Origin of the sequence: Pseudoalteromonas sp. SR44-5 (genome assembly GCF_014163675.1) — a bacterium.
GTDB classification, from domain to species: domain Bacteria; phylum Pseudomonadota; class Gammaproteobacteria; order Enterobacterales; family Alteromonadaceae; genus Pseudoalteromonas; species Pseudoalteromonas rhizosphaerae.
This window is the reverse complement of record NZ_JACJDT010000042.1, coordinates 1-41,703: the sequence shown is the minus strand read 5'-3', so window position 1 is coordinate 41,703 and position 41,703 is coordinate 1. Positions and strand designations below refer to the sequence as shown.

Genomic DNA, 41,703 nt, shown 5'->3' with positions numbered 1-41,703 from the left:
GTTGGCAAAAAATTAAAGATTTATTTTACCAAACCCCAGATTTACCACCTGAACACCCTGACGACTATAAAACGCTGGACGGTGTTGATCAAAATGACAACGGTATCCGCGACGATTATGAGCGCCATGTGTATGAAAAGTTTGATTCTCCACAGCTCATCACCTTTAGTTTAGGTGCCGCTTCAACATTACAACTGGTTATTGATATAGAGCAGGGCCGTATACCAAATTTAGATACTGAGATCGGTAAGCAGATTATTTTGGATATGATTAACATAAGCTACTGTGTTCGATATTTACAAAATTCACACCCACACTTTAGAGAACCCGAAGTTTTATACTTTAATACGATAGATAGAGCTTACGCGAACCGAAAAAGCCAAAATAAAATTAGTGACTATATTGCTTGGGATGACGACTTTCATTACGGCGCTGATAGAGACTGCAAAATACTTAAGAAGGACATAAAATGAAAGCTACATATATTTTGTTCTTACTTATATTTCCAATTTTTACTTATGGTAATTATCAAGCACTAGATCGGTACTGCTCTAAAAACATTGATAATGTACGCATTTTCTATGTAAATGGTATGCGGACTAATATCAAGCAATACAAAGCTAATTTAAATGAATTAAGTTACTTTCAAGATTCTTATCTACCAGAATTTAAAAAAGGAGCACTTCCTGCGGGAAGTCATAATAAAAGTGAAGCTATATTTATGCAAATATATGAAGTCGCACAGCAAAAGTATAGTGACTTGCCCGTATTTTCACCTGAGTATCGTATAATAACTGCAATAATTGGAGGCACTGTTAGCTCACTATCAGATATAGATATCGCTCAAATTGAGTCTGTTTTACAGGATGTATTTACTGAAGTAAATTACTCTATTATTGACGAGACAGACTATAAAAATGCATTTCAAAGACTTCAATTTCAGATGCATTCTTGCAACCGTATTATTCTTATTGGTCACTCGCAAGGTAACTTTTACACCAATGCTCTTTTTGAGGAAACCATATCTACTTATCAATATAGCGACGGGTATCTTGCTTCCGATTATCCACTGGTTAGCCTAGCCGCAATAGCAACACCAACAAGTTCAATAGGAGGAAGTTTGGGGGAGGAATATAAAGAGATCATTTCACACCTTACACTTGACGAAGACTGGGTCATACGAGCCGTAAGGATTTTATTTGGTAGTTTACCTTCAAACTATTCTGCTGAGTCTTTATTTGACTCAACTGGTCATGGGTTAATTGATGCATACCTAAGAAATAATGCAGTTGCAAATGCAATAAGTGCTAAAATTGAAGCTTCTATTTTAAACCAAACTCCTTTCCCCTTATTTGAACAACACCCTGTAAATTCAGATGCTTTTTCACACATCGGCTATTCAACGATTAATAAAATTCTTGATCTCAAATTTGAATCAGGAAGTGTTTATCGTTACTACAATATACCTATTTTAGTATGGGATGAGTTGTATTACTCAACATCAATGGGGAAGGTTTTTAATGATAATATTCGAGGCCAATACCCTTTTGATAAGTTAGACATTGAAAGTATGACTTATCTAAAAATGACGTCACTTGAACCAGTTGCAAAAGTTGAAAAATAACTAAACATTGGACTAGAAATAAAAAAGGGTGAGCCACGATAGCTCACCCTTTTTAATAATTATGGTTTGGGAATAGAGATTGGATTCCCAATCTATAATTTCATTACCAAACTATAATGACTTTGATCAATAAAATTATTAATCTCTGTATGTCTCTACCGCTGGGCATGAACACACTAGATTACGGTCGCCGTATACGTCATCGATACGCGTTACTGTAGGCCAGAATTTGTTTTTGGCCACTGCTGGTACTGGGAACGCAGCGTAGAAGCGGTCGTATGCTCTGTCCCACTCGTTACCAAGTACGTCGCCTTGTGTATGCGGTGCAAACACTAGCGGGTTGTTTTCGATAGACCATTCGCCAGAGATCACTTTGTCGATTTCGCCTTTGATTGATACCATAGCTTCGATGAAACGGTCGATCTCAACTTTAGACTCAGACTCAGTGGGCTCAATCATCAAGGTGCCCGCTACTGGGAACGACATAGTTGGTGAATGGAAACCGTAATCTTGTAAACGCTTAGCAACATCCATTTCAGTGATGCCCGAAAGCTCTTTAAGTGGGCGTAAGTCAACAATACATTCGTGAGCAACACGGTTGTTGCGACCACGGTATAAAATTGGGAAGTGCTGGCTTAACTCATGAGTTAAGTAGTTAGCACTTACGATTGCCATTTCAGTGGCTTGTTTAAGGCCTTCGCTACCCATCATGGTGATGTAAGCCCATGAGATAGGTAAAATAGCTGCTGAGCCGTATGGCGCTGCTGATACTGCTCCGTTGCCGATACTCGTACCAGGTACGTTAATTACGCTGTGGTTAGGCATAAATGGCGCTAGGTGTGATTTAACACCGATTGGGCCAACACCTGGGCCACCGCCGCCATGTGGGATACAGAACGTTTTATGCAAGTTTAAGTGCGATACGTCTGAACCGATAAAGCCTGGGCTTGTTACACCTACTTGTGCATTCATGTTCGCGCCGTCCATGTAAACTTGGCCGCCGTGTTGATGAATGATGTCACAAATTTCACGAATTGTTTCTTCGTATACACCGTGCGTAGACGGGTATGTGATCATGATACACGATAGGTTTTCTGATACTTCTTCTGCTTTCGCTTTAAGATCAGCCATATCTACATTACCGTTTTTGTCACAATCAACAACTACAATTTTCATGCTTGCCATTTGTGCAGAAGCTGGGTTAGTACCGTGCGCTGAACTTGGGATCAAACAAATATTACGGTGTGCATCGCCACGTGACTCGTGGTATTTGCGAATCGCGATTAAGCCTGCGTATTCACCTTGTGCACCAGAGTTTGGCTGTAATGAAACGGCATCGTAACCGGTGATGTTAACTAACCAATCATGTAGTTCGCCCATCATGATTTGGTAACCTTCTGCTTGGTCTAGCGGGCAGAATGGGTGAAGATTAGCAAACTCAGGCCAAGTAATTGGGATCATCTCAGCGGTCGCGTTTAGTTTCATAGTACATGAACCTAACGAGATCATTGAGTGATTAAGTGCTAAATCTTTGTTTTCAAGACGTTTGATATAACGCAGCATTTCAGTTTCGCTGTGATACGAATTGAAGTTAGGGTGCGTTAAGATTTCATCATCGCGTTCAAGGTTTGCAGGGATTGAATCGCTACCGTTTGCTTCGATGTCTGCTGCGATTGCATCAACACTTAAGCCGTGGTCTTCGCCAAGAATGATATCGAACAACTGTGCTACGTCTGCGCGCGTTGTGGTCTCAGACACTGAGATTGAGTATTCGCCATCATGGTTAGTAGCAAAGTTTACGCCGTTTGCTACAGCACGCGCTGTTACATCGTCTTTGTTATCGCTAACAACTGTTAGGGTATCAAACCAGGTGCTGTGCTTAAGGTTTACACCTTTAGCTTTAAGGCCTGCGGCTAAAATATCAGCAAAACGATGAATACGCTGTGCAATTGTTTTTAAGCCTTGTGGGCCATGGTACACCGCATAAAACGCAGCCATGTTAGCGAGTAATACTTGCGCTGTACAAATGTTTGAGTTGGCTTTGTCGCGGCGAATGTGTTGCTCGCGGGTTTGCATTGCCATACGTAGTGCATCGTTACCTAAACGGTCTTTAGACACACCAATGATACGACCTGGTAATGAACGTTTGTATGCATCACGTGTTGCGAAAAATGCAGCGTGTGGACCGCCGTAACCCATTGGTACACCAAAACGCTGGGCAGAACCAAGTACTACGTCTGCGCCAAGTTTACCTGGTGCTTTTAATAGTAATAAGCTCATGATGTCAGCAGCAACACAGGCAATCGCTTTTTTGCTTTGTACGCCAGCGATTAAATCTGTGATATCGACTACTTCACCTGATGTTGACGGGTATTGGAATAACGCACCAAAAATTTCGTGATTTACAGCATCAGCAGCAGGACCTACCACAACTTCAAAACCAAACTGCTCGGCGCGAGTTGTCACTACGTCGATAGTTTGGGTATGTACGTCATCAGCGATGAAGAAGATGTTGGCTTTTTTAGCTTTAGATACACGCTTTGCAAGGCCCATGGCCTCGGCAGCCGCAGTTGATTCATCAAGTAATGATGCACTTGCTAAATCAAGACCGGTAAGGTCTAAGGTCATAGTTTGGAAATTAAGTAATGACTCTAAACGCCCTTGAGCAATCTCTGGTTGGTATGGAGTGTACGCTGTGTACCAGCCTGGGTTCTCAAGTACGTTACGTAATATTACGTGTGGTACGTGAGTTGGGTGGTAGCCTTGACCGATGTAAGATTTGAATACTTTATTTTTGCTTGCTACTGATTTTAAGTAGCTTAGTGTTTCAACTTCAGTGCGGCTTTCACCCACTGTTAGGCCTTGCTCTAAGCGGATGCTTGCAGGTACAGTTTGACCGATCAGCTCTTCAACACTCGATACTCCAAGAGCACTTAGCATATCGCTTACTTGTGCTGGGCTTGGCCCAATATGACGGCGAATAAAATCTTGCGTTTGCTCTAATTGTTCAAGAGATTTGGCGTTTGACATTTGTCCAGATTCCTATGATCCAAAAAATAAATGGTTATTACTAATGGGTAACCAGCAATAACTTAAAAGCTTTTGATTTAATGACTTACAATGTATGGAAAGGTAAGCGGTAAAATCATAAAAGCCCCAATTATGTTAGGTATAATGGGGCTTTTAGTACGGCGATAAACTAATTATTAGTCTTCGTCGATCGAATGCGCATAGCCTTCAGCGTCAAGCAGGTTTTCAAGCTCAGACTCATCAGATGCTTTAATGCGGAATAACCAACCATCGCCGTAAGCGTCGTTGTTTACTGTTTCAGGTGCATCTTCAAGATCTTCGTTGATTGCAACGATTTCGCCACCGATTGGTGCGTATATATCTGATGCCGCTTTTACTGATTCTGCTACTGCACAATCTTCGCCTGCAAGTACTTCGTCACCAACTTCTGGTAATTCAACAAATACCATGTCGCCAAGTAGTTCTTGTGCGTGCTCAGAGATACCTACAGTGAAAGTACCGTCACCTTCGTTGCGAACCCACTCGTGTGAAGAGGCATACTTTAACTCGCTAGGGATATTGCTCATTTTATTCTTCCTTTGGTTTATATTGGGTGATAACACCAAATCTTTTAATTGATACTTTAAAGTACAGACTTACCGTTACGTACAAAGCTTGGTTTAACTACTTTTACGTTAACTAATTTTTTACGCATTTCTACTTGAGCAGTTTCGCCAGTTGAACGTGGTACACGTGCAAGGGCAACACTAAAACCAAGTGTAGGTGAGAAAGTACCAGAGGTAATGACCCCTTCGCCACCATCAACAATTACTTTAGAACCACTACGCAATACGCCTTTTTCTTCCAGCACTAGGCCAACAAGTTTATCAGTGCTTTTGTCAGCGCGTTGCTGTACTAGTACGTCACGACCGATAAAGTCACGATCTTCAGGTTCCCATGCAATGGTCCACGCCATGTTAGCAGCAAGTGGTGATACGCTCTCGTCCATATCTAGGCCGTAAAGGTTCATACCCGCTTCTAAACGTAGTGTGTCACGTGCACCAAGGCCCGCAGGCGCAACACCAGCATCTAGCAGTTGTTGCCAAAGATCCGCAGCTTGCTCGTTCGGTACAACAATTTCGTAACCGTCTTCGCCAGTATAGCCTGTTGTAGCAATAAATAAATCACCAGTTTGCACACCAAAAAACGGCTTCATATCTGCAACAGCTGCTTGTTGATCAGCCGTTAAGATAGTGGCAGTTTTTGCTTTAGCATTAGGGCCTTGTACTGCAATCATGGCAAACTCTGGGCGCTCTGTTACTGCAACGGCAAAATCAGCTGAAACTTTAGCCATGTGCGCTAAATCTTTTTCACGAGTTGCAGAATTAACCACTAAGCGATAATCAGTATTTGAGAAGAAGTAAATGATAAGGTCGTCAATTACGCCACCTTGCTCATTCAGCATGCCAGTGTAAAGCGCTTTACCAGGAACGGTTAATTTAGCAACATCGTTAGCGACTAGTTTACGAAGGAATGCTTGTGCTTGCTCGCCTTTGACATCAACAATAGTCATGTGTGAAACGTCAAACATGCCTGCATCGGTGCGCACTGCGTTGTGCTCTTCGATTTGCGAACCATAGTTGATTGGCATTTCCCAGCCATGAAAATCAACCATTTTTGCTTTTGATTCTAGGTGCTTTGCATGTAAAACTGTTTTAGAAGTCATAATATTCCTTCACTTTATAATTAACCCAAGATTGGGCGTGGCCTCAATTTAATGAGGGGGAATAACATGGGCGGCGATTATACATAAGTTGTAATGCACCTAACACCCAAATTGCGATTTGTTCTAACAAATAAATTACAAAAGCTGGCAACTAAAAAATACGCTAGCCAGCTTATCAATTTATGTTTAAGCAACGTCTGGTAGTGACATATCAAAACCGCGTTGCTGTAAATATGTTTGCCATTTAGTCAGCTCAGGCGCTTTGGCCACCAGCTGAAAATACTGTATTGATTGTTTATCAATAGCGGTAATAAATACCTCACCACTTTGCGCACCGTAGCAGCTGTTGGCGTCTGACAAGCGCAGTCCAGGGGTGAGTTTAAATGCTTCGACTAACGCGTCAAATGCCTGCTCACCAGATAAAGTTAAGGTCGCTAAATCAGTGCGGGTAACAAACTCAATATCGTAGCGCAGTTGCTGTTCACTGATCAGTGCTTGTAATTGAGCCGCTGCATCTGTGTGCAACACAAATCTAAACGCTGTTGCACTAAAGTAATATAACGCAAAGCTATAATTGCTGTTTAGGTCACCATCTAAGGTGCCTTTCACACCTAAACCACTGGCGGTTAGTTTGTTTAAATCTAACCCGAATATAGTGGTTAAAAACGGGATTGCTTCAGTGCCGCTAAAATCGATCACCACGGTGTTTGTATTGAGCTGCAGCATATTGCTATCAGCTGCTTCAATCTGGCTATGACGAGCAAACATTATCGGGCTAAAAGTCATTATCGACACCTATCAATCTTTAATGGCAAAAGTATATTGTGCAAGTCTAGCAACAACAAATTGTAATTATTAATCAATTGATAAATAATACTTATCAATCTACCCCCATAAATTGTAATTTTTAATATGAAAAATATCTCAACAGACAGCTTACGCACGTTAGTTACTGTGGTTGAAGTAGCAGGTTTTGCTAAAGCAGGTGATTTACTTGGCTTATCGCAACCCGCTGTAAGTTTACAAATAAAGCGGTTAGAAGAAATGCTCGGGCATAAGCTATTTAAAAAACAAGGCCAGCGCCAAGTACTCAATCAATACGGTGAACTGCTGCTGCCGATGGCAAAGCAAATGCTGCTGCAAAACGACACCATTTTGCAATTATTTACTAAAGAGAATGTGACCGGTAAGGTGAGGTTGGGAATACCCAGCGAATTTGCCGCTCGGATCTTACCCGCTATTATCGGTGACTTTGTGGCACTTTACCCTGAAGTATCGTTAGAGGTTAAATCGCGTTTAAGTAAGCATTTATTGTCGGTTTCACGAGAAGACCAGTTTGATTTAGTACTGGCGTTAAATGAAGATTTAAACTCTGAAAAGTTCCCTGTTTTTATGCAAGACCAACTGGTCTGGGTTGGTGATTTATCAATAGCACAAAATGACGTTGTTACGCTTGTGACTGCACCGGAAGGTTGTATTTATCGACGCCGCGCCATCGAGGCATTGCAACTTGCAGGTATTAAGTACCGCATAAGTTATAGTAACGCTGATTTAACAGGCCTTACTGCGGCTTTAAAAGAAGGATTAGGGATCACCGTTTTGGCTAGAAGCACAGTGCCTAATGAACTTAACTATGAGTTAAACACCGCTATTTTACCGAGCCTAGGTAAAATAGGTATTAGCTTAACAAAGCATGCAGAACAAGCCGAGCATGCGGTAGATAAACTTGCCGAGTTTATTGCATTACGCTTGACTTAATAGCTAACAAAAAGCCGCCTTTAGTTACCTTTTGATAATTTAGATTATCGCAACGAATATAGTAATACAATATTAACAACAATATGTTTTCATATTTATATTCAAAAACTTACTTAACGATCGGAATTGTTACAAATAGGATTGATTCGTATTATTTTACATGTTTAAATTGCGCCAGTTAAAATTAGACACATACAGGATCTATAATGCCTCCTAAGCTTATTGTTTCAACACTTTCGATGGCTATTGCTTTATCATTAAGCGCTAATGCCGTTGCAAATGATGCAACAAATAAAAAAAAGAACTTTGAGCAAATTACCGTTATTGGCTCGCAAGCTGCTATTAACGATATTCCGGGCTCTGCTACATTTATCTCAGACGAACAATTACAAAAATTCGAATTTACCGATATTTCTCGTGTTTTAGCATCTGTACCAGGTGTTTATGTGCAAGAAGAAGATGGTTATGGCCTGCGCCCTAACATTGGTATGCGTGGCACAGGTACTGGCCGTAACGATAAAATATCAGTAATGGAAGATGGTGTTCTCGTAGCACCCGCACCTTACTCAGCGCCATCGGCTTACTACTTCCCTACTATGGGCCGTATGGAGTCGATTGAAGTATTAAAAGGCGCAGCCTCTGTTAAGTATGGTCCGCGTACAACCGGTGGTGTTTTAAACTTACTTTCGCGCAGCTTACCGACCGAAGGTTCAACGGGTTTAGTAAACGCCGAACTCGGTAGCGATGGTTTTTATAAGGGCCATGCTTACTTCGGTAAAGAAAAAAACAACGCAGCTGGCCTTATTGAAGTTTTCAGCTATGGTGCAGATGGCTTTAAAGAATTACCTGTAGGTAGCGACAACACAGGCTTTGAAAAAACAGATTTTTTACTTAAATTTGGTTATAAGTTTGGTGAAAACAACGCGCATAACCTAGAGATGAAAATTAAGTACTCTGATGAACAATCTGATGAAACTTACATGGGTTTAACAGAAGAAGATTATAAAGCGTCACCAAACCGTCGTTATGCCGCATCACAAAAAGACCAAATGAACACGCAACATAATGCATACCAATTAAACTATGCTTATCGTTTTGGTGATGGTTATGAGTTATTAGCGACAGCTTACCTCAATGATTTTCATCGTAATTGGTACAAAGCGAGCAAAGTAAGTGAAAGCTATTTAGCACAGTACAGTGAATTTGAAGCGGCACCAACAGCTGAAGGTATTGAAGGCATTGGTATTAAAGCAAATAACCGCGACTACCAAGCCAAAGGTGTGCAATCAGAGTTGCACATTCCTGCGGGCGATCACTATGTGACTGTTGGCGTGCGCTACCACGAAGACGAAATGGATCGTTTTCAGTGGGAAGACAAATACACACTTAATCAAGATTTAAGTATGACCTTAACGTCTCAGGGCGTTCCGGGTTCTGACAGCAATCGTGTAGATAGTGCAAAAGCAACAACGTTATTCATTCAAGACCAGTGGTCAATCGATGCATTAGTGATTAATGCAGGCCTTCGTTATGAAGACATCACAATTACCCGCGTAGAGTGGTCAAAGTCTGATCCTAAACGTGAAAATGGCTTAACTAAAGACGTTTCAAACGATACACAAATCTTAGTGCCATCACTGGGGGCAACTTACACCGTAAGCGACAGCCTAACGCTACTTGCAGGTATTCAGCAAGGTTACGCTCCTGCTGCACCAGGTAATGCAGACCAAGAAGAAGAGGAAAGCGTAAACATTGAGTTTGGTGGCCGTTATAACGTTGCTGGTTTTAATGGTGAAATCATTGCATTCTTCTCTGATTACAGCAATATGCATGGAAATTGTACTGCATCTGTAGGCTGTAGTGATGAAAACATTGGCGACCAATACAACTACGGCGAAGTAGAAGTATCGGGCTTTGAGTTCTCTGCAGGTCGTATTTTCGAAACTAATAGCGCAACATTCCCTGTACGCTTAACTTACACTTATACGGATTCACAGTTTAAAAATGATTTTGCATCAGATATCTGGGGCCAAGTAAATAAAGGCGATGCAATGCCTTACGTTCCAGAGAATCAAATCGCTCTTTCATTTGGTGCCGTGCTTTCAAGCTTTGCATTTGATACGCAAGTGCGTTATGTATCTGACGCACATGCTGATTTAAGTGCTGACGGCTTGAATGCAATCGACAGCCGTGTTGTGTGGGATTTAGCCGCTAAATATTTAATTGATGACAAGCAAAAAGTATATCTAACGGTTGATAACTTGTTTGATAACACTTACATCGCTAACCGCGCAAACGGTGGTATTCAACCAGGTAAACCACGCACAATCCAAATGGGTTACAGCTACGCGTTTTAAGTAAACGCTAAAGGTAAAGGCTAAAAATTATAAAAGCAGTGCTTGTTAAGTCAAAGTACTGCTTTTTTGTAGATCGTGATTTATCACGAAAGTAGTGCGTAAATTGAACTGATATAAAATCGCAAACCTCAGCACCTTTGGGCTAAAACCCAGCTAACAGGTAGACACCGAGCTTATCTGGATTATTTTATCAAATTTAAGGCATAAAAAAGCGCGGTATAAAATCACACTACTCATCACTTAGCTAGCCTAACATCTATCTCACTAACTCTGCTACTTCCCTATCGCTTGCTTGGCAAACAGGTGCTTAATTGGGCCTAAGTTATCAACCAAGCTTAAACCCACACCACGTACCAGTTTTTTAAGTGGGTTAGCGCCTGCAAATAATTCTTTTAAGCCTTGCATCATGGCAATATGCTTTTGTGCATCAAGCTTGCGGGTACGCTCGTAATCACGCAATAGTCGATTACTGGCAAACTCTTTATTGTCAGCAGTTAAAAGCTCAATAAGGTAAGCGGCATCTTTAAGGCCTAAGTTCATACCAAGTCCTGCTAACGGATGAATGGTATGTGCGGCATCGCCCATTAATACCACTTTACCTGTCACCCATTGCTGCGCGTAACGCATTTTCAAAGGGAACGCTGTGCGCGCACTTTGTACCTCACATAAACCGCATTGGCCATCAAGGGCTGCCATAACTGCTTTATTAAAATCGCTATCATCCATGGCTAGTAACGTTTGGCAATGCGCAGGACTGGTTGACCATACAATTGAGTGCGTATTGGCATCTGGCAGCGGTAAAAACGCCAGTGGTCCAGTAGGTAAAAATACTTGGCGCGCAGTATTATTATGTGGCTCAGTGGTTCTTACCGTCGCAACGATGGCGTTATGATCATAATCTTTAAACGTAATGGGCAAATTAAACTGTTTCCGAATCGCTGAATTTGCGCCATCGGCTGCCACTAATAACTTGGCTATAACTGGCTCACCAGAGTCTAAGGTTATAAAGACGTCATTGTCACTTTGGTGTATTTGTTGATAGCGTGTATCAAACATAAGCGTTGCTTGGCTGTATTGTTCTAATTCATTGATCAGTGCATAACGAATGATGTCGTTTTCAACAATATGACCTAAATGAGGAAGGTCCAGTTCATCGCTGTTAAAAGCAATTTTGCCAAAGCTATCTTGGTCGCGCACATCCATATGGGTATAGGCGCGTGCTCTTTGAGCAATGATCTCAGGCCACACTTGCAAAGATTCAAACAAGTGTTGGCTGGCAAGGCTCAGTGCACTTACGCGCAAAGCGTATTCATCGCCTGGCAATACTTGTTTTGCTGCCGCATCAATTACTACTACACTGATATTGGCTTTAACAAGCCCCAGCGCGAGGGTTAAGCCAACACAGCCGCCCCCCACAACACATACTTGTGTCTGTTTCATAGTCGTTTACCTTGTTTAACCTGACCCATTAATTGCTTAGCTAAAGGTGTTTTTAAAGAAGAACACAAATCCATGGCGAATAGACCACAGCTGCGACCAAATGCGAGTATTCGTGATGAGTTTGAAAATAACCGCACTAAAGAATCTGTTAACGTCATTACAGTGGTTATATCTTGGTTACGTTGTTTGGCATATTCACGGGTAAATAGGTAACTGCCAATTGCCAATTCGCTCTTTACTAATTCACATAGAAGTTGCACATCGCGCAGGCCTAAATTAAAGCCCTGCCCTGCAATAGGATGAATCGCATGCCCTGCATTGCCAATTAGTACCGTACGGTGAGCACTTAATGACTCAGCACGGCCATACACCAGTGGATAGTTTGCACGCATGCCGACTTTAGTAAATTGCCCGCCACGATAACCAAATGCAGTTTGCAAAGCACTTACAAAAGCGCTGTCGTCAAGCTGCATATGCGCGTCAATATCGGCTTTATCCATACACCATACTAACGAGTAACGGTTATTACTCATCGGGAGTAATGCCATTGGTCCATGCTCAGTAAAGCGCTCAAAAGCATGGTTATGATGACCACCTGCCACTTCAATATTGGCAATGATCGCCCCTTGTGAATAAGGCTCAGGAGTAAAATTGATCTTTGCCAGCTGGCGAGTAGCCGATTGCGCACCGTCGGCAATCACCACTAATTGGCCATTAAGTTGAGCACCAGACTGCAAAGTAATACTTGCAAAATCATGCTGATAGGTAATATCTGCAACACTGTCAGGGCAATACATGACCACTTGGGTAGCTGCAAGTTGTTGATGTAAAGCACGACCAAACGGATTTACCTCAACAACATAACCTAGAGCTGACTGCGAAAATTGCGCACAATCGATCTGCGTTTTACCAAAGTGACCGCGATCCGACACGGTCACTTTTTTAATTGCCGCAGCAAATGAGGCATCAATATCAAAGGCATTAATGGTCTGTAAAAATTGCACCGATTGTTGTGCTAAGGCGATACTTCGGTCGTCAAAACTAGGATGGTGTTCAGTGCTTGGTTGATTTGCTTCAACCACCGCAATCGTTAATTGCGGCGCATGTTTCGCAAGACTCAGCGCACAACTGGCACCCGCTAAGCCACCACCGATAATAACAACATCAAACTGCTCTGCCACGTTATGCTCCTAGCGGTTAATTGCTTGCTTTTGCATTAACGCTTCAATCTCGCTGATACTTTTTGGCACACTCAAAGTAAGATTTTCGTGGCCTTGCTCGGTCACTAACAGGTTATCTTCAATACGAATACCAATGCCCTTATATTGCTCAGGTGCTTGCGCATCTAGGCTAACATACAAGCCAGGTTCAATAGTGAGTACCATACCAGCTTCAAATGGGCGTTCTTTTTCGTCTTTTTTATAGTCGCCTACATCATGCACATCAAGGCCAAGCCAATGACCAAGGCCGTGCATATAAAATGCTTTACATGCTTGGTTATCAAGTAACTCTTGTAACTCACCTTGCAAAATACCTAAATCAACTAAGCCTTGGGTGAGCACTGTCATCGCTAATTTATTAGCCTTTGATAAGCTACCACCGGGCTTTACTTCAGTAAACGCTGCTGCTTGCGCCGCTAGAACAATGTTATAAAGCTCAGCTTGAGGTTGACTAAATTGCCCATTAATAGGGAAAGTACGCGTAATATCTGCCGCGTAACCTTGCAGTTCAGCGCCAGAATCAATCAGCACTAAATCACCGTCGGTCAGCACATCACTGTTAGCAGTGTAATGCAATATATTGGCGTTATCGCCACCGCCGACAATGGTGCCATAGGCGGGATGACGCGCACCATGCATAGCGTAATGATGATGAAGCTCGGCTTCTAGCTGATATTCGGTAGCGCCTGGCTTTGCAAACTGCATAGCACGAATATGTCCTTGGGCACTTATTTCACACGCTTGGCGCATAATATTCACCTCAGCAGGTGATTTAAATAAACGCATTTCGTGCACTAAACCACGAATATCTTTAATCGTATGTGGCGCTTTATAACCTTTTTTAGGCGCGCCACGCAGCGTCTTTAATAACGCCCACACTTTATCGTCAAACTGTGGATAAGTACCTTGTGCATAAAATAAAATCTGCTGGCCGTTCACCAAATTCAATAATTGTTCAGTTAGTTCACTCAGTGCACATGTTTGGTCGAATAAATAATCTTTTTTAGCTTTTTCAAAACCAATACGACGACCATGCCAAATTTCCGCCAGCTTATCTTTGTTCAAACAAAACAGCGTACTCGGTGTATCGCTGCTTGGGCAAAGCACTAACACTGCATCGGGTTCATTAAAGCCAGTTAGGTAGAAGAAGTCGCTATCTTGGCGAAACGCATATTCAGTATCACGGCTGCGGGTTACTTCACTTGCCGCTGGAATGATAGCCACACTGTTTGGTTCCATCATGGCAAGTAAACGATCTCTGCGTGCTTTAAACTCTGCTTTTTCTATTTTAACTGTTGGCATTATAAACCCTGTTTATACTGTTAATTTTAACTTAGTGAAGTGTTTTTTTAGTGCTTTTTGGCGCTTGCTCTTGACCAAGTTCAGCAAAACACAACAGCGCAGAAACTCGCACATATTCAATTACTTCGTGCAATGCTTGGCTGTCTTCTTCGGTTTCATCAAACATGGTATCTAAACGCGTAATTTCACTAAAATCACTGATCACTTCTTTTACATCAGCTGATAACTTGCCATAGTCTTTTTGTTTTAAGCCAAAACCAAGCATAAATCCAGCGACCCATGACACTAAACCATTCGCTTGATCTACTAAGGTTTCGTCATCACTTGGTAAAAATAAATCAAATTGAAACTCTTCGTTGTTAAAACTTTCTACAACTTGCTTATAAATAATGGCAAAAAATTCTTTCAGATCATGGCTAAATGCTTGGCCATCATTAAACACATCGCTTAATAAGCCTAAGTATTCTTTGGCTTCAATACTCAAGCCGCAGGCTAATAATCCACTGATCACGCCGTGTGCTTCTGAAGGAGTGACAAATATTTCGTTTTTTTCCAATAGTAATTGGGCTTGTTGGTAATCTGGTAATTCGTTCATGCTGAGATCTTCGCTTGGCTAATTAAGTCAATGCTACCACTCGATAAATAGCAACTCCAATGAAAAGTATGATTGAGGTCAAAAAGCAATCCGAAAAGTAAATAGCCAGTTACCAGTGCTGGAAAATCACCCGAACAGTATAATTATTTTGAATTTGGGGTGTAAGGATTGGCTTATGTCTTATATACTGAATTTGTTCCCTAGGGTGTTGGAGCTTGGTTAAGTCCCTGAGCCGATAAATTTTATGTTAGGGTTTCTGTTCGTCTGCTATTGTGCAAGCTCGGCATGTACCGAGAAGCCTACGGCAAACCGCAGATTCCCGCCCTGAGACCTTATGGTTTCAGGACTGACACCGAGTGCCGCATACTTGGGGAACACCTTTCTTACCTTCCTTTATACTATCTGCTGTTGTGCTTTAAACCATTGATAATAATATGAGCCAAATGTATTTAATAGCGTCGCAAATGCAATTAAGCTCGTACCCAGAATTTGCATCAAACTCATTACGGTACTAAAAAATAAAAACTGGAATGACACCGCAAAGATTAAGTTAGTATAAATTAAAGGCGCCAGCTGTGAGTTTGAATCAACTAATCTATATGCTTTGGAACGAAAAAACTGAGTTGCAGCAGTTGAAAGTCCTAAAAACAATAATAACAATAAGATCCCCTGCTCGAAATTGACTATCATTATTATACTTTGTTGATACTCAACTTGGCTGGTAAAAATAACCATCACAGGTAAAACAAACAATGCTGCAATTGCAAAACAGCACCCGTTTATTACCAAGATAGGTAAATTTATTTTACTGGCTCTAAATAAAGCAACTTGCGAGCAACCATTAAAAAAACCAGCCGCTAAACCTATTAATAATTCCCAGCGCCACGTTATCCCTTGTACGGTTAAGTTTTGCATCACCACGCCAATGCCCATTAATATTAAGGTAGGTAAAACCATTCGACTGATTTTGGTTTTATAAAAATAGCGCTCAAGTAGCGGAATAAATAACGGCCCAGTACTAAATAATACCACGGCCTCAATTAACGTTAAGCGACTTAAGGCCAACATAAAACAACCTTGGCAACTGGCAATAAAAATGGCACGTAAGATAAATGCACCCCAAGCTGCTTGATTTGGCATCACCCAGCGGCTGCATGCAGCAATAAACAACATAACTAACGCAGGAAGTAATAAACGCAACATCACTAATATTGCATCACTAAAATACTCAGTTAAAAGTTTTGAAAATAAACTATTCAACGCTAAAGTAAATGTGGATAACAGCATAAACATACTGGGTCGTAATAAAGCAGCCATAACAACTCCTTTCTCAACGAGAAATACGTTTCACATTGAGAATAATAAGCTTAACATTAATCTGAGGCGCTAAATTAGCGTAAATAGGTAGAATGAAAAAGCGAGTAATTATGCACAAACCTGTAAGTAAAACTTAACAAAGAGAAACTATGGCTAACTCTATTCCTTTAAAATCGCTTCATAGTTTTATTGCAGTCGCAGAAACTGGAAGTATGGTCCTCGCTGCTGAGCAATTAAATATTAGTCATTCTGCAATAAGCCAAGCAATTAAGTCTCTTGAATCGCAACTAAACACTCAATTATTTACTCGTATCGGCCGACGAGTTGAGCTAAATAGCACGGGTAAACGCTATTACCTGCGAGTACAGCCAGCTCTAAATGAGATTATAGCTGCAAGTTTTGAGATCTCTGCGAGTCAGCTCTGCGCGCACTTAACTTTAAATATGGTGAACTCGATGGCATTGCATTGGTGGATCCCACGAGTAGCGGAACTACAAGCTTACGCGCCAGAGTTAGATGTGCGTTTATCTAATTTAGTCGGAGAGTTTAACTTAGAGCAACATGGCGTGGATGTCGCTTTGGTGCATGGTAAACAACAAGATTGGGCGCAATATCACTGCGAAAAACTGGCTGATGATGAGCTTATTTTAGTATGTAGTCCTGAATTAATAAAAACCTTGCCCACAGATTGCCAAACTGGCAAAGAGCTACTTACTCGTTTCCCGGCTATTTTTGCCATAAACCCACGCCGCGATAACGATTGGCACGTATGGTGTAACGCCCATCAATTAGCAATACCGAAACAACATAAAAACCTCACTTTTAATATTTCAGTACAAGCAACGCAAGCGGCAATGCGCCAATTAGGTGTTTTGGTCACCCATAAACAATTTGTAAAAGATGATATTCAACAGGGTATGCTGGTGCAAATAGGTGAGCCGGTATTAAACCCACATCAACAGTTTTATTTTGCTACCAGCCATAGCAAGCGTGAACAAGCCACTATATTGATATTAAAAAAATGGTTAAAATCGCAGTTTTCTAATCAATAAAAGTTTATCAGCCTACGGCTTACTAAAAGTTAATTTTTAACTTTTAGTGCACCTAATACAATACAGACAACACCACCGACCATTCCAGCCCATGCCTCGATGGGTGTATCACCACTAAAAGTTCGCGTAATTTGCGCACTTGCAGAGTCATAAACGTCATAACCCCAAAAAGCCAGTGCAGCTCCAATACAGATCAGCACAATACCAATTACTTTATTCATTTTAATTCCTATTAAAGCTAACAGAGGTAATCTCTAAAAATACGCTAAGATATTGATTTAAGCAAAAACTAAAAATAACCTTCACACCGCTATTTAAAAATTACTCATGGTATTTACGGATCACCGCAATCTTACCGTTTTCAATTTCTAGAACATCCATCAACGTTTGGGTGTATTCAATCAGTTGCTTGTTTTGCGGGTGCACACCTTTCGCGTGTTGCGTGTAACGAATCGCAATAGCGGTATTATTAAATATGAAAGTATCAAGTAACTTTGCTTCATATTCAGTGTGGGCACCTAGATAAAAAGTCATACCTTTGCGCATCATGGCCTTACCGTCAGGTGAACGAGAATCATCGCTTTGATAAGGTAGGTGTTGATTAGCAACATCATCAGTGAGTAACGCTAAAAAAGCTTCGAGTTCTTTACTGCTAGCTTTAGGCGCCTGAGTTGCCGTCATGGTGGAAAAATATTGCTGGGCGAGTCCTTCTAGTTCGTTATTTTCGTCTTTTGCATGTAAGTTAAAAGTTGCGATAACAGCTAACAATAAAAAAGTAACGTATTTCATTATGCTCTCTTGCATTGTGTTTAATTATCACTCTATCAAAACAGCAACAAACTAAAATGTATAGTCTTTTTATAATAAATCACGCTTCGCCGGATGGTTTTATAAAATACTCTTATAAAATATCATCTAAAAGGCTGGCTTGTTCTGGACAATCTCAGTAAGCATGTAGCGAATCTTCTACAACTTAAGACCCATACCTTTTTAATTAAATTATTTTAATGTTCACCGGCACTTTCAATGCATAATAAAATTAACACACTCAATAACTTATTTAAATAAAAAGTCATTAGACTAACAACCAGCCTATAATTTACTTTAAAATAAATATAAAACTTAATGACCATTTAATATAAAAAAGTGATTGATTTAGGGAGAGGATAAATAATAGGGGTATTACGACTGCTAAGCAGCCGTAATAGAAATGCGTTGAAATAGATAGTAACGAGTTATAGGTGTGAAGAACTACCAGCTGATTCATTGAATGATAAACCTGATACAATGCCTTTAGCATTAAAACGGATTGTTACATTCTTTGTCTCATTTTGAGAACCACCGACATGGCCTGCGTATGGAATAAAGCCTACACCACCGCCTTGACCTTCGCTGTAGCTGTATGTCCATACAACTTCGTCATTACCTATATCATTAACGCCCATAGGGTCGCCAATCGCTTCTTTGACTTGCTCTTGAGTTGTTTCGCCTTTTTTGAAGCCTTTTACAACTTCCATATCAAAATCACGGCCTTGTGAGGTGCTATTACATGCGGCCAAAACAAACGCCATTGCAATTGTTAATAATATCTTTTTCATGTCATTCCTTAATAATTATCTTTTAAATTCCATTTCAACGCGATTAAGCGCGTTAATTATGAACAAAAAAAATAAAATATCAACCCCAAATGGAAACATATTAAAGATAAAAAATTAATCAGTAAAAATGTATAATAAAATAAAAAACAAATACTATAATTATAAATATTTCAATCCCACTTATGATTAGATATTACTTCCCAACCCACTATAGCAACCATTTTATACCATGATTTCATTTGGATAACTTACTCACTAGTAGAGCACAACAATCCACAACTAAAGTAAATTAATGCAACATCAGCAACAATAAATGTCATTATCATTATTTTATTTTTGTAAACTCCAATTTTTAATAATTATTTTATATTTTTTATTTCGTTAAAAAATACAGCTGTAGTAATAATAGGTTAATTCACTGGATAAAATAACCAATCACTTGCCATTGCTCAGCAGATTTTTTTAATGTCACGGTTTCAATCGACTGTGCTTTATTTTCAAAATCAGTTTGAAACTCTAAAATCACATAATCACCGTCGGGCAGTTGCGGTATTGAGGTTAACACTTGACGACTGATACCTTCGCGAGATGTAACAGAACCTAGCGGCGTACGAACTTGCTCTAACTTAGATACCCAAAGCGCTTGCGGTACATTTTTTTGAAAAAACGCCCCAGCCTGCTGCCAACTGTTTGCGTATTTACCACTATCAACAACTTCTAACCAGCTAGTCGCAGGGGCGATTTCTGTTGATACATCAACAACCCTTAGCGTCTGAGACCACGTTAATGTGCTTATAAATAAACATAAAACAACAATTATATTTTTCATGGTGAGTCCTTTTTTCTATCAAGTTATTTTGCCTCAAGCACAAAATCACTGTTCAACTTTGCCATAAATGATTTTCAAAAAACAATCTGCACTGTCGAAGCATCGCTCACTATGTTCTGCTTAAAGCTGGCTTTTATTACAATATGTTGCCTTTTCAAAGTCACTGACATTCATTGCAATATTGTCGATATGTGGGAACATCTGAGTAAGTTTAGTCACTATCGCTTTTGATAATTCAGCTTTTTGCTCAGTCGTTCGCCCCTCCATTATATATCCAAAAACATGAATAAATTCGTGCTGTTTATTACCCACTAAATAACGATTATACGGGTTTACTCTGACTTTAATTTCATGCTCAGCGAACAAATCCGACGCGTTTGCAGTATGGTAAATTTGCTCATTAATAGTATCTTCATCATGATAGGCCAAGATACTCTGCGAGCAATCGATGATAAAATGTGGCATTAAATAACTCCTTGTTTATGCAGTCAATAAGTATTTAATTTACCTTTTTTTTAAACTATAAAACACTGCTTAATAGTCAATTTTACTCTTGCTAACTTTGTCCTTGCTAACTCATTCACATCTTACTTTTAACTTTACTCGTAGCCACACTGGTGGCGGGGTTATCAGGCCAAAAGTGTTTTGGATAACGACCTTTCATTTCTTTTTGCACCTCCCGATAGCTGGTTTGCCAAAAGCCAGCAAGATCTTGTGTTAGTTGTAAAGGTCGTCTTGCTGGTGAGAGTAGTTCCATTAATAAGGGTAACTTGCCTTGCGCTAATATTGGCGTACTGATCATGCCGTACACTTCTTGCATAAGAACACTGAGTTTTGCGGGGCCGTCGAGTTGATATTCAATACGAATATTTGAGCCACTTGGAACTGACACTCTCAGCGGGAATAAATCATTTAACGCATTTTGTTGTTGCCAATTAAAACAACTTTGCAAGGCATTAAAGTAGTTAAACTTTTTCAACTGTTCGAGGGTTTTTATATCTTCCAGAAAAGCACCTAACCAAAGCTGTGCGTCATCGATTAAGCTTTGTTTAGTGATGACAGGAAATTGCTCCGGCATTAAATTACTGGCTAAACACATACGAATAAGTAACTGCTCACTGTCGCTTTGCTCATTAAATAATTCAAAGCCTTGTTTTTGAAATAAAGTTAACCACGCTTTCGCCCGCTCACTTTTATCAAGCGGATGTTTACTCGGTTGGCTAGTAACTGTAATTGCCCCTAGTTTGACTTCATCTTGATGAATAAAGCGCCCTGTTTTTTCGTCAAATTCACAGCGCGTTTGTGCAGTAAATAAATGTGTCAGTTCATCCTCAATCTCTGCAGGAGTAAACGCAACAGCTGCAAAAATACGACTGCCTTTTTGGCCTCCCATTGAAGCAATTGCAAGGTAGTCCTCGTTATGCCAATGCTCGTTGTTTAGCTCAGCACCTGCGCCATTGGTAAGCAAGTAACCATTGCCACGCTTTTTAGCTAATCGATCTGGAAAAGCAAACGCCACCAGCAAAGCCAAATAAGTGGTTTGTAGTTCGCGTACTTCAGTTAGCTTTAATCGCTTTAACCAAAATTTCAGTTGCTGTTTAAATACAGGATGTGGCCGAGCATGTTGGCTGTGTAATGCTAAGCTTAAATCTGCGGCATGGCTAATCCGACTCTCTAATAACGCAATTAAATACGCCGCTAATGTATAAATACCTGGCATCTGAGGTTCGAGTTGCTGCGCTTTAATTAGCATGTGCGCTAGGCGAATATCCGCGCCAAAACTTAGCATACGTGTACCGAGGGGGGTCAATTTATTGTTATTATCGAGCGCCTCTAACATTTGCAGTAATTTTGTTGCTTGCTGTATTTGTTGTGCTGTTGGACTATCTAACAAGCTTAGATCAGTTAACTCCGCGCCCCAGAATTTTGCCTCCAATAATAATTGGCTAATATCAGCACTTAAAATTTCTGGCGCATCATGGCTATTACGCCGCTCAAAGGTTTGTTTTGAACCAAGCCTATAAACTACACCGGGCTCAATACGCCCAGCCCGCCCAGCTCGTTGAATTGCCGATGAGCGAGAAATACTTTGTGTGGTGAGTTCAGTAACGCCAGTTTTTAAATTAAAACTAGCAGCGCGGCGCTTGCCACTATCAACCACAATACGAATACCTTCAATGGTTAAGCTAGTTTCGGCAACATTGGTGGTCAGCACCACTTTACGAGTACCTTTTGCCGCAGGGGCAATTGCAGCTTGTTGAGATGCTTTATCTTGTTCACCAAACAGAGTAACTACATGGCAATTTGCAGGCAAATCTGACAGCGCTTGTTGTACGCGGTTGATCTCATATTGACCGGGCAAAAAAACTAACGCACTGCCTGTTTGTTCAACTAAAGCTTGTTTGATAATACTGGCCATAGCGTCAAGCCAGCGGCTTTCATCTTTAATGGGTATGTAAATTTCATCGATGGGAAAGCTACGCCCGTGGGAACTAATAATTGAACAATCAAAAAACTGCTGATAGCGTTCGCTATCAAGGGTTGCCGACATCAATAAAATCGTTAAATCATCACGCAGTGCAGCTTGAGATTCTAATGCAAACGCTAATGCGGTATCGGCCGCAATAGAGCGCTCATGAAATTCATCAAATATCAGTAGGTCAACGCCACTGAGCTCTGGGTCGTTTTGTAGCATACGCGTGAGCATGCCCTCGGTAACAATTTCAAGGCGGGTATTAACACTGACTTTGGTTTCCTGCCTGATACGTAAACCAACGCTTTGCCCTACGGTTTCGTTTTGGCACTGTGCTAAATAGTTGGCAATATTACGTGCAGCTAAGCGACGCGGCTCAAGCATGACAATGTGCTTAAAGTGCCCGTCGCGCATCAACTGCAATGGTAACCATGTTGACTTACCCGCACCCGGCGGCGCTTGTAGTAAGGTAATCGGATCACTTTGTAATGTAGTAACGAGTTGATGATATATTTCTTGAACCGGCAGCACAGCTATTTATCCTAAATTGCATTGCCGATATTGTAACAAAAAACTGCAGTAAATCAGATTCATAAAATCGGTGATTATTGAGTGTTTGCAATAATTACAGACCGTTGCGTAGATTTTTTAGCTTATAATCTATTAAAAACTCATCTCTAAATAATAAAAACATTAACCAATTGATTATTAATAATAAAGTTATAATTTAATTTTGGTACAAGCCTTGCTACTTTATAACTGAAAGTAAATTCACAAACCGACATTATAAGGAGCGAATTATGAACAGTGATCGTATCGAAGGTAATTGGAAAGAACTTAAAGGTAAAGCGCAACGTAAATGGGGCGATCTTACTGACGGTGATTTAGATAAAATTGAAGGTAGCCGTAAAGAGCTGGTTGGTAAAATTCAACAAGCATACGGTAAATCGAAAGAAGAAGCTGAGCGTGAAGTTGATGAGTTTGAAAAAGGCCATTAATCAAAAACGCTAGGTAACTACAAAACCGCCTGAGCAGGCGGTTTTTTATTTTTAAACTCAAATAGCTGCTTTCATACTGAAGTTAAACTCAAAGCTCCTATGGTACTTCCTAACCTCTAGCAACTTACACAAATACTAATATTTAATAGATAACAACATTTGCCACCGGTAGCATTGGTATGTAGAATCAACTCAACGTTAACAAAATTGGTAGAGTCAAATGAAAATCGCATTAATGAACGAATTCAGTCAAGCGGCAAAAAACCCAATAGTACTTGAACAGCTTAACACTGTTGCTAATGCACAAAATCACCAAGTATTTAATGTGGGTATGGATGGCGATAACGATCATCGACTAACCTATATTCACCTAGGAATTATCGCAAGCTTACTGCTCAACTCTAAAGCGGTAGATTTTGTAGTGACCGGTTGTGGCACAGGTCAAGGCGCACTCATGGCGAGCAATGCGTTTCCTGGTGTGAGCTGTGGTTATTGTATTGATCCATCAGATGCTTACCTATTTGCACAAATAAACAATGGTAATGCACTCGCTTTACCCTATGCAAAAGGCTTTGGCTGGGGCGCTGAGTTAAATATTAAATATATATTTGAAAAAGCATTTACCGGCGAAAAAGGCCAAGGGTATCCAGCAGAGCGTAAAGAGTCACAAGTAACAAATGCAGGTATTTTAAATCAGCTAAAAGCGGATGTTGCTAAAGATTACTTAAGCGCACTTGAAGCTATTGATCCTGAGCTGATTAAACAAGCGATTGGCGGACCACGTTTTCAAGAGTGCTTTTTCGCACATTGCCAAGACGACGCAATTGCTGCGTTTGTTAAAGCGCGTATTTAATAAAATAGCGCCCTATATTTAAAGGGGAGAACCCTCCCCTTTTTGCATCTAAGATAATTAACTTTTAACTTCCAGTGTTGATAATATCCTGAGATAAAATACGCTTACCATCTTTATATACTTCAAGCCAACCTGGTGGTGAGGTATCACAGCCAATCACTGTAACTTGTAATACGTAGCTGTAACGGCCGTTTTTAAATGTGTAACTATGATTACCGCCACTGCCCTCAAATTCGATCTCACCTTTTAGTAAGACTATATCTGGCTTATCGCTGGTTTTTTTATCAATGCTCCACGACGCATAGCGGAAGTTTCCATCACCTAAGTCATCAATGCGAATACGGTATTTAGCTGTTTGCCAATCTAAAATAGGCTCTACAAAAGCATTAATACTTGGGTGAAGCGCTTGCTTATCAGCTGCTATTAAATTTTTAGCCAGCAATTGTTCTTTAGCTGTTTGGTAATTGATACCGATGATTTTCCCATCCGTATCTACCCAAACGACACCGCTATTTAGCATAATGCCGCGCCAACCTACTTTATCCCAGTCAGTATCGATATTTGAATCAACAATCTGTTTAATAAGCGTCTTATCAAACACGTCATCAAAACGCTCAACTAACTCAGCTTCATTATTAATATCAGGCACTGGATATGTGCGCGAAAGCGGATAACTAATATGTGAGGAAATAGCCGCTTTATCGTGGTTTTTAAATGCTTTTATAAGATCTACAATAGGCTGTTGATATTGTTGTTCAAGCGCAAAACTATTTGCGCTAAACATGAGAGATAAAAATAAGCCGGTATAATATAAAAATTTCATTTAAGTCCTTTATTTTGATGATTCAGTTAATGAACATCATGTTATTTATCTGTTTCGGTTTATACCATTCACAACAACTTTTAGCCATGTTGCCCAAAGTCAATATTGTGTAAATTGATGTAGCGACTAACAAGGAGCAACATACGCCTTTATAGACTCTACAACGTGTTAATTCAATTTTATAAACAAACGATATGACCATTACGAATAGTGAACTGATGATTATCATCAACAAACTGCGCATAACCCATAATTTTAAAGCTAGCGGGATCAGCGTGTTCTACCTTCTTATCACGAAAGTAGACATTATTTTTATCAACTGACACGTTATTACCTATCACTTTAAATGAAGAGACATCCGCATCCATGATTTCACTATCAATAAAAAACACTCGCAGATTATCAATCGCGTAGACTTCATCAAGAAATACGGTTTCATCAGCATTTAAAGGTAAACGGTGCTGATTATGATAAATACCTTGATTGTCTCGTTGAAAAAACCGAGTACTCAGTTGATACGAAGATGCCTCTGCACCACTTAAATAATGTGTTTTATAATAAACATGGCGGTTATCTTTCACAATATCATCATTAAGTATCTTCATATTACTTACTTCAATATCAAGACGGGTTGACTGGTAATAAAGCGTGTTGTTGTCGTGAATAAAATTATGATTTAAAATCGTAACGTCAAGAGGATTAAGTTCAGGGAGTTTTTCTTGATTACAAAAAACAGCTTTTTTATCACGCGAAAAGCCATACTCTAATACCTCAAAGGTATCAGGATCAGCATCTTGTATCGCTAACTCTTGAAAATACACTGTATCAGGCGTTTTTAAAAAACATTCATCTATAAGTACAATATTCTCGGTATTAATATCAAAGATGGTATCTACTATTTCAAAATCATTATCAAAAATATAGACATTACTTTTATCTTTAAAGCGATTGTCATCAAGGGCTTCAAACGTATTTGGGTCGCCTTTATCAAGTAATTCTTGTTGGTAAAATAGTCGATCAGCACAGGCATAGAATGGAAAAATCAGCAGATGCCACTCTTTTGCATTTGCACCAGCAATAATGCCTCTATTTGAGATGATTTTATCATCCACTCTTAATAATAATTCATCAAAAATTTCTGCTGTTTCGTAACCCCCTTTATAAACTACCTCATCTTTATAATAAATATGGGTTTCATCTTTCGCCCAAGTACAATTGATTGAAGAAAAAGAAGCTAAATCAGCGTCAAACGGGTGTTCTTTATCAGCCCAATACAGGGTATCGTTTACGGCAAAGTAATCATTATCGTAATCAACAAATACATCATCACACTGGGCTATTTGTGTAATATTTAGAAAGTCAGTATAAATGCCGTTTTTATCACCAACAAAACTTTGTGAAATATAATAGAAACTCTCAGCATCAAATAGAGCAATACGTAGCCCTGAGCGATAAACCCAGTTTTTATCAGCCGAATAACGTCCATGAATTATGCGAAAAGATGCCAAGTCTGCACCGATAATGGCTTCACCAAAATAATAAACTGTTTGCTTGTCTTTACTATATTGTTGATATGCATCTTGTTCTTTACCATCAATCACGACAAATGATTTAGCATCCGCACCTTTAATAATCTTTGAAAATTCATAAACATGATTTTTATCTTTTGCTAAAGTAGTGGTGATCACTTCAAACGTTGCGGCATCCGCTTGCGAAATAACATCTGCACCACAGACAACAACATGATTATCTTTTGCATAATTAAAATGTAAAACCCTAAAGTCTACTAACGTTAATTGAGGTAATGGTCTGTCGTAGTAATATAGCTTTTCGCCGTCTTGCGTAAATCCTGTTTCTTCATTTACAAAAAATGAAAATTCAAGCTCATGTAACGCAATAGGATATTCTTTTTCATCAATCTCGAGAGTAAAACTTGAGTCATCATTTTGCTTTAGCTGGGCTTTGCAGCCATTAAGCTTACGAAAATGATAACGCTTTTTTGTGGTTGGCATTTGGCTCAAGTCAGTATTTATTTTTTGTCCATAAATCTGCCCGTCAATATAAGTGTATTGTACTGCATCTTTATCATCACAAGGCTCAAATACTAATCCGTCTCGGGTGCGCAAGCAGGTTTGCCCAGTAATCCAATAATAGCCTAACGTTGTCGGAGAAAAATCAATAATAGAGCCATTGTCACTTTCATAAAGCACACAATCTTCAGACTCAATGATGATCTCTAAAGGCAGTGATGGCTCAACAACATTACCCGTTGCCATACTGACAAACACATTATCAAACAAATCTAAGCGCTGGTGGTATTGCGCTTGAAAATAATATTTCATATAACTCTTTTTATTAAACTTTCTTTGATCATAGCTATAAAAGGCAGAGTTATTTGCTGGGATATATACTTATTCAGAGGGTTTTCCTTAATAAGCGTATTAAAAACTGGCTTGAATAGTCAAAGCCTCTCACACTAGAAGATTATCTAGTTATGAGAGGTAGTAATCAATCGCGTATCAGTAATGACTTAAGTTCATGTGGCTGGCAGCGCAAGTATTGCGGCGCGGCTTGTATTGTAACTCCGAGCTCCGCTGCTGCATGCCAAGGCCAACGCGGGTTATAAAGAATACCACGCGCCAACGCAATCGCATCAGCTTTACCTTCGCAGATAATATCTTCAGCTTGTTGAGCTTGAGTAATTAAGCCTACAGCAATAACCGGCATAGAAACGTTATTACTTATTGCATCGGCAAAACCAACTTGATAATTAGGGGCAACTTTAATTTGCTGCTGTGCAGTCAAGCCGCCACTTGATACGTGTATATAATGGCAACCACGAGCGTCTAAAGCTTGAGAAAATACGATACTTTGCTCGATATCCCAGCCATTATCAGCCCAATCACTTGCACTTATACGTACACCAATCATGAAATCATGTGGTAACGCAGCCTTTATAGCATCAAATATTGCCAAGGGTAGGCGCATGCGGTTCTCTAATGAGCCGCCAAATTGATCTGAACGCTGATTACTAAGCGGTGATAAAAATTGGTGCAGTAAATAGCCATGAGCTGCATGAAGTTCTATGCCAGAAAAACCAGCTTTATGGGCACGTTGAGCACTTTTCACAAACTGAGTAATTAATCGTCCAATATCGTCTTGCGTCATTGCTTTTGGTAAAGGAGCTTCATCTGAAAAAGCAAGTTCACTCGGAGCAATAGTTTGCCAACCGTTCTTTATTGCTGGAGCGATAGGCGCACCGCCATTCCAAGGTAATTCAGTTGACGCTTTACGACCTGCATGACCAATCTGCATCACCATCGGAATGTTAGAGTATTGACCTACATTAGATACGACTTCACGCCAAGCTTGCTCACATTCGTCGCTATAAATACCTGAATCGGCGTAAGAGATTCTTCCTTCAGGGGATACAGCGCTCGCTTCAACAATCAATAAGCCAGCACCGGATTGCGCGAGCATACCATAATGTTGATGATGCCAAGGTTGCACCTTGCCTTCTTCTGCGGCATACATACACATGGGAGCAATAATAATGCGGTTTTTGAGTGTTATCGGACCTAATTTTAGTGGGCTAAATAATTTTACCATAGAAAATTCTCAAATAATGAATGTGCAGTAAATCACAAATATAATGTACTAATCATTCTACACCCAAGGTTAGGGGCATACGCAAGCTCATTGAATGTGAAAGTATGATGATATACCGAAGAGCTATCAGGAAAAACTTTGTACAAAAAAAGCGAGCCTAATTTGGCTCGCTTTTTTGTTTTAAACTGACGGCTGATAGCTGATAGCTGATAGCTTACAGCTTCACTTACTCCGGCTCATACCCCAAATTAGGCGACAGCCACCTTTCGGCCTCTTCCAGCGTCATGTTGGTACGTTTAGCGTAGTCTTCAACCTGATCCTTTTGTACTGCCGCTACGGCGTAGTATTTAGCTTCCGGATGTGAAAAGTACCAGCCTGATACCGCAGCGCCGGGCCACATGGCGTATGAGCTGGTGAGCTGCATGCCAATGCGTTTTTCAGTATCAAGCAGCTGCCAGATTTTCTTTTTCTCAGTGTGCTCTGGACACGCTGGATAACCGGGTGCTGGGCGAATACCTTGGTAGTTTTCACGAATGAGATCTTCATTCGCGAGGTTTTCGTCTGGAGCAAAACCCCAATATTCTTTACGCACTTGTTCGTGTAAGTACTCAGCAAAGGCTTCGGCGAGTCTATCTGCCACCGCTTTTACCATTATTTTGTTGTAGTCATCTTGCTGTGCATCGAACGCATCAGCTAAGTCGTCTTCTTCAAGACCGCCTGTTACAGCAAATGCACCAAAGTAATCAGGCGTGCCTTTCGGGGCGATATAATCAGCTAAGCAGTAGTTAGCAAAGTCGGTTTTTTCTGTTTGCTGACGTAAATGGCACGATGTGGTTAATAGTTCAGCGCGAGTTTCGTCTGTGTATATTTCAATATCGTCACCCACACGGTTAGCAGGGAATAAACCAATTACGCCAAGCGGTTGCAAACTGCCTGACTTTTCAAGATCGTCTAACATGTCGTTAGCGTCTTTAAATAAGCTTTGCGCCTGCTCGCCAACCACTTCATCGGTCATGATACGTGGGTATTTACCAGCGATTGACCAGGTCATAAAGTACGGCGTCCAGTCTATGTATTGTCGTAAAGTGGCTATCGAGACATTTTTAAACTCTGTCACGCCCAGCTTTTTCGGCACCGGTGGAGTGTAATTATCCCAATCAAGCTTGGCGGCGTTGTCGCGGGCACGTTGAATAGTAACCGGTTTTGAACGTGGTTTTTTGCGTGCTTGCTGCTCGCGTACTTTGACATATTCAGCGCTGGTTTTTGCTAAAAATTCAGCTTTATGCTCTTTCGACAATAAGTTAGAAACCACGCCTACAGCGCGACTGGCGTTATTTACATAAACCACGCCTTTGTCATATTGTGGCTCGATTTTAACGGCAGTATGCGCTTTTGAGGTAGTCGCGCCACCAATCAATAGCGGTAGTTCAAAACCACGGCGCTTCATTTCTTTGGCAACATGTACCATTTCATCAAGCGATGGTGTAATCAGTCCTGATAAACCAATAATATCGGCTTTTTCATCAATCGCGGTTTGCAGTATTTTATCTGCAGGCACCATTACGCCTAAGTCGATAACTTCATAGTTATTACATTGCAGTACTACGCCAACAATATTTTTACCAATATCATGTACGTCACCTTTAACGGTGGCCATCACGATTTTACCGTTAGTAGCCCCTTCTTCTTTTTCAGCTTCAATGTAAGGGTCTAGGTAGGCCACTGCGCGCTTCATCACTCGCGCTGATTTAACGACTTGCGGTAAGAACATTTTACCTGCGCCAAATAAATCGCCTACCACATTCATGCCGTCCATTAACGGCCCTTCAATCACATGAATAGGCTTATCGGCAGCAGCGCGGCACTCTTCGGTGTCTTCATCGATAAAGGTGGTAATGCCTTTAACCAATGCGTGCTCTAAACGTTTTTCAACTGGCCAAGTACGCCATTCTAAATCTTCAACTCGCTCAGCTTGTGCCATGCCAGAGTATTTTGGTGCCAACTCAACTAAGCGCTCACCTGCACCTGGGTCGGTATTTAAAATAACGTCTTCAACTGCTTTTCTAAGCTCTGCTGGAATATCATCATACACAGCGAGTTGCCCTGCATTAACAATCCCCATATCCATACCCGCTTGAATTGCGTGATATAAAAATACTGAGTGAATAGCCTCTCGCACGGGGTTATTCCCACGAAACGAGAACGATACATTCGACACCCCGCCCGACACTTTACAGTGTGGCAAGTTTTGCTTAATGCGACGTGTACCTTCAATAAATTCAACTGCGTAGTTGTCGTGCTCTTCAATACCAGTTGCTACCGCAAAGATGTTGGGATCGAAAATAATATCTTCTGGCGCAAAGCCAATTTCATCCACCAAAATGCGGTAACTACGCTGACAAATTTCAAACTTGCGATCGGCTGTATCTGCTTGGCCGTCGGTATCAAACGCCATAACCACTGCAGCGGCGCCAAAACGTTTAATAATTTTAGCTTGGCGAATAAATGGCTCTTCACCTTCTTTTAGCGAGATTGAGTTTACAATTGCCTTGCCTTGAATACACTTTAAGCCCGCTTCAATGACTTCCCATTTAGAAGAGTCAACCATAATTGGCACGCGAGAAATATCAGGCTCGGAGGCAATCAAATTTAAAAACTTCACCATGGCGGCTTTTGAGTCCAGCATGGCTTCATCCATGTTGATATCAATAACCTGTGCGCCGTTTTCTACTTGCTCGCGGGCAACATTAAGCGCACTCTCGTAATCTTCTTCCATGATCAAACGTTTGAACATGGCTGAGCCGGTCACATTGGTACGTTCGCCAACGTTGGTAAATACTGCTATTTTTTGTGTCATCTCGGCTACCTTAGTTTAAATTACACGCTTCAAGGCCTGATAAGCGCATACGCACTTCAAGCTCTGGCAATAGGCGAGGTTTAACACCTTCAAGCCCTTTCGCAAATGCCCTGATGTGTGCAGGTGTGGTACCACAACAGCCGCCAACAATATTGATAAAGCCAGACTTGCCCCAATCGATAATTTCTTGCGCCATTTCAGGTGCCTCTAAATCATATTCCCCAAACTCGTTCGGTAAACCGGCATTGGGGTGCACTGAGGTGTAAGTTTCACAAACACGCGATAGTTCTTCTACATATTGGCGCAGTAAATCTGGGCCAAGGGCGCAATTGAGACCAATTGAAATTGGCTTAATATGACGAATCGAATTATAAAATGCTTCGGTGGTTTGCCCTGACAGCGTACGTCCGGAGGCATCGGTTATGGTGCCAGAGATCATCACAGGTAATTTGCGACCGGCTTGCTCAAACGCTTCTTCAACCGCGAATGAAGCCGCTTTTGCATTTAGCGTATCAAAAATTGTTTCTATCAAAATTAAATCAACACCACCTTCCATTAAAGCAAGGGTTGATTCAACATACGCGGTGACTAACTTATCAAACGTGACATTGCGATAACCGGGGTCGTTCACATCCGGTGAGATTGAACAGGTTTTTGAGGTTGGCCCTAAAACACCCGCAACATAGCGTGGTTTTGCTGGATTTTTAGCAGTAAACTCATCACAAATACTGCGTGCTAATTTAGCTGACTCTAAGTTTACTTCACGGCTGATGCTGGCCATATCGTAATCTTCCATCGAAATTGTAGTCGAATTAAAGGTGTTGGTTTCGATAATATCGGCACCTGCATTTAAAAAACCACGATGAATATCAGCAATAATTTTTGGTTGTGTAATGCTTAATAAATCATTATTACCTTTAATTAGCACATGCCAGTCTTTAAAGCGCTCGCCACGGTAATCGTGTTCTTCTAATTTGTGTTCTTGGATCATGGTACCCATAGCACCATCAAGAATTAAAATACGCTGTTTTAACGCTTCAATTAACTCGGCGCTTTTGTTTTCTAAATTATTCGGCATAGTTGTTAGTCCTTACGGCTTGGCTAACTAAATTAATATCATAGGGTGTGGTTTGGTACACATAATAATTTAACCAATTCGAAAACAGTAAAAAGGCATGGCTTTGCCAAGTTTTCGACGGTTCGTTATCTGGGTTGTTCTCTGGAAAGTAATTTTCAGGCAATGGCGCATCAGGGCCTTTTTCTAAATCGCGCTGATATTCGCCTTTTAAAGTGTCTGCATCATACTCAGGATGCCCGGTAATATACACTTGGCTGCCGGATTTATTTTTTATTAAGTAAGCGCCTACTTGCTCTGAACCTGCCAGCACAACTAAGTCATCACAAGCGTTGATTTTATCAATATCAATATGACCATAACGCGAGTGCGGCACTACAAAAGTATCGTCAAAACCACGCGTTAAGGCTCCATGTTCAAAGTAACACTTATGGGTAAACACGCCACAGAGCTTATTTTCTTTTAGTTCACGTTTTAAATTATGATGATGAAATAAACCCGCGTGAGCCGCCCAACACGAAAATAATGTTGAGGTTACATGCTGCTCCGCCCAATCTAAAATTACTTTTAGTTCATCCCAGTAGGCTACATCGTCATATTCTAAATGTGCCAATGGTGCGCCGGTAATGAGTAATGCATCGTAATTGTTGTCTTTCACTTCAGAGAAATAACGGTAAAAAGTGTCTAAATGCTGCTCTGAATTGCTACTGCTGCGATGAGTGTCTAAACGTAGTAGCTCTACATTCACTTGTAAGGGTGAATTAGCGAGCAAACGAATAAATTGCACCTCGGTTTCTACCTTATTAGGCATTAAGTTTAAAATCGCCAAGCGCATCGGACGGATCTCTTGGGTTTTAGCGCGGCTTTTTGGCATTACAAATACGTTTTCTTGACGTAACTTCGCAATTGCGGGCAATTCATCTTTAACGGTAATAGGCATACTCATCTCCAAGGCATAATTAACCAATGGCTAATTATGAACGGATAGCTGGAAATTTCAACCTCTAGATGTTTAGATGTCCAAATGAATTTATTTTAGCTATTCTTTTGCATTCTAAAAACCGCTCGCCATAATGCGCCTGTTGATTTTATTTTAAGGTGGTAAACGTGATTGATTGGCTAGGCTTTGGAGAACTTTTTGCTATATTAGCAGCTATTGTTTGGGCGCTTTCGACCATTTTATATAAAGGTTTTAGCCATCACTTAACGCCTATGCAGCTAAACATCAGTAAAGGCGTGTTAGCAAGTGCCATGATGTTAGCTACTATTGCGATTACTCAAGACGCTGCACTACCACATCATCTGACAAGCTGGCTTTGGCTAATTGCTGGCGGGGTGATTGGGATTGCGATTGGCGATAGCGCCTATTTTACTGCGCTGCGAAATATTGGCCCTGCTCGCACGTTAGTTATTGAGTCCCTTGCTCCAGCCCTTGTGGGGGTTTTTAATATCCTGCTATTAAATCATTATTTATCGCCATTTGCATGGTGCGGTATTGTACTTACAACCATTGGCGTAGTAATAGCAATCAAGCCTGAAAAAACATTGCCACAGGTTGATCATCAACATTATCGCAAAGGTGTTTTATGTGCCCTTGCAGCTGCTATCTGCCAAGCGCTCGGTATGGTGATGTCTAAAGGCGCACTCAATAATGAGCATATGAGTAGCTTATGGGCGGCATTAATTAGATTAGCAGCCGGTACGATGACTGTGGCCTTAGTTGTTGCAGTGTTTAAAAGCAGTGAATTTAAACAAGCACTAACTCTAAGGGGAATTAGCGGCAAACAATGGTTTTTTGCGGCTGTGTTTTTAGGCACTTTCCTCGGTTTATGGCTTCAACTTGGCGCAGTTAAATATACCGATCCAGCCATTGCACAAACGATTTTCGCAACCGCGCCATTAATTGTAATGAGCATTGGTTTTATAAAGCGCGAGCCCGTTACCAATAAAATGTTAATAGGCGGCTTGCTTGCTTTAATCGGTGTAGGAGTATTGCTCGCGAATTAGCACATTGTTATTTGGTTGATTCGTTGACTGTTTCACCTATCAACCACTACAATACAACATTGAAATTTTTATTATTATTTGAAGGCTCCTTCCATGGTTTTACCTGATAAGTTTATTTTCTCGATGAGTCGAGTATCTAAGGTTGTGCCACCTAAGCGCACTATCTTAAAAGATATTTCTTTGCATTTTTTCCCGGGCGCAAAAATTGGTGTACTTGGTTTAAACGGTTCTGGTAAATCAACGTTGCTACGTATTATGGCCGGCCTTGATCAAGAGTTTGAAGGTGAGGCATATCCTCAACCGGGCACTAAAATTGGTTACTTACCGCAAGAGCCTATTCTAGATGAAAGCAAAACGGTTCGTGAAACTGTGGAAGAAGCAGTCAGCGAAGTTAAAAACGCGCTTAACCGTCTTGATGAAGTATATAACGAATACGCGATGGAAGATGCTGACTTTGACGCACTAGCCAAAGAGCAAGGTGAGCTTGAAGCAATTATTCAAGCCCACGATGGTCATAACATCGACAACGTATTAGAGCGCGCCGCAGATGCCCTGCGCTTACCTGAGTGGGATGCTAAAATTGAATTCTTGTCAGGTGGTGAGCGTCGCCGAGTGGCTATCTGCCGCTTATTGCTTGAAAAACCAGATATGCTTATCCTCGATGAGCCGACTAACCACTTAGATGCAGAATCTGTAGCATGGCTTGAGCGCTTCTTGCATGATTACGAAGGCACTGTTGTGGCGGTAACCCATGACCGTTACTTCCTCGATAATGTAGCTGGCTGGATCTTAGAGCTTGACCGTGGTGAAGGTATTCCATGGGAAGGTAATTATTCTTCTTGGCTTGAGCAAAAAGATGCGCGCCTGCAGCAAGAGCAAAAGTCTGAAAAAGCCCGTCAAAAATCAATTGCACAAGAACTTGAGTGGGTACGTTCAAACCAAAAAGGTCGTCAAGCTAAGTCAAAAGCGCGTATGTCGCAATTTACTGAAATGCAGCAGTCTGATTACCAAAAACGTAATGAAACCAACGAGCTATTTATTCCACCTGGACCACGTTTAGGTGATCAAGTTATTGAAGTTAAAAACTTGAAGAAAAGCTTTGGCGATCGCGTGTTAATTGATGATCTAAGCTTTACTGTGCCTAAAGGCGCAATTGTTGGCATTATAGGTGCCAATGGCGCAGGTAAATCAACGCTGTTTAAAATGCTCAGCGGTGAAGACAAACAAGACAGCGGCGAAATTAACCTAGGTGAAACGGTTGAACTGGCAACCGTTGATCAGTTCCGTGGCAATATGGATGACAGCAATACTGTTTTCCAAGAAATTTCAAACGGCCAAGACGTACTAAAAATTGGTAACTTTGAATTCCAAAGCCGTGCCTACGTTAGTCGCTTTAACTTCAAAGGTAACGATCAGCAAAAATTTGTTAAGGACTTGTCAGGTGGTGAACGCAACCGCTTACACTTAGCTAAGTTATTAAAAGCCGGTGGCAACGTTATCCTGCTGGATGAGCCAACCAATGATTTGGACGTTGAAACATTACGTGCCCTTGAGAACGCTATTTTAGAATTCCCAGGCTGCGTTATGTGTATCTCGCATGACCGTTGGTTCTTAGACCGTATTGCAACACATATTCTTGATTACCGTGACGAAGGCCAAATTAACTTCTTCGATGGTAATTACACTGAATATGAAGAATGGCTTAAAAAGACCTTAGGCACTGCGGCTACGCAACCTAAGCGTATTAAGTACAAAAAGATAGGTTAAGTTCTAGGTTCTAAACATTTTTTAAGCCCCACATTTATGTGGGGCTTTTTTTATTAACCTGGAATATAGATCAGAGATTCACGATCCAGAGTTCAGCTTATACCAATCGTGTTAAGTTACTGACCATTTATAGCGACAGATAAATGGAGTGATAACAAGACATAAATTTTGACATGTAGTTGTTCTACATGAAAAATTTATAACGCAGTTAGCGCTTTATTTAGCTCGCTAGAATGGTTAAATATTTAAGTCGATTGGTATTAATTACACATACTGACTAAAAAACAAGCTACACTTAATCCTAATACTCCTAAAAGGAATAATGATGGAAAACCGCCGCCATTACACGCGCATTTTATTTTCAACTCCCGCGCATTTAACCAATAATACCCATAGTTACCCTTGCCAGTTGCTCGATATATCATTAAATGGCGCTCTGGTTAGTCGCAATAATAACTTTAACTTTACAAAAAATAGTAGTGCTATTCTTGCCTTTAAACTCCCGCAAAGTGAAGTAATCATCGCGATGACTGTCACTATTTGCCATATCGAACAACAACATATAGGTTTAAAATGTACCCATATTGATATAGATAGTATTACCCATTTAAAGCGTTTAATTGAGTTAAACCTCGCTGACGATACACTACTGCACCGTGAACTTGAGAGTTTGATCCACAGTGCGTAAAGCAAGTAACTGGATTGAAATTGCCCTGTAGGTTACCCTAGAGAAAATTCGCAACGCAATCTGACTATGGCTCTTAATCAACACTTACCGCTGGTTTATCACCCTAACTATTCGTTTAACTTTGATCCTAACCATCGTTTTGTAATGAGTAAATTTGCCCATTTATACCAACAAGTAAAAGCACTTGGTTTGGCGAATAGCAACCTAATCACACCTGAACTTGGCAGCCCTGAGGCGCTTGAATTGGTACATTGTGATAATTACATTCAAGATTTATGGCATAACCGCTTAGATGATAAAGCGATGCGTCGTATTGGGCTACCTTGGTCAGAACAATTAATGGCACGAACTTTTACCGCACCTCAAGGCACGTTGCAAACTGCCCGCTTAGCTCTTGAGCACGGCATTGCATGCCATTTAGCCGGCGGTACACACCACGCTCACAGCGATTTTGGCTCTGGCTATTGTATGGTCAACGACCTAGCCTTTACTGCACAAACGCTGATTCAATCAGCTGAAGTGACCAATGTATTGATTTTTGACTTAGATGTACACCAAGGCGATGGCACCGCAGCCATGTTACAACACCAACCATATGCATATACCTGCTCGATTCATTGTGAAAAGAATTTTCCATTTCGCAAATCCGCCAGCGATCTCGACATTGGTTTAGCTAATAATATGCAAGATGATGAATATTTAGGGGTTGTTGATGATACCTTGCGCTTTTTACTCAAAGAACTTAACCCTGATTTAGTGCTTTATGATGCAGGTGTCGACATTTGGCAGCAAGATGGTTTAGGTAAACTTGATATTAGCTGGCAAGGCATTGAAAAACGAGATCACTTAGTGTTTAAGCGCTGTATTGAGCACAATACGCCAGTGGCAAGCGTGATTGGCGGAGGTTATGATAGAAATCACTTGCGCCTTGCAAAACGCCACGCAATTGTTATAGAGCAAGCCGCGCTGTTTTAAAAGCAGAGTATAAAACTGCTAAAACAGTATTTTTGACTACACTTTTAATTCATACCTTTATTGAGATCGTTATGCGACTGTTGTTTATTTTGTTACTTGCATTTATGTCGAGTATTGCCAACGCCGAAGAAGAAGCTGTAAAAGAAGAGCTTCCGCCGATTAACCCAGCTTACAATGCAGAGCATGCTATGGTGCTCGTTAATCAAGGCTCGCGTATTTTTGCAGTTAGCCTACCGACTTATAAATTACCTCACGATGTGCAAGTTGTTTATCAAATTGAAAACCCAGATGTCGCTTTTTTAAGCCTGGTACGTGATGCAGAGCTTATTACTATTAAACCACAACCATTTAATATTCAACGCCTAATGCGTGGCGAAGAACTAACAATTACGGCAGATGTGTATGCCGGACACTACCAGCGCGATGGCAGTTTGGTTTATCAACATAGACCTATTGTAATGAGTAAATTACTTTATGCGCGGAAATTAACTGATTTGAACGAATCATCGCAGTGGCAAGAATACGACATGATCACCCTCAAAAATAATGAGCGAATCTATATCCATAAAATAACCCAAGCACCGAGTTTTAATCACCTTATTTATGCAGATTTAACCAATGCCTGTTTACAAAAATTTCGCACATCAAAACGCGTCCCAAATGCTAGCGAATTAACCTATAAATTTGCCAACTGTGGCACCTTAAAGCCGCTCTATTTTGATGTTGAAGGTTTGCAGTAAAACATTATTTACTCGAAAATAGTTGCATAGTTATAAACTTTAACCCTTGCTGCATCTTCTCGCTCGATTGTCCTGCAAAACCAAGCCGAGCATAGCTATAGTTTATGGGTTTTAAGCTACGTACTGAGTTGGTAAAGTAAAACTCGGCTTGGGTTTGTAAATATATACCTTGCTTTGCTAACTGCGCTTTTAAGTGCTGAGTGTCTTTATTAAAGTTGACCCACATCGCCATACCGCCGTCGGGCTTTTTATATTCTATAGGATGCCCAAGTGCTTGTAGCTCTATTAAATAGGCATCCATCGCTTCATAGCGCTGTTTATACAGTTTGGTCATACGCTTTAAATGGCGTTCAAAGCCACCTTCTTTCATCCAGTGCGCCACAGCTAATTGCATGATCACATCGTTCTTATGGTTCATCAGCTGCTTCCACGCAGTTAATTGCGCTAATACTTCAGGCGCTGCGCAGATATAACCGATACGTGCAGCTGAAAACATAATCTTTGAAAACGTCGATAGGTAAATAACGATGCCCGCGGGGTCATCGGCGGCCATGGGTTGTAATGGCTGACAGCGATAATGAAATTCATGGTCGTAGTCATCTTCGATGATCATCACGTTATGAGCATAACACAGTTGATAAATTTGCAAGCGCCGCGTTGGCGATAAGGTCACGGTAGTTGGATATTGGTGCAGCGGCGTTAAGTACAGCATTTTAATTGGATAACATTCTAGCTGGGCTTTTAAATCATCAACACATAAGCCTTCATCGTCTTGTTTTATATCAACTAATTGCGCGCCACAAGCAGCAAATGCTTGCCTTGCTGGCGGATAACCTAACGTTTCGACTGCGACAAAATCATCTTTTTTTATAAACGCTTTTGCGATTAAGAACAGTGCTTCTTGCGAGCCATTGCAGATCAATACGTCGCTTACGTTTAAATTACGCGCTTTGTATAAGTAATCACAAATATGAGCTTTTAATTGCTCGTTACCACTGACCTGCCCATAATGCAGTTGATTGATATCTAAGTGATTACACACATGGCTGACGGAGCGTTTAAATTCTTTTTGTGGGAAACTGGCAAGATCAGGCAAGCCACCAGCAAAGTTATATTTATACGCAGTTAAATCCATTCCAGCAGCGGGCACAGCCAATGTTTTAGCAAATTGATAAGGTTTTGCTTTCAGTATTGGAGTACTTGAGGTACTAACACTACTTTGAATGGGCAATGACTTGGTGATCCGATAACCTGAGCGCTGCCGAGATTCAAGCCAGCCTTCCGCTACTAATAATTGCAATGCATTCATCACTGTATGGCGATTGAGCTGATAAGTGTTTGCCATGACACGCGCCGAGCTGAGTTTTACCCCTGGCGCAAGCTTGCCTTGCATTATGGCACTGCGTATCGCGCTGGCTAGTTGCAAATATTTGGCAGGCTCTGACTCATCAAATTCAATAACTAACGGCTGCATTACGACTCCAAAAACACTCTAAACTGGTCTAGTTAAAAATCTAAAACTGGTTGTTTATTACTGACCAAAGTAGCGTACCTTTGTTATTCATAAATAGCAAAATATGGGGCTTATCATGTTTACAAAACACATTCATCAAACCAATAAGCTGGCTTTAGAGCCACTGACACAAAACCACCTAGAGGGGCTATATCAAGCAGGCCAAGATCCACAAATATGGCGTTGGGTTTTAATGAATTACACCCAAACCCGTGCAACTCTCGATGATTGGTTTATCAATACAGCGCAGTTTAATGCCGAACAACAAATAGTCTACGCCATAGTTGATAAAGTAAGTAAGCAGGTGCTTGGTACTACACGTTTATTTAGGTTAGATAAACAAAATCGCAGCGCCGAGATTGGCCACACATTTATTGCTAAAAAGTGGCAACGTAGTTTTGTAAATACCCACGCTAAATACTTGCTACTGCAATATGCGTTCGAAGAATTAGGCTTAGTGCGTATTGCTTTTAATACCCATGAACAAAACCAAAAATCGCGTAATGCTATAGCACGCCTTGGCGCCCGCTTTGAAGGCATTAGTTATAAAGACAGGTTACTTGCCGATGGCTCATACCGAAACACCGCTCAGTTCAGTATTATAGACGAGCAATGGCCGACAATAAAATCTCAGTTAGAAGGAAAACTATAATGTACCCAGCGGCCCATTTTCAACAACATGATAGTAAGCAATTACAACAGTTAGTAAATAACTATCCACTGGCGACCATTTTAATGCCTAATACACAAAACCAACTCAATGATATATGCCGCGTGCCATTATTATATGACCCAGCTCGCGAAGTTTTTATCGGCCATGTGGCCAAATATAACCCCCTGTCATCATTTGATGGTCAATCAGTGAAGCTATTATTTAGTGGCGATGATTGCTATTTATCGCCCGCTTACGCACACAATAAAACCCTACCTAGTTGGCTTTATTCGAGTGTTTATGTGACAGCTAAAGTGCGTATTGTTAAAGACCAACAGCACAAAGAACAGATCATGCAACGACTAACCGATCACTTTGAGCAACACTTTACTGAGCACGCTACAGATAAATGGCAAATTAATGAGGTACCCGTACAGCAGCGCAAGGCAATGTATCAACAATTAAGTTTTATTGAATTTATTACCATTCATTGGCAGGGCAATTTTAAACTTAGTCAAAACAAGCCAGCTGAAATACGTGCAGCCATAAAGCAAAGTTTAATGTTAGCGGGGAAACTCAGTATTGCTGAGTTAATCAATTAGCGGTGCTATAAAAATGAAAAAAGGCTCCTCGGAGATCTTAGAGCCTTTGGTTAACTTTGAAATAAACTCGGTTAATTTATACCCAAACCACCTCAAGATGCGAGTTTCAGTTGGAATTAAAAAGCGATTTAGGCAAGGCATTGATTGCAAGTAATAGTGGTTCTATTGTTAAAATCAATAACGCAGTATAAATCGCTTTTAAACCAACCCGTTGGGCGTTTCACAGGCACTTACTCTCATCGTT

General features: G+C 40.7%; 35 protein-coding genes, 1 other RNA gene and 1 pseudogene. 15 read left to right on the top strand and 22 right to left on the bottom strand.

Annotation, left to right across the window (positions count from 1 at the left end):
* Nucleotides 1-473: pseudogene (locus H5154_RS18020) on the top strand (chitodextrinase); the annotation flags it as partial.
* Nucleotides 470-1,624, top strand: coding sequence for a KTSC domain-containing protein (locus H5154_RS18015; protein WP_149981780.1), 1,155 nt, complete (start codon nucleotides 470-472; stop codon nucleotides 1,622-1,624). The pseudogene H5154_RS18020 and the gene H5154_RS18015, both read left to right, overlap by 4 nt.
* 138 nt (nucleotides 1,625-1,762) lie before the next feature.
* Here H5154_RS18015 and gcvP read toward each other — a convergent pair whose 3' ends face one another.
* The 4 genes from gcvP to H5154_RS17995 all read right to left on the bottom strand — a co-directional run bounded on the left by gcvP (nucleotide 1,763) and on the right by H5154_RS17995 (nucleotide 7,145).
* Nucleotides 1,763-4,654: an aminomethyl-transferring glycine dehydrogenase gene (gene gcvP, locus H5154_RS18010; protein WP_182719175.1), complete on the bottom strand. Its 2,892-nt coding sequence runs from the start codon at nucleotides 4,652-4,654 to the stop codon at nucleotides 1,763-1,765.
* Nucleotides 4,655-4,830: 176 nt separating this feature from the next.
* The gene (gene gcvH, locus H5154_RS18005; protein ID WP_149983214.1) at nucleotides 4,831-5,220 is read right to left on the bottom strand and encodes a glycine cleavage system protein GcvH; all 390 of its coding nucleotides are present in this window, start codon (nucleotides 5,218-5,220) and stop codon (nucleotides 4,831-4,833) included.
* Between the two features lie 56 nt (nucleotides 5,221-5,276).
* Nucleotides 5,277-6,359: a glycine cleavage system aminomethyltransferase GcvT gene (gcvT, locus tag H5154_RS18000; RefSeq protein ID WP_145241861.1), complete on the bottom strand. Its 1,083-nt coding sequence runs from the start codon at nucleotides 6,357-6,359 to the stop codon at nucleotides 5,277-5,279.
* Nucleotides 6,360-6,545: 186 nt separating this feature from the next.
* Nucleotides 6,546-7,145, bottom strand: coding sequence for a hypothetical protein (locus H5154_RS17995; protein WP_182719174.1), 600 nt, complete (start codon nucleotides 7,143-7,145; stop codon nucleotides 6,546-6,548).
* Between the two features lie 126 nt (nucleotides 7,146-7,271).
* Here H5154_RS17995 and H5154_RS17990 point away from each other — a divergent pair, with 126 nt between their 5' ends.
* Nucleotides 7,272-8,117 (top strand): LysR family transcriptional regulator, encoded by an 846-nt coding sequence (locus tag H5154_RS17990; protein WP_145241866.1) that lies wholly within the window; start codon nucleotides 7,272-7,274, stop codon nucleotides 8,115-8,117.
* Nucleotides 8,118-8,323: 206 nt separating this feature from the next.
* Nucleotides 8,324-10,474, top strand: coding sequence for a TonB-dependent receptor domain-containing protein (locus H5154_RS17985; protein ID WP_182719173.1), 2,151 nt, complete (start codon nucleotides 8,324-8,326; stop codon nucleotides 10,472-10,474).
* 273 nt (nucleotides 10,475-10,747) lie between these two features.
* On the opposite strand, the gene H5154_RS17980 is transcribed toward H5154_RS17985, so the two are convergent.
* From H5154_RS17980 to H5154_RS17965, 4 genes are read right to left on the bottom strand one after another with little or no spacing between them, the layout of a single operon-like run.
* On the bottom strand, nucleotides 10,748-11,914 hold the full coding sequence (locus tag H5154_RS17980) for an FAD-dependent monooxygenase (RefSeq protein WP_182719172.1): 1,167 nt from the start codon (nucleotides 11,912-11,914) through the stop codon (nucleotides 10,748-10,750).
* Complete coding sequence (gene ubiH, locus H5154_RS17975; RefSeq protein ID WP_149983223.1) at nucleotides 11,911-13,095, bottom strand: 2-octaprenyl-6-methoxyphenyl hydroxylase; 1,185 nt, start codon at nucleotides 13,093-13,095, stop codon at nucleotides 11,911-11,913. The genes H5154_RS17980 and ubiH overlap by 4 nt, the downstream gene beginning before the upstream one ends.
* 9 nt (nucleotides 13,096-13,104) lie before the next feature.
* Nucleotides 13,105-14,436: a Xaa-Pro aminopeptidase gene (gene pepP / locus H5154_RS17970; RefSeq protein ID WP_182719171.1), complete on the bottom strand. Its 1,332-nt coding sequence runs from the start codon at nucleotides 14,434-14,436 to the stop codon at nucleotides 13,105-13,107.
* A gap of 31 nt (nucleotides 14,437-14,467) precedes the next feature.
* Nucleotides 14,468-15,031, bottom strand: a complete 564-nt coding sequence (locus tag H5154_RS17965; RefSeq protein ID WP_145241895.1) for a UPF0149 family protein — start codon at nucleotides 15,029-15,031, stop codon at nucleotides 14,468-14,470.
* A 194-nt stretch (nucleotides 15,032-15,225) separates the two neighbouring features.
* Here H5154_RS17965 and ssrS point away from each other — a divergent pair.
* Nucleotides 15,226-15,409: non-coding RNA, 6S RNA (ssrS, locus tag H5154_RS17960), on the top strand.
* 15 nt (nucleotides 15,410-15,424) lie between these two features.
* Here the strand turns inward: ssrS and H5154_RS17955 are convergent.
* Entirely contained in the window at nucleotides 15,425-16,348 is a 924-nt protein-coding gene (locus tag H5154_RS17955) for a DMT family transporter (RefSeq protein WP_182719170.1), read from the bottom strand.
* Between the two features lie 149 nt (nucleotides 16,349-16,497).
* On the opposite strand from H5154_RS17955, the gene H5154_RS17950 reads away from it, so the two are divergent.
* Entirely contained in the window at nucleotides 16,498-17,400 is a 903-nt protein-coding gene (locus H5154_RS17950) for a LysR family transcriptional regulator (RefSeq protein ID WP_145241900.1), read from the top strand.
* Nucleotides 17,401-17,429: 29 nt separating this feature from the next.
* Here the strand turns inward: H5154_RS17950 and H5154_RS17945 are convergent, their stop codons facing one another.
* The 6 genes from H5154_RS17945 to hrpB form a co-directional block, all read right to left on the bottom strand.
* The gene (locus H5154_RS17945) at nucleotides 17,430-17,621 is read right to left on the bottom strand and encodes a DUF3185 family protein (RefSeq protein WP_149983225.1); all 192 of its coding nucleotides are present in this window, start codon (nucleotides 17,619-17,621) and stop codon (nucleotides 17,430-17,432) included.
* Between the two features lie 100 nt (nucleotides 17,622-17,721).
* Nucleotides 17,722-18,189 carry a nuclear transport factor 2 family protein gene (locus H5154_RS17940; RefSeq protein WP_145241905.1) on the bottom strand — a complete coding sequence of 156 codons (468 nt, stop codon included), beginning with the start codon at nucleotides 18,187-18,189 and terminating at the stop codon, nucleotides 17,722-17,724.
* 446 nt (nucleotides 18,190-18,635) lie between these two features.
* Nucleotides 18,636-18,998 (bottom strand): outer membrane protein assembly factor BamE, encoded by a 363-nt coding sequence (gene bamE, locus H5154_RS17935; protein ID WP_145241390.1) that lies wholly within the window; start codon nucleotides 18,996-18,998, stop codon nucleotides 18,636-18,638.
* 415 nt (nucleotides 18,999-19,413) lie between these two features.
* Complete coding sequence (locus H5154_RS17930; protein WP_182719169.1) at nucleotides 19,414-19,827, bottom strand: DUF4019 domain-containing protein; 414 nt, start codon at nucleotides 19,825-19,827, stop codon at nucleotides 19,414-19,416.
* Between the two features lie 120 nt (nucleotides 19,828-19,947).
* Nucleotides 19,948-20,292, bottom strand: a complete 345-nt coding sequence (locus tag H5154_RS17925) for a 5-carboxymethyl-2-hydroxymuconate Delta-isomerase (RefSeq protein WP_182719168.1) — start codon at nucleotides 20,290-20,292, stop codon at nucleotides 19,948-19,950.
* A gap of 115 nt (nucleotides 20,293-20,407) precedes the next feature.
* Nucleotides 20,408-22,831 carry an ATP-dependent helicase HrpB gene (gene hrpB / locus H5154_RS17920; protein ID WP_182719167.1) on the bottom strand — a complete coding sequence of 808 codons (2,424 nt, stop codon included), beginning with the start codon at nucleotides 22,829-22,831 and terminating at the stop codon, nucleotides 20,408-20,410.
* Between the two features lie 269 nt (nucleotides 22,832-23,100).
* On the opposite strand from hrpB, the gene H5154_RS17915 reads away from it, so the two are divergent.
* A complete protein-coding gene (locus tag H5154_RS17915; protein WP_182719166.1) occupies nucleotides 23,101-23,298 on the top strand; it encodes a CsbD family protein in 198 nt (65 codons plus the stop codon).
* A 220-nt stretch (nucleotides 23,299-23,518) separates the two neighbouring features.
* The gene (locus H5154_RS17910) at nucleotides 23,519-24,151 is read left to right on the top strand and encodes an RpiB/LacA/LacB family sugar-phosphate isomerase (RefSeq protein ID WP_182719165.1); all 633 of its coding nucleotides are present in this window, start codon (nucleotides 23,519-23,521) and stop codon (nucleotides 24,149-24,151) included.
* Nucleotides 24,152-24,215: 64 nt separating this feature from the next.
* Here the strand turns inward: H5154_RS17910 and H5154_RS17905 are convergent, their stop codons facing one another.
* From H5154_RS17905 to metA, 6 genes are all read right to left on the bottom strand, one after another.
* Complete coding sequence (locus H5154_RS17905) at nucleotides 24,216-24,974, bottom strand: hypothetical protein (RefSeq protein ID WP_182719164.1); 759 nt, start codon at nucleotides 24,972-24,974, stop codon at nucleotides 24,216-24,218.
* A 179-nt stretch (nucleotides 24,975-25,153) separates the two neighbouring features.
* Entirely contained in the window at nucleotides 25,154-27,316 is a 2,163-nt protein-coding gene (locus tag H5154_RS17900; RefSeq protein WP_182719163.1) for a DKNYY domain-containing protein, read from the bottom strand.
* Nucleotides 27,317-27,482: 166 nt separating this feature from the next.
* On the bottom strand, nucleotides 27,483-28,583 hold the full coding sequence (locus H5154_RS17895) for an NADH:flavin oxidoreductase/NADH oxidase (RefSeq protein ID WP_182719162.1): 1,101 nt from the start codon (nucleotides 28,581-28,583) through the stop codon (nucleotides 27,483-27,485).
* A gap of 226 nt (nucleotides 28,584-28,809) precedes the next feature.
* Nucleotides 28,810-31,440: a methionine synthase gene (metH, locus tag H5154_RS17890; protein ID WP_182719161.1), complete on the bottom strand. Its 2,631-nt coding sequence runs from the start codon at nucleotides 31,438-31,440 to the stop codon at nucleotides 28,810-28,812.
* A 10-nt stretch (nucleotides 31,441-31,450) separates the two neighbouring features.
* Entirely contained in the window at nucleotides 31,451-32,518 is a 1,068-nt protein-coding gene (locus tag H5154_RS17885; RefSeq protein WP_182719160.1) for a homocysteine S-methyltransferase family protein, read from the bottom strand.
* The gene (gene metA / locus H5154_RS17880; RefSeq protein ID WP_182719159.1) at nucleotides 32,508-33,455 is read right to left on the bottom strand and encodes a homoserine O-succinyltransferase; all 948 of its coding nucleotides are present in this window, start codon (nucleotides 33,453-33,455) and stop codon (nucleotides 32,508-32,510) included. Before metA ends, H5154_RS17885 begins: the two co-directional genes overlap by 11 nt.
* 167 nt (nucleotides 33,456-33,622) lie before the next feature.
* Here metA and H5154_RS24070 point away from each other — a divergent pair, with 167 nt between their 5' ends.
* From H5154_RS24070 to H5154_RS17855, 5 genes are all read left to right on the top strand, one after another.
* Entirely contained in the window at nucleotides 33,623-34,522 is a 900-nt protein-coding gene (locus H5154_RS24070) for a DMT family transporter (protein WP_182719158.1), read from the top strand.
* 93 nt (nucleotides 34,523-34,615) lie between these two features.
* Nucleotides 34,616-36,289: an energy-dependent translational throttle protein EttA gene (gene ettA, locus H5154_RS17870; protein ID WP_145241364.1), complete on the top strand. Its 1,674-nt coding sequence runs from the start codon at nucleotides 34,616-34,618 to the stop codon at nucleotides 36,287-36,289.
* 325 nt (nucleotides 36,290-36,614) lie between these two features.
* Complete coding sequence (locus tag H5154_RS17865) at nucleotides 36,615-36,977, top strand: PilZ domain-containing protein (protein WP_149982023.1); 363 nt, start codon at nucleotides 36,615-36,617, stop codon at nucleotides 36,975-36,977.
* Between the two features lie 66 nt (nucleotides 36,978-37,043).
* Nucleotides 37,044-37,952 (top strand): histone deacetylase, encoded by a 909-nt coding sequence (locus H5154_RS17860; protein ID WP_149982024.1) that lies wholly within the window; start codon nucleotides 37,044-37,046, stop codon nucleotides 37,950-37,952.
* A gap of 71 nt (nucleotides 37,953-38,023) precedes the next feature.
* Nucleotides 38,024-38,692: a hypothetical protein gene (locus tag H5154_RS17855; RefSeq protein ID WP_182719157.1), complete on the top strand. Its 669-nt coding sequence runs from the start codon at nucleotides 38,024-38,026 to the stop codon at nucleotides 38,690-38,692.
* A 4-nt stretch (nucleotides 38,693-38,696) separates the two neighbouring features.
* Here H5154_RS17855 and H5154_RS17850 read toward each other — a convergent pair whose 3' ends face one another.
* Nucleotides 38,697-40,166, bottom strand: a complete 1,470-nt coding sequence (locus tag H5154_RS17850) for a PLP-dependent aminotransferase family protein (protein ID WP_182719156.1) — start codon at nucleotides 40,164-40,166, stop codon at nucleotides 38,697-38,699.
* 115 nt (nucleotides 40,167-40,281) lie between these two features.
* On the opposite strand from H5154_RS17850, the gene H5154_RS17845 reads away from it, so the two are divergent.
* Together H5154_RS17845 and H5154_RS17840 are read left to right on the top strand one after the other, a co-directional pair.
* Complete coding sequence (locus tag H5154_RS17845; RefSeq protein WP_149982034.1) at nucleotides 40,282-40,857, top strand: GNAT family N-acetyltransferase; 576 nt, start codon at nucleotides 40,282-40,284, stop codon at nucleotides 40,855-40,857.
* Nucleotides 40,857-41,459 carry an FMN-binding negative transcriptional regulator gene (locus H5154_RS17840; protein WP_182719155.1) on the top strand — a complete coding sequence of 201 codons (603 nt, stop codon included), beginning with the start codon at nucleotides 40,857-40,859 and terminating at the stop codon, nucleotides 41,457-41,459. The genes H5154_RS17845 and H5154_RS17840 overlap by 1 nt, the downstream gene beginning before the upstream one ends.
* Nucleotides 41,460-41,703: the final 244 nt, after the last annotated feature.

What these genes read in the sequence shown, in the direction of transcription:
- H5154_RS17905 (WP_182719164.1), bottom strand. Translation starts at nt 24,974, where the DNA reads ATGAAATTTTTATATTATACCGGCTTATTTTTATCTCTCATGTTTAGC.
- H5154_RS17995 (WP_182719174.1), bottom strand. Translation starts at nt 7,145, where the DNA reads ATGACTTTTAGCCCGATAATGTTTGCTCGTCATAGCCAGATTGAAGCA.
- H5154_RS17855 (WP_182719157.1), top strand. Translation starts at nt 38,024, where the DNA reads ATGCGACTGTTGTTTATTTTGTTACTTGCATTTATGTCGAGTATTGCC.
- H5154_RS17930 (WP_182719169.1), bottom strand. Translation starts at nt 19,827, where the DNA reads ATGAAAAATATAATTGTTGTTTTATGTTTATTTATAAGCACATTAACG.
- gcvH (WP_149983214.1), bottom strand. Translation starts at nt 5,220, where the DNA reads ATGAGCAATATCCCTAGCGAGTTAAAGTATGCCTCTTCACACGAGTGG.
- ettA (WP_145241364.1), top strand. Translation starts at nt 34,616, where the DNA reads ATGGTTTTACCTGATAAGTTTATTTTCTCGATGAGTCGAGTATCTAAG.
- H5154_RS17850 (WP_182719156.1), bottom strand. Translation starts at nt 40,166, where the DNA reads ATGCAGCCGTTAGTTATTGAATTTGATGAGTCAGAGCCTGCCAAATAT.
- H5154_RS17965 (WP_145241895.1), bottom strand. Translation starts at nt 15,031, where the DNA reads ATGAACGAATTACCAGATTACCAACAAGCCCAATTACTATTGGAAAAA.
- H5154_RS17900 (WP_182719163.1), bottom strand. Translation starts at nt 27,316, where the DNA reads ATGAAATATTATTTTCAAGCGCAATACCACCAGCGCTTAGATTTGTTT.
- H5154_RS17895 (WP_182719162.1), bottom strand. Translation starts at nt 28,583, where the DNA reads ATGGTAAAATTATTTAGCCCACTAAAATTAGGTCCGATAACACTCAAA.
- metH (WP_182719161.1), bottom strand. Translation starts at nt 31,440, where the DNA reads ATGACACAAAAAATAGCAGTATTTACCAACGTTGGCGAACGTACCAAT.
- bamE (WP_145241390.1), bottom strand. Translation starts at nt 18,998, where the DNA reads ATGAAAAAGATATTATTAACAATTGCAATGGCGTTTGTTTTGGCCGCA.
- metA (WP_182719159.1), bottom strand. Translation starts at nt 33,455, where the DNA reads ATGCCTATTACCGTTAAAGATGAATTGCCCGCAATTGCGAAGTTACGT.
- H5154_RS17915 (WP_182719166.1), top strand. Translation starts at nt 23,101, where the DNA reads ATGAACAGTGATCGTATCGAAGGTAATTGGAAAGAACTTAAAGGTAAA.
- H5154_RS17950 (WP_145241900.1), top strand. Translation starts at nt 16,498, where the DNA reads ATGGCTAACTCTATTCCTTTAAAATCGCTTCATAGTTTTATTGCAGTC.
- H5154_RS17865 (WP_149982023.1), top strand. Translation starts at nt 36,615, where the DNA reads ATGGAAAACCGCCGCCATTACACGCGCATTTTATTTTCAACTCCCGCG.
- H5154_RS17955 (WP_182719170.1), bottom strand. Translation starts at nt 16,348, where the DNA reads ATGGCTGCTTTATTACGACCCAGTATGTTTATGCTGTTATCCACATTT.
- pepP (WP_182719171.1), bottom strand. Translation starts at nt 14,436, where the DNA reads ATGCCAACAGTTAAAATAGAAAAAGCAGAGTTTAAAGCACGCAGAGAT.
- H5154_RS17990 (WP_145241866.1), top strand. Translation starts at nt 7,272, where the DNA reads ATGAAAAATATCTCAACAGACAGCTTACGCACGTTAGTTACTGTGGTT.
- H5154_RS17840 (WP_182719155.1), top strand. Translation starts at nt 40,857, where the DNA reads ATGTACCCAGCGGCCCATTTTCAACAACATGATAGTAAGCAATTACAA.
- H5154_RS17910 (WP_182719165.1), top strand. Translation starts at nt 23,519, where the DNA reads ATGAAAATCGCATTAATGAACGAATTCAGTCAAGCGGCAAAAAACCCA.
- H5154_RS17845 (WP_149982034.1), top strand. Translation starts at nt 40,282, where the DNA reads ATGTTTACAAAACACATTCATCAAACCAATAAGCTGGCTTTAGAGCCA.
- H5154_RS17985 (WP_182719173.1), top strand. Translation starts at nt 8,324, where the DNA reads ATGCCTCCTAAGCTTATTGTTTCAACACTTTCGATGGCTATTGCTTTA.
- H5154_RS17940 (WP_145241905.1), bottom strand. Translation starts at nt 18,189, where the DNA reads ATGAAATACGTTACTTTTTTATTGTTAGCTGTTATCGCAACTTTTAAC.
- H5154_RS17860 (WP_149982024.1), top strand. Translation starts at nt 37,044, where the DNA reads ATGGCTCTTAATCAACACTTACCGCTGGTTTATCACCCTAACTATTCG.
- H5154_RS17885 (WP_182719160.1), bottom strand. Translation starts at nt 32,518, where the DNA reads ATGCCGAATAATTTAGAAAACAAAAGCGCCGAGTTAATTGAAGCGTTA.
- H5154_RS18015 (WP_149981780.1), top strand. Translation starts at nt 470, where the DNA reads ATGAAAGCTACATATATTTTGTTCTTACTTATATTTCCAATTTTTACT.
- H5154_RS17925 (WP_182719168.1), bottom strand. Translation starts at nt 20,292, where the DNA reads ATGCCACATTTTATCATCGATTGCTCGCAGAGTATCTTGGCCTATCAT.
- H5154_RS17980 (WP_182719172.1), bottom strand. Translation starts at nt 11,914, where the DNA reads ATGAAACAGACACAAGTATGTGTTGTGGGGGGCGGCTGTGTTGGCTTA.
- gcvT (WP_145241861.1), bottom strand. Translation starts at nt 6,359, where the DNA reads ATGACTTCTAAAACAGTTTTACATGCAAAGCACCTAGAATCAAAAGCA.
- H5154_RS17945 (WP_149983225.1), bottom strand. Translation starts at nt 17,621, where the DNA reads ATGAATAAAGTAATTGGTATTGTGCTGATCTGTATTGGAGCTGCACTG.
- gcvP (WP_182719175.1), bottom strand. Translation starts at nt 4,654, where the DNA reads ATGTCAAACGCCAAATCTCTTGAACAATTAGAGCAAACGCAAGATTTT.